The 56,380-nt window shown below is 68.2% G+C and carries 52 protein-coding genes, 1 tRNA gene and 1 pseudogene (2 of these 54 running past the window's edge); 40 read left to right on the top strand and 14 right to left on the bottom strand.

From position 1 onward, the window contains the following. Positions 1-13, bottom strand: partial view of an RrF2 family transcriptional regulator gene (locus tag AC1RRS_RS20165; protein WP_492856719.1) — the start only. The gene continues 452 nt to the left of window position 1, outside the view; 13 of the gene's 465 nt are visible here — the first part of the coding sequence; its start codon is at positions 11-13; its stop codon lies beyond the left edge, outside the window. 327 nt (positions 14-340) lie between these two features. Between AC1RRS_RS20165 and AC1RRS_RS20170 the strand changes: the two genes are divergently transcribed. The 9 genes from AC1RRS_RS20170 (at position 341) to AC1RRS_RS20210 (ending at position 11,108) form a co-directional block, all read left to right on the top strand. Continuing rightward, a complete protein-coding gene (locus tag AC1RRS_RS20170; protein WP_492856720.1) occupies positions 341-1,876 on the top strand; it encodes an MFS transporter in 1,536 nt (511 codons plus the stop codon). Between the two features lie 8 nt (positions 1,877-1,884). Continuing rightward, entirely contained in the window at positions 1,885-4,224 is a 2,340-nt protein-coding gene (locus AC1RRS_RS20175; RefSeq protein WP_492856721.1) for a glucan 1,4-alpha-glucosidase, read from the top strand. Between the two features lie 56 nt (positions 4,225-4,280). Next, positions 4,281-4,697, top strand: coding sequence for a DUF5990 family protein (locus AC1RRS_RS20180; RefSeq protein WP_492856722.1), 417 nt, complete (start codon positions 4,281-4,283; stop codon positions 4,695-4,697). Between the two features lie 82 nt (positions 4,698-4,779). After that, positions 4,780-5,784, top strand: coding sequence for a leucine-rich repeat domain-containing protein (locus AC1RRS_RS20185; protein ID WP_492856724.1), 1,005 nt, complete (start codon positions 4,780-4,782; stop codon positions 5,782-5,784). Between the two features lie 78 nt (positions 5,785-5,862). Beyond that, the gene (locus AC1RRS_RS20190; protein WP_492856725.1) at positions 5,863-7,245 is read left to right on the top strand and encodes a hypothetical protein; all 1,383 of its coding nucleotides are present in this window, start codon (positions 5,863-5,865) and stop codon (positions 7,243-7,245) included. A 48-nt stretch (positions 7,246-7,293) separates the two neighbouring features. Continuing rightward, positions 7,294-8,601: a DNA recombination protein RmuC gene (locus AC1RRS_RS20195; protein ID WP_492856727.1), complete on the top strand. Its 1,308-nt coding sequence runs from the start codon at positions 7,294-7,296 to the stop codon at positions 8,599-8,601. 8 nt (positions 8,602-8,609) lie between these two features. Next, complete coding sequence (def, locus tag AC1RRS_RS20200; RefSeq protein ID WP_487291955.1) at positions 8,610-9,131, top strand: peptide deformylase; 522 nt, start codon at positions 8,610-8,612, stop codon at positions 9,129-9,131. Between the two features lie 271 nt (positions 9,132-9,402). Beyond that, positions 9,403-10,521 carry a cell division protein ZapE gene (gene zapE, locus AC1RRS_RS20205; protein WP_492856729.1) on the top strand — a complete coding sequence of 373 codons (1,119 nt, stop codon included), beginning with the start codon at positions 9,403-9,405 and terminating at the stop codon, positions 10,519-10,521. A gap of 2 nt (positions 10,522-10,523) precedes the next feature. After that, entirely contained in the window at positions 10,524-11,108 is a 585-nt protein-coding gene (locus AC1RRS_RS20210) for a GDP-mannose pyrophosphatase (protein WP_492856730.1), read from the top strand. A gap of 35 nt (positions 11,109-11,143) precedes the next feature. On the opposite strand, the gene AC1RRS_RS20215 is transcribed toward AC1RRS_RS20210, so the two are convergent. Continuing rightward, complete coding sequence (locus tag AC1RRS_RS20215; RefSeq protein ID WP_492856731.1) at positions 11,144-12,577, bottom strand: sensor histidine kinase; 1,434 nt, start codon at positions 12,575-12,577, stop codon at positions 11,144-11,146. Between the two features lie 180 nt (positions 12,578-12,757). On the opposite strand from AC1RRS_RS20215, the gene sdhC reads away from it, so the two are divergent. From sdhC to AC1RRS_RS20250, 7 genes are all read left to right on the top strand, one after another. Further along, positions 12,758-13,165 carry a succinate dehydrogenase, cytochrome b556 subunit gene (gene sdhC, locus AC1RRS_RS20220; protein ID WP_487291952.1) on the top strand — a complete coding sequence of 136 codons (408 nt, stop codon included), beginning with the start codon at positions 12,758-12,760 and terminating at the stop codon, positions 13,163-13,165. A gap of 2 nt (positions 13,166-13,167) precedes the next feature. Next, the gene (gene sdhD / locus AC1RRS_RS20225) at positions 13,168-13,569 is read left to right on the top strand and encodes a succinate dehydrogenase, hydrophobic membrane anchor protein (RefSeq protein ID WP_110119586.1); all 402 of its coding nucleotides are present in this window, start codon (positions 13,168-13,170) and stop codon (positions 13,567-13,569) included. Beyond that, positions 13,569-15,356, top strand: a complete 1,788-nt coding sequence (gene sdhA, locus AC1RRS_RS20230) for a succinate dehydrogenase flavoprotein subunit (protein ID WP_492856732.1) — start codon at positions 13,569-13,571, stop codon at positions 15,354-15,356. The genes sdhD and sdhA overlap by 1 nt, the downstream gene beginning before the upstream one ends. Before the next feature lie 10 nt (positions 15,357-15,366). Further along, the gene (locus tag AC1RRS_RS20235) at positions 15,367-16,149 is read left to right on the top strand and encodes a succinate dehydrogenase iron-sulfur subunit (RefSeq protein WP_110119588.1); all 783 of its coding nucleotides are present in this window, start codon (positions 15,367-15,369) and stop codon (positions 16,147-16,149) included. 229 nt (positions 16,150-16,378) lie between these two features. Next, positions 16,379-17,608, top strand: coding sequence for an NAD(P)/FAD-dependent oxidoreductase (locus AC1RRS_RS20240; protein ID WP_492856733.1), 1,230 nt, complete (start codon positions 16,379-16,381; stop codon positions 17,606-17,608). Positions 17,609-17,637: 29 nt separating this feature from the next. Then, positions 17,638-17,958, top strand: coding sequence for a 2Fe-2S iron-sulfur cluster-binding protein (locus AC1RRS_RS20245; RefSeq protein WP_492856734.1), 321 nt, complete (start codon positions 17,638-17,640; stop codon positions 17,956-17,958). Positions 17,959-18,011: 53 nt separating this feature from the next. Then, positions 18,012-18,296: a hypothetical protein gene (locus AC1RRS_RS20250; RefSeq protein WP_492856735.1), complete on the top strand. Its 285-nt coding sequence runs from the start codon at positions 18,012-18,014 to the stop codon at positions 18,294-18,296. A 14-nt stretch (positions 18,297-18,310) separates the two neighbouring features. Here AC1RRS_RS20250 and AC1RRS_RS20255 read toward each other — a convergent pair whose 3' ends face one another. The 7 genes from AC1RRS_RS20255 to hemC all read right to left on the bottom strand — a co-directional run bounded on the left by AC1RRS_RS20255 (position 18,311) and on the right by hemC (position 27,172). Beyond that, on the bottom strand, positions 18,311-18,601 hold the full coding sequence (locus AC1RRS_RS20255; protein WP_110119591.1) for a DUF6916 family protein: 291 nt from the start codon (positions 18,599-18,601) through the stop codon (positions 18,311-18,313). A 465-nt stretch (positions 18,602-19,066) separates the two neighbouring features. Beyond that, positions 19,067-22,462 (bottom strand): P-loop NTPase fold protein, encoded by a 3,396-nt coding sequence (locus tag AC1RRS_RS20260; protein ID WP_492856736.1) that lies wholly within the window; start codon positions 22,460-22,462, stop codon positions 19,067-19,069. A 419-nt stretch (positions 22,463-22,881) separates the two neighbouring features. Next, positions 22,882-22,957 (bottom strand) — tRNA-Thr (locus AC1RRS_RS20265). A gap of 41 nt (positions 22,958-22,998) precedes the next feature. Further along, a complete protein-coding gene (locus AC1RRS_RS20270) occupies positions 22,999-24,567 on the bottom strand; it encodes a heme biosynthesis HemY N-terminal domain-containing protein (RefSeq protein ID WP_492856737.1) in 1,569 nt (522 codons plus the stop codon). Beyond that, positions 24,564-25,463: a COG4223 family protein gene (locus AC1RRS_RS20275; protein ID WP_492856738.1), complete on the bottom strand. Its 900-nt coding sequence runs from the start codon at positions 25,461-25,463 to the stop codon at positions 24,564-24,566. Before AC1RRS_RS20275 ends, AC1RRS_RS20270 begins: the two co-directional genes overlap by 4 nt. A 42-nt stretch (positions 25,464-25,505) precedes the next feature. Continuing rightward, positions 25,506-26,207, bottom strand: coding sequence for a uroporphyrinogen-III synthase (locus AC1RRS_RS20280; RefSeq protein ID WP_492856739.1), 702 nt, complete (start codon positions 26,205-26,207; stop codon positions 25,506-25,508). Then, a complete protein-coding gene (gene hemC / locus AC1RRS_RS20285) occupies positions 26,204-27,172 on the bottom strand; it encodes a hydroxymethylbilane synthase (RefSeq protein WP_492856740.1) in 969 nt (322 codons plus the stop codon). Before hemC ends, AC1RRS_RS20280 begins: the two co-directional genes overlap by 4 nt. Positions 27,173-27,244: 72 nt before the next feature. Between hemC and tsaD the strand changes: the two genes are divergently transcribed. The 5 genes from tsaD to AC1RRS_RS20310 all read left to right on the top strand — a co-directional run bounded on the left by tsaD (position 27,245) and on the right by AC1RRS_RS20310 (position 31,013). Next, a complete protein-coding gene (gene tsaD / locus AC1RRS_RS20290) occupies positions 27,245-28,360 on the top strand; it encodes a tRNA (adenosine(37)-N6)-threonylcarbamoyltransferase complex transferase subunit TsaD (protein ID WP_492856741.1) in 1,116 nt (371 codons plus the stop codon). Then, on the top strand, positions 28,357-29,352 hold the full coding sequence (locus tag AC1RRS_RS20295) for an NAD(P)H-dependent glycerol-3-phosphate dehydrogenase (RefSeq protein ID WP_492856742.1): 996 nt from the start codon (positions 28,357-28,359) through the stop codon (positions 29,350-29,352). The genes tsaD and AC1RRS_RS20295 overlap by 4 nt, the downstream gene beginning before the upstream one ends. A gap of 157 nt (positions 29,353-29,509) precedes the next feature. Next, complete coding sequence (locus AC1RRS_RS20300; RefSeq protein ID WP_110118036.1) at positions 29,510-29,791, top strand: YciI family protein; 282 nt, start codon at positions 29,510-29,512, stop codon at positions 29,789-29,791. 17 nt (positions 29,792-29,808) lie between these two features. Next, on the top strand, positions 29,809-30,165 hold the full coding sequence (locus AC1RRS_RS20305) for a Rieske (2Fe-2S) protein (RefSeq protein ID WP_487292492.1): 357 nt from the start codon (positions 29,809-29,811) through the stop codon (positions 30,163-30,165). Positions 30,166-30,221: 56 nt separating this feature from the next. Next, positions 30,222-31,013 carry a class I SAM-dependent methyltransferase gene (locus tag AC1RRS_RS20310; protein WP_492856743.1) on the top strand — a complete coding sequence of 264 codons (792 nt, stop codon included), beginning with the start codon at positions 30,222-30,224 and terminating at the stop codon, positions 31,011-31,013. Positions 31,014-31,088: 75 nt separating this feature from the next. Here the strand turns inward: AC1RRS_RS20310 and AC1RRS_RS20315 are convergent, their stop codons facing one another. Then, the gene (locus AC1RRS_RS20315) at positions 31,089-31,430 is read right to left on the bottom strand and encodes an endonuclease domain-containing protein (RefSeq protein ID WP_492856744.1); all 342 of its coding nucleotides are present in this window, start codon (positions 31,428-31,430) and stop codon (positions 31,089-31,091) included. A 244-nt stretch (positions 31,431-31,674) separates the two neighbouring features. Between AC1RRS_RS20315 and AC1RRS_RS20320 the strand changes: the two genes are divergently transcribed. The 3 genes from AC1RRS_RS20320 (at position 31,675) to AC1RRS_RS20330 (ending at position 34,963) form a co-directional block, all read left to right on the top strand. Beyond that, positions 31,675-33,507, top strand: a complete 1,833-nt coding sequence (locus tag AC1RRS_RS20320; RefSeq protein WP_492856745.1) for a methyl-accepting chemotaxis protein — start codon at positions 31,675-31,677, stop codon at positions 33,505-33,507. Between the two features lie 35 nt (positions 33,508-33,542). Further along, entirely contained in the window at positions 33,543-33,938 is a 396-nt protein-coding gene (locus AC1RRS_RS20325) for a hypothetical protein (protein WP_492856746.1), read from the top strand. A 62-nt stretch (positions 33,939-34,000) separates the two neighbouring features. Next, entirely contained in the window at positions 34,001-34,963 is a 963-nt protein-coding gene (locus tag AC1RRS_RS20330) for a KpsF/GutQ family sugar-phosphate isomerase (protein WP_492856747.1), read from the top strand. 213 nt (positions 34,964-35,176) lie between these two features. Here the strand turns inward: AC1RRS_RS20330 and AC1RRS_RS20335 are convergent, their stop codons facing one another. Further along, positions 35,177-35,926, bottom strand: coding sequence for a creatininase family protein (locus AC1RRS_RS20335; protein ID WP_492856748.1), 750 nt, complete (start codon positions 35,924-35,926; stop codon positions 35,177-35,179). Positions 35,927-36,049: 123 nt separating this feature from the next. Between AC1RRS_RS20335 and AC1RRS_RS20340 the strand changes: the two genes are divergently transcribed. The 6 genes from AC1RRS_RS20340 to acs all read left to right on the top strand — a co-directional run bounded on the left by AC1RRS_RS20340 (position 36,050) and on the right by acs (position 43,898). Beyond that, positions 36,050-36,682 carry a peroxiredoxin gene (locus tag AC1RRS_RS20340; RefSeq protein WP_492856749.1) on the top strand — a complete coding sequence of 211 codons (633 nt, stop codon included), beginning with the start codon at positions 36,050-36,052 and terminating at the stop codon, positions 36,680-36,682. A gap of 264 nt (positions 36,683-36,946) precedes the next feature. Then, complete coding sequence (locus tag AC1RRS_RS20345; protein WP_492856750.1) at positions 36,947-37,882, top strand: GAF domain-containing protein; 936 nt, start codon at positions 36,947-36,949, stop codon at positions 37,880-37,882. A 119-nt stretch (positions 37,883-38,001) separates the two neighbouring features. Beyond that, a complete protein-coding gene (locus AC1RRS_RS20350) occupies positions 38,002-39,438 on the top strand; it encodes a DUF1593 domain-containing protein (RefSeq protein WP_492856751.1) in 1,437 nt (478 codons plus the stop codon). A 94-nt stretch (positions 39,439-39,532) separates the two neighbouring features. Continuing rightward, positions 39,533-40,066, top strand: coding sequence for a hypothetical protein (locus tag AC1RRS_RS20355; RefSeq protein WP_492856752.1), 534 nt, complete (start codon positions 39,533-39,535; stop codon positions 40,064-40,066). A gap of 97 nt (positions 40,067-40,163) precedes the next feature. Next, entirely contained in the window at positions 40,164-41,684 is a 1,521-nt protein-coding gene (gene adh, locus AC1RRS_RS20360; protein WP_492856753.1) for an aldehyde dehydrogenase, read from the top strand. 261 nt (positions 41,685-41,945) lie between these two features. Continuing rightward, on the top strand, positions 41,946-43,898 hold the full coding sequence (acs, locus tag AC1RRS_RS20365; RefSeq protein WP_492856754.1) for an acetate--CoA ligase: 1,953 nt from the start codon (positions 41,946-41,948) through the stop codon (positions 43,896-43,898). A 3-nt stretch (positions 43,899-43,901) separates the two neighbouring features. Here acs and AC1RRS_RS20370 read toward each other — a convergent pair. After that, positions 43,902-44,017, bottom strand: a pseudogene (locus AC1RRS_RS20370) (hypothetical protein); the annotation flags it as partial. Between the two features lie 60 nt (positions 44,018-44,077). On the opposite strand from AC1RRS_RS20370, the gene AC1RRS_RS20375 reads away from it, so the two are divergent. Both AC1RRS_RS20375 and AC1RRS_RS20380 read left to right on the top strand, forming a co-directional pair. Further along, on the top strand, positions 44,078-45,736 hold the full coding sequence (locus AC1RRS_RS20375) for a lysine--tRNA ligase (protein WP_492856755.1): 1,659 nt from the start codon (positions 44,078-44,080) through the stop codon (positions 45,734-45,736). A 273-nt stretch (positions 45,737-46,009) separates the two neighbouring features. Beyond that, positions 46,010-46,219, top strand: coding sequence for a hypothetical protein (locus AC1RRS_RS20380; protein ID WP_110119483.1), 210 nt, complete (start codon positions 46,010-46,012; stop codon positions 46,217-46,219). A 71-nt stretch (positions 46,220-46,290) separates the two neighbouring features. Here the strand turns inward: AC1RRS_RS20380 and AC1RRS_RS20385 are convergent, their stop codons facing one another. Next, positions 46,291-46,920 (bottom strand): S24 family peptidase, encoded by a 630-nt coding sequence (locus AC1RRS_RS20385; protein WP_487292475.1) that lies wholly within the window; start codon positions 46,918-46,920, stop codon positions 46,291-46,293. Positions 46,921-47,125: 205 nt separating this feature from the next. On the opposite strand from AC1RRS_RS20385, the gene AC1RRS_RS20390 reads away from it, so the two are divergent. From AC1RRS_RS20390 to AC1RRS_RS20425, 8 genes are all read left to right on the top strand, one after another. Beyond that, positions 47,126-47,605 carry a MerR family transcriptional regulator gene (locus AC1RRS_RS20390; protein WP_110119494.1) on the top strand — a complete coding sequence of 160 codons (480 nt, stop codon included), beginning with the start codon at positions 47,126-47,128 and terminating at the stop codon, positions 47,603-47,605. Positions 47,606-47,709: 104 nt separating this feature from the next. Next, a complete protein-coding gene (locus tag AC1RRS_RS20395; protein WP_492856756.1) occupies positions 47,710-49,503 on the top strand; it encodes an acyl-CoA dehydrogenase C-terminal domain-containing protein in 1,794 nt (597 codons plus the stop codon). A 2-nt stretch (positions 49,504-49,505) separates the two neighbouring features. Continuing rightward, complete coding sequence (locus AC1RRS_RS20400) at positions 49,506-50,669, top strand: acyl-CoA dehydrogenase family protein (RefSeq protein WP_110119480.1); 1,164 nt, start codon at positions 49,506-49,508, stop codon at positions 50,667-50,669. Further along, positions 50,669-51,022, top strand: a complete 354-nt coding sequence (locus tag AC1RRS_RS20405) for a hypothetical protein (protein ID WP_492856757.1) — start codon at positions 50,669-50,671, stop codon at positions 51,020-51,022. Before AC1RRS_RS20400 ends, AC1RRS_RS20405 begins: the two co-directional genes overlap by 1 nt. Next, positions 51,022-51,513 (top strand): OsmC family protein, encoded by a 492-nt coding sequence (locus AC1RRS_RS20410; protein WP_492856758.1) that lies wholly within the window; start codon positions 51,022-51,024, stop codon positions 51,511-51,513. The genes AC1RRS_RS20405 and AC1RRS_RS20410 overlap by 1 nt, the downstream gene beginning before the upstream one ends. A gap of 24 nt (positions 51,514-51,537) precedes the next feature. Then, entirely contained in the window at positions 51,538-52,743 is a 1,206-nt protein-coding gene (locus AC1RRS_RS20415) for an acetyl-CoA C-acetyltransferase (RefSeq protein WP_492856759.1), read from the top strand. A gap of 107 nt (positions 52,744-52,850) precedes the next feature. Beyond that, entirely contained in the window at positions 52,851-55,034 is a 2,184-nt protein-coding gene (locus AC1RRS_RS20420; protein WP_487292470.1) for a 3-hydroxyacyl-CoA dehydrogenase NAD-binding domain-containing protein, read from the top strand. Between the two features lie 151 nt (positions 55,035-55,185). Continuing rightward, entirely contained in the window at positions 55,186-55,836 is a 651-nt protein-coding gene (locus AC1RRS_RS20425; RefSeq protein ID WP_492856760.1) for a hypothetical protein, read from the top strand. 226 nt (positions 55,837-56,062) lie between these two features. Here the strand turns inward: AC1RRS_RS20425 and AC1RRS_RS20430 are convergent, their stop codons facing one another. Continuing rightward, positions 56,063-56,380, bottom strand: partial view of a TonB-dependent receptor plug domain-containing protein gene (locus AC1RRS_RS20430; protein WP_492856761.1) — the end only. The gene runs 1,707 nt beyond the window's last position; the window shows 318 of its 2,025 coding nt (coding positions 1,708-2,025); the start codon falls outside the window, past its right edge; it ends in the stop codon at positions 56,063-56,065.

A 56,380-nucleotide genomic window follows, 5' to 3' on the forward strand; every position in this document is an offset into this window, starting at 1 on the left:
TGTTCCGTTTCATGTAATTATACATGTTACGTGATTGGGCGAGATGCAAGGGGACTTCTTTTCCGCCCGTCATTCCCGCCCTTGTGGCGGGAATGACGGGAGTTGGGAGTGCAAATTTATGAGAATTATTGCCTTTCGCGCGTGACTTCGGACACCTGAGCGCCAGGCCGTGTTACGCCAACAGCAATCGTTTCGGGGCGATATGTCCTAGAAAGGCAGCGATAATCCCACTTCCTCATTGCATCCCTGTGCACCCCATGCGCAAATGTCCGCCGCAAAGCGCATTGCAAAAACTTGCGCAAACGGCCGGGAAAACCGGCGGCGTCACGGCGGGGAAGCGATGACCAAGGCCAGGCTGAGCCTCTTCCAGATCTGGAACATGTGCTTCGGGTTCTTCGGGATCCAGATCGGCTTTGGCCTTCAGAACGCCAACACCAGCCGCATCTTCCAGACCCTCGGCGTCGAGATCGACCACCTGGCCATCCTGTGGATCGCCGCGCCGGCCACGGGCCTGCTGGTGCAGCCGATCATCGGCTACCTGTCCGACAAGACCTGGGGGAAGCTCGGCCGCCGCCGGCCCTATTTCTTCTGGGGCGCGATCCTGACCACGGCCGCCCTGATCCTGATGCCCAACTCGCCGTCCCTGTGGATCGCGGCCTCGGCGCTGTGGATCATGGACGCCTCGATCAACATCACCATGGAGCCGTTCCGGGCCTTCGTCGGCGACAACCTGCCCGACGAGCAGCGCTCGACCGGCTACGCCATGCAGAGCTTCTTCATCGGGATCGGGGCCGTGCTGGCCTCGTGCCTGCCGTGGATCCTGACCAACTGGCTCGACGTGGCCAACACCGCCCCGGCCGGCCAGATCCCGGACTCGGTACGCATCGCCTTCTATGTCGGCGGCGCGGTGCTGCTGGCCTCGGTGCTGTGGACGGTGTTTTCCACACGCGAATACAGCCCCGAGCAGATGGCCGCCTTCGAAGCCGCCGAAGCCGCCGCGAAGGGCGAGGCGGTCGCCGTCGAGGCGCAGGCTGAAGGCCGCGGCGTCGCCGCCTACCTGACCGGCGGCGTGGCCTGGACGATCGCCGGCCTGGCGGTCGCGGTGGGCGTCTACGCCGCCCGGCTGGAAAAGGAGCTCTACGTCCTGGCCGCCCTGATCGCCGGCTTCGGCGTGGCGCAGCTGGTCGCCGGTCAGCTGAAGGCGGGCGGGCGCACCCGCAACGGCTTCTCCGAAGTGGTCGAGGACCTCTTCGCCATGCCCTCCACCATGAAGCAGCTGGCCGTCGTGCAGTTCTTTTCGTGGTTCGGCCTGTTCGCCATGTGGATCTACACCACGCCCGGCGTCGCGGCCTTCCACTACGGCGCGACCGACGCCAGCTCGGCGGCCTACAACGCCGGCGCCGACTGGGTGGGGGTGCTGTTCGGGGTCTATAACGGCGTGGCGGCCCTGGCGGCCCTGCTGATCCCGGTGATCGCCCGCGCGACCAGCCGCCGCGTCGCCCACGCCTTTTGCCTCGTTCTGGGCGGTCTTGGCCTGCTGTCGTTCCTGGTCATCCGCGACCCCAAGCTGCTGATCGTCGGCATGGTCGGGGTCGGCTTCGCCTGGAGCTCGATCCTGTCGGCCCCCTATTCGATCCTGTCGGGCTCGGTGCCGGCGCGGAAGATGGGCGTCTATATGGGCATCTTCAATTTCTTCATCGTCATCCCGCAGCTGCTGGCCGCCACCGTGCTGGGCCTGCTGCTCAAGACCTTCTTCGGCGGCCAGGCGATCTATGCGCTCGTGCTGGGCGCGGCCTCGTTCCTGATCGCCGCCGTCGCCGTCTTCGCCGTCAACGACCCGGGCGAGCCCAAGCGGCTGGCCAAGTCTGCTTCGTGAGGCCCCCCATGCGTACCCTCAAGACCCTGATCCTCGCCGCCTCGGCCCTGACCGTCGGCGCCTCGGCCGCCTGCGCGGCTGAGCCTGCCACCACCTGGGCCTATTCGGCCAAGACCGCTGTCGGCGCCTCGTACGAGGCCTATGTCGACGGCGCCTACAAGGACGGCGGCCGCACCGGCGCGGTGTCGAAGGTGTGGTTCTCGGTCGCCGACGGCGTGATGACCGAAACCATGTACGGCCTGATCCACGAGGCCCAGATCAAGCAGATGCGGATCGCCGTGAAGACCTCTGACGGTCTTGTGGTGGAGGGCCGCGACACGACCGCCAAGACAGAATATCTGTATACGGATAAAAAGGGCCGGCCGCTGTCGCCGGCCTACAAGATCACCACCACCGACAAGGCCGGCCGCTTCGTCATCGAGAAGCGGATCTTCACCGATCCCGACCGCAACGCCCTGTTTTTGCGGGTGACGGTCAAGGCCCTCAAAGGGCCGGTGACGCCGTTCCTGGTGCTGGAGCCGCATATGGCCAACACCGGCGGCAACGACGTCGGCTCGGCGGGCGCGCAAGGCCTGACGGCCGGCGAGGGCAAGGTCTACCTCACCCTGCGCGGCGACCGCCCCTTCGCCAAGGCCGCCGCCGCCAAGCTGGAAGGCAATGACGCCCTGAAGATCCTCGACGGCGGCGTGCTTGAGGGCGCCTCCGAAGCCAAGGGCGCGATCGTCCTGGCCGCCCAGCTGCCGACCCTGGCGGCCGGCGAGGCGACCTACGACTTCGCCATCGGCTTCGGCGCCGATCCGGGCGCCTCCAGCCAGACGGCCATGGCCAGCCTGAAGACCGGCTATGCCGAGGTGCTGGCCCGCTACAACGGCGAGGGCGAGCGGGTGGGCTGGGCCGACTACATCGCCTCGCTCTCGGAACTGCCGCGCGTGGCCGCCCAGAGCGCCGACGGCGGCAAGCTGGCCTATGCCAGCGCCCTGATGCTGAAGGTGCAGGAAGACCGCACCCACGCCGGCGCCCTGATCGCCTCGCTGTCCAACCCGTGGGGCGACACGGTGGACGCCGCCCGCCCCTCGACCGGCTACAAGGCCGTCTGGCCGCGCGACTTCTACCAGTGCGCCATGGCGCTGGCGGCCCTGGGCGACAAGGAAACCCCGCTGGCGGCCTTCCACTACCTGCCCACCGTGCAGGTCGGCCCGAAGACCCCGGGTAACAAGGGCGCCGGCGGCTGGTTCCTGCAGAAGACCGAGGTCGACGGCACGCCCGAATGGGTCGGCGTCCAGCTCGACCAGACGGCCATGCCGATCATGCTGGGCTGGAAGCTGTGGAAGCTGGGCTGGCTGTCGGAAGCCGATCTCAAGGCCTACTACGCCCGCATGATCAAGCCGGCCGCCGACTTCCTCGTGGATGGCGGCAAGGTGAACATCGGCTGGAACCACGAGACCATCGTCCCGCCCTTCACCCAGCAGGAGCGCTGGGAGGAGCAGGACGGCCACTCGCCCTCGACCACGGCCGCGGTGATCGCCGGCCTCGTCACCGCCGGCGACATCGCCGATCTGGCCGGCGACACGGCCTCGGGCGACCGCTATCGGGCCACGGCCGACGCCTATTCGGCCAAGGTCGAGGCGCGGATGTTCACCACCAGCGGCAAGTTCGGCGACGGCAGCTACTTCATGCGCCTGAACAAGAACGAAGACCCCAACGACAAGGCCCCGATCGGCGCCGCCAACGGCCAGATCGCTCCGCCCGAGGACGAGGTCGTGGACGGCGGGTTCCTGGAGCTGGTCCGCTACGGCGTGCGCCGGGCCGATGACAGCCACATCGCCGGCAGTCTGCCGGAGCTGGACGACACGGCGCGGGATGACCTCTATCGCGTGCGCTACGACTTCAGCTTCCCGGGGGTGAAGGGCGAGTTCCCCGGCTGGCGGCGCTACGACGTCGACGGCTACGGCGAGGACGCCAAGACCGTCGGCAACTACGGCGAGGGCGGCGAAATGAGCCCCGGCCAGCGCGGCCGGGTGTGGCCGATCTTCACCGGTGAGCGCGGCCACTACGAACTCGCCCTGGCGGCCGAGAAGGGCAAGGTCGGCAAGGGCCAGATCGACGCCATCCGCGCCCGCTACGTGAAAGCCATCGAGCTCTTCGCCAATGACGGCCTGCTGATCCCCGAACAGGTCTGGGACGGCGTCGGCGCCGACGCCCGCCACCCCTATGTGAAGGGCGAAGGCACGGACTCGGCCACGCCGCTGGCCTGGTCGCACGCCGAGTATCTGAAGCTGCTGCGCTCGCTGGCCGACCGCCAGGTGTGGGACCGCTACGAGCCGGTGGCCGCGCGCTACGCGAAGTAGGGGGCGGTTTCGCCCGGGCGCGGGGTCGTCTACGACTTCGCCTCGGGAGGAACGCCATGACCGGTCAGCCGATCACGCTGAGGCTGCGCATCCAGGATCCGATCCCGGGCGTGGCCTACAGCCTGCAGGACAAGAAGAACCATCCCGTGGGGCCGGTGACCGCCGGCGATGCGCCGCTGGCCCTGGACGTCTCCGTGCGCGTCGCGCCCGGCCCGCGGTTCCTGGGCGAGTTCGTCCGCAGCGAAGGCCCCAGCCGGCGGTTCGTCTACATCGCCATCGGAACCTCGGCCGGCGATCACGCCTCGCCCTGGAGCCGGCGCGCCAAGATCGACATCCACACGATCCCGGCCGACCTGCTGGCGCGGGCTCTGGAAGGCGTGGTGCTCGAAGTCCTCCTGCCCGGCAAGGCCAGGGACGGCGGCCCGGCCTGCGCCACCGTGGTTCCGCTTGAACCGTGGCGAGTGGCCGACTGACGCTCGTCGGAGCGCGCCGCTTTCATGGAGCGCGGCCAAGCTTCGGCTTGTTCGCCGGACGCGCGTCTGCAAGGCTCCACCCATGACGGTGGAGCCCCGCATCAGCAATCCAGCGGCGATCGAGGCCGAGGATATCCGGCGCATCCTGGCGGTGGGACGCGAACCCATCGTCCAGTTCTCCACGCCCCCATCAGCCGACATGCTGGAACGGGTGAACGAACTTTGCCGGACTTTCGGCGAGGCGCTGGAGGTGCGGTTCTATACTCACTTCGACAGCGTGTTCGACGCCGACCTCCTGGCCCTGCTGCCGGACGTGCGATGGCTGACGCTGGACTGCCTGAGGCGGATCGAGAACGTCGAGCGCGTCGCCGACCTGCCGCGCCTGACCCGCTTCGGGTTCGGGGTGGAGGATTTCGACCGGCCTGATTTCCTGGACCTGCTGCCGCTGGAGCGGCTGACCCACCTGTCCGTGGGTGAAAATATTCGACGCGACTTCGACCTGTCGCCCCTGGCCAGGGCGCAGGCCCTGACGGACCTCCAGATCGTCGGCCATACGCGCGGCATCGAGGCGGTGGCGGGGCTGCGGCAGCTTCGCGCGCTCGACCTCAACAGCATTCCCAAGAAGCAGGACCTGGGCTTCGTGTCGGACGTGGCGAATCTGCGATCGCTGCGGCTGGTCCTCGGCGGTCGTGACGCCATCGACGAGATCCGGCACGAGGGGTTGGAGACGCTGGAGATCATCCGCATGCGCGGGCTGGCCGACCTGGGGAGCCTGACGCGCTTTCCCCGCCTGCGCCGTCTTCACGTCGAGGACCAGATCCGTCTTGCCGCGATCGACCTGGCCGGCCCGCCGCTGGAGGAGGTCTTCGTGCTGAACTGCAAGACGCTCGCGACCCTGACCGGGGTGTCCGAGATCCCGAGCCTGCGGCATCTGCGGGTCTACGGAACCGGGTTGGACCTGAACGAGCTCGCCCGCCGCGACTGGCCGCCCGCCATGGACCTGCTGGCGCTCTATTCGGGCCGGGTGAGGGAAGACGAAAGGATCCGGGCGATCCTGGATGCTCGTGGCTACAGGGAGTTCTCGTAGGCGACCTTGATGCGCCCGAGCCGTCTGTCGCGCCGTGTGGACTCGACCTTTGATGGCGCCGGCGATAATTCTCTCGCCATGATGTCGCTTCTCGCCGCCCTCGCGCTCGCCGCCGCCCAGCCCTCCGCCCCGGATCCGGCGGCGGCCCAGGCTCTGTGCGAGGAGACGGCCGCAGTACTGGCTGCGCCGCTGTCGGAGCCGGCCGGCGTTCGCTACGCCGCGCGATGGGGCCACTTCCTGCGCGATCCCGCGCCCTATCCTTTCAGGCCCGAGGCGGTGGTGGCGGCGGCGCGGGCCAACTGCGTCGGCTCGGGACCGCGCAGCAGCGACTGGATGTTCCTGCAAGGGGTGCTGCAGTCTTCGGGCCGGGCCGCCGAGGCCTTGCGGCTGGCCGAGGAGCGGGTGCGGGTCGAGCCTTCGAACGACGCCTGGGCCGGCCTGGCGGCCGCGCGCCTGCGCCAAGGCGACGAGGTCGGAGCCCTGGCCGCCTGGCGTTCGCGGCGGAGCGCCGGCGAGAGCGATCCGCGCGCCCTGGCCGAGATCACGTCCCAGCTGCTTCACCTGATGAGCGGCTCGCCGGATCGCAAGCCGAGCCTGGTCTACGCGCAGGCCAATGTGCGCCTGTGGCGGTCGATCCTCGACGCCGGCGGCGGTGAGGCGGACAGGGACCAGTTCGGGCTCGCCTCGGCCCTGCGCGCCGAAGGCGACCTGCTGGAGCTGTCCGGCGACGCACGGTCCGCCGCCGATCGGTTCGGCGAGGCGGTCGCCCTGGTCGAGGCGCGGCTCGCCCAGGCGCCCGACGACTTTTCCAGGCAGGAGCGCAAGGCCGGCCTGATGCGCCTCTACGTGGCCCGCTCGCACGCCCAGGCCGCCGCCGGCGACCAGGCCGGCGTGATCGCCACGGCCCGCAAGGCCGCGATCCTGGTGGACGGCGAGCGCTTCCTGCTGCCCAACGCCACCGTCCTCGACCAGATCGCCACCGGCCGCTGGGGCGGCGATCTGACCGCTGCACCGGTGGCCGAGGCCTTCGGCGGCTTCGGCCGCGACCTCTTGAAGGTGGACGCGCCGCGCGAGGCGGTCGGTTTCCTGCGGGCCTCGGACGCCGTCTGGAAAGCGCACGCCAAGGCGCAGGGGCGGGCGAGCGACGGGGCTTCGGAGGTCCTGCTGGCCCGCGCCCTGCGGCTGTCGGGCGACGCGCCCGCCGCCCTGGCGACGATCGACCGGGGCCTGGCCCTGGCCAGGAAGGCCGGGACCGACGACAGCAGCTGGTACTGGACCGGGGCCGGGCTGGAGCGGGGCGAGGCCCTGCTGGCCCTGGGCCGCGCCCCGCAGGCCTGCGCCGCCTTTCGACAGGCGCGGCCGGCCGTCGTCCACGCGACGCCCGAGCCGCACATCGCCGAGATGCTGGCGACGCTGGACGTCCGGCTGGCCGACAGGGCCTGCGCGCCGGCCGGAACCTGACGCGGCGCCCGCCTTTCTTCCACCCTCGACTCCGGCTAAGAACGGAGCATGAACGCCGTTGACCCCTACCTGATCCTCGCCCTCGTCTTCCTGGCCGCCGCGGCAGGGGCGGTCGTCTGGGCGCTGATGGCGCAGCGCAAGGCCGCCAGCGCCGAGCAGGAGGCCTGGCGGCTGGGCGCCCAGCTGGAGCAGGCGCTGGACCGCCACCGCATGCTGGAGGACCAGTCCAAGACCCAGATCGAGCTGATCCGCGCCCAGGCCGAGAAGAGCGCCCAGGCCGTGGCCGAGCAGCTGATCAAGCGGGCCGACGAGAACGCCAAGAGCCGCGACCAGCTCACCCACGCCCGCCTTGAGGCGCAGCTGAAGCCGGTGGCCGAGACCCTGGCCAAGTTCGAGGCCCAGGTCACCGCCGTCGAGAAGTCGCGGGCCGAGGAAAGTGGCGGCCTGAAAGCCCAGATCGCCGCCCTGATGGAGGCTTCGGCCGCCACCCAGACCGAGGCCCGCAAGCTGTCGGCCGCCCTGCGCCGGGGCGCGGGCGTGCAGGGCCGCTGGGGCGAGCAGATGCTGCGCAACGTGCTGGAGATGGCCGGCCTCAAGCACGGCGTCGACTTCACCGAGCAGGTGTCGCTGGACGGCGGGCGCGTGCGTCCCGACGTGGTGGTGCGGATGCCGCGCAACGCCGCCTTCGTCATCGACGCCAAGTGCTCGCTGAACGCCTATCTGGAAGCCCAGGACGCGGCCGACGACGTGGCCCGCGAGGCCGCCTATCTGCGCCACGCCGCATCCCTGCGCGAACACATCAAGTCGCTGTCGGCCAAGGCCTATTGGGACGCCCTGGAGGTCTCGCCCGACTTCGTGGCCATGTTCGTGCCCGGCGACGGCATCCTGGCCGCCGCCCTGGAGCGCGCGCCCGAGCTGATGACCGAGGCCATGGAGAAGCGGGTGATCATCGCCACGCCCTCGACCCTGTTCGCGCTGTGCAAGGCGGTGTCCTACGGCTGGCGGGTCGAGGAGCAGGCCAAGAACGCCGTCGAGGTCGCCGCCCTGGGCCGCGAGCTCTACAAGCGGGTCGCCGACATGGGCGGCCACGTGGCCGGGGTGGGCCGCTCGCTCTCCCAGGCGGTCGACAAGTACAACGCCTTCGTCGGCTCGCTGGAGAGCCGGGTGCTGCCCAAGGCCCGCGAGTTCGAGAAGCTGAAGGTCGAGCACGGCGGCAAGGGCATCGAAGAGCTGACGGCCGTCGATACGGCCGTGCGTCCGGTCACCAAGCTCGAAATCGCGGCCCCGGATAGCCAACCGACGGACGAGGTGGGACAATCGCCCGCCTTGACCCTCGGAAACGGGACGCCTACCTGAGTGACGTTATGGCCATCCGTCGCATCCTCACCATCGATAACGCCGCCGATCTGGCGACCCTGAAGAAGATCTCCACCCCCGTGGAGGCCGTCACCGACGACCTGCGCGTGCTGATGGATGACATGCTCGAGACCATGTACGACGCGCCCGGCATCGGCCTGGCCGCCGTGCAGGTCGGCGAGCCCGTGCGCGTGATCGTCATGGACCTGGCCCGCGAGGGCGAGGAGCCGGCCCCGCGCTTCTTCGTCAATCCCGAGCTGTTCGACCCGTCGGAAGAGCTGTTCGCCTACGAGGAAGGCTGCCTGTCGGTGCCGGAATATTACGACGCCGTCGAGCGTCCGGCGAAGATCAAGGTGCGCTACCTGAACTACCAGGGCGAGCCGGTGGAAGAAGAGGCCGAGGGCCTGTTCGCCGTCTGCATCCAGCACGAGATGGACCACCTGGAAGGCGTGCTGTTCATCGACCACCTGTCGCGCCTGCGCCGCGACCGCGCCATGGCCAAGGTCAAGAAGGCGCGCCGGGCGGCCTGATCCGCCGACGCTGAGTTTCAATGAAAAGCCCCGGTCCGCAAGGCCGGGGCTTTTTCTTTGATCCCTCTCCCCTTGCGGGAGAGGGTGGCCTCGCAGCGCGAGGTCGGGTGAGGGGTCTCTCAAACCTGTCCGCCGCGACGGCGGAACGACTGGGTACGGCGTTCGACTTCTGAGAGACCCCTCATCCGACGCCTTCGGCGCCACCTTCTCCCGCAAGGGGAGAAGGATCGGGGTTTCCCCGCAGCGCTTCCCGCGCTAACCCGCATCCGCAATGCCTCAGTCCGTCCGCACCGCCTATCGTGAGCGCCTCGCCGCCGGCGAGCTTCGTCCCGACGTCGCCCAGGCCGCCGCCATCGAGGCCCTGGCCCGGCTGGAGGCCGATCTCGACGGGGCCGGCGAGCCCAGCTTCTCGTTCTTCGGCCGCAAGCCCAAGAGCCAGCGCGGCCTCTACATCTGGGGGCCGGTCGGGCGCGGCAAGTCGATGGTCATGGACCTGTTCTTCGACAGCGCCCCGGTGCACCGCAAGCGGCGCGTCCACTTCCACGTCTTCATGGCCGAGGTGCACGCCCACATCGACGCCTGGCGCAAGGGCGACGCGGCTGAGCGGAAAGCCCGCTTCGGCCGCCACAAGGGCGACGACCCGATCGCGCCGACGGCCGAGCTGATCGCCGACCAGGCCCGGCTGCTGTGCTTCGACGAACTGCAGGTCACCGACATCGCCGACGCCATGATCCTGGGCCGGCTGTTCGAGGCCCTGTTCGCCGAGGGCGTGACCCTGGTCGCCACCTCCAACCGCCCGCCCGACGACCTCTACAAGGACGGTCTCAACCGCCAGCTCTTCACCCCCTTCATCGCCATGCTGAAGGAGAAGATGGAGGTCGTGGCCGTGCGCGGGCCGGTGGACTTCCGCCTCGACCGCCTGCGCGCCGGCCGCACCTGGCTCTCGCCCCTCGACAAGACCACCGAGGTCGAGTTCGACGCCCTTTGGGCCGACATGCTGGACGGCGCCGAGGAGACGGGCGCGACGCTGGAGGTCATGGGCCGCAAGCTGCGCCTGCCGCGCGCCGCCGGCGGCCTGGTGCGCAGCTCGTTCGCCAGCCTGTGCCAGCAGGCGCTGGGGCCGCAGGACTACCTGGCCCTGGCCGCGCGCTTCCACACCATCTTCCTGGAGGACATCCCCCTCCTGGTTCCGGAAAAGCGCGACGCGGCCAAGCGCTTCAACACCCTGATCGACGCCCTCTACGAGGCCGACGCCAAGCTGGTGGCCCTGGCCGCCGGCGAGCCCGAGGCGCTGTATCCGGCCGGCGACGGCTCGTTCGAGTTCGAGCGCACGGTCTCGCGCCTGCAGGAGATGCGGTCGGCGGACTACGTGGCGCGGGTGCGGGATTGAGCATGAGCGTCAAGGATCGGGTTCGCGTTCGCGAGACCAGGCTGCTGTCGGACAACTGGTACGTCCTGAAGACGACCAGTTTCGATTGGCGGCGGCGCGACGGATCGTGGCAGGCCCAGAGCCGCGAGACCTATGATCGCGGCAACGGCGCGGTGCTGCTGCCCTATAGCCTGGAAAATCGCACGGTGCTGCTGGTCAGGCAGTTCCGCTATCCGGCCTTCGTCAACGGCTATGACGACCTGCTGATCGAGGCGGCCGCGGGGCTGCTCGACGACGCCGACCCCGAGACGCGCATCCGCGCCGAGGTCGAGGAGGAGCTGGGCTATCGTCTCGGCGGCGTCCGCAAGATTTTCGAAGCCTTCATGAGCCCGGGCTCGGTGACCGAGATCCTGCATTTCTTCGTGGCCGAGTATGACGCGGCGATGCGGATCGGCGACGGCGGCGGCCATGCCGACGAGGGCGAGGACATCGAGGTTCTGGAGCCGACCATCGATGCGGCTCTGGCCATGATCGCCGATGGCCGAATCCGCGACGGCAAGACCATCATGCTGTTGCAGTGGGCCGCCCTCAACCTGTTCAAGGCTTGAGACCCGCTGGGCGTCTCCACGGCGGCGAAGAGGGCTCAGAACGCCCGGTCCAGCGACACCGTGAACCGGCACGTCAGCCCCGTCTCGGCGTAGTCGATGGCCACCTCGCCGCGCAGTTCGGCGCCGATGCTGCGTTCGATCAGGCGCGAGCCGAAGCCGCGACGGGCCGGCGCGGCCGCCGGCGGGCCGCCGGCTTCGCGCCATTCGAAGCGGAGCGTGCCCGGCGGCTCGACGCTCCAGGCCAGATGCAGTTGGCCGGCCTCGACGCTGAGCGCCCCGTACTTGGCGGCGTTGGTGGCCAGTTCGTGGAACACCATGCCCAGCGACAGGGCCACCCGGGCCGGCAGGTTGACGTCCGGCCCGTCCATGACGATGCGGCCGGCGTCGTAGGGCGCCAGTTCCTGGGCCAGGATCGGGCGCAGGCCCGCCCCCGCCCACTGGCTGTCGGTCAGGGCGTTGTGGGTTTGGGACAGGGCCAGCAGCCGCGCCTCGAAGGCCCGCACGAAGGCTTCGGGTTTCTCGACCCCGCGCAGGGTCTGGCGGGCGATGGCTTGGACGGTGGCCAGGGTGTTCTTGACCCGGTGGTTCAGTTCGTCGAGCAGCAGGCGCTGCTGTTCGCCGGCCAGCACCTTGTCCGTCACGTCCGAGCCCTCGACCAGCACGCCCGACACCGCGCCGTCGGCCTCGACGATCGGCTGGTAGATGAAATCCAGGAAGCGGTCCTCCAGCGGACCGTCCGGGGTGCGCTGGAGGGCGACCTTGATCTCGCGGCCGACGAACGCCTCTCCACTGGCGCTGACCCGGTCGAGCAGGGCGATGAAGCCCTGTTCCACCACCTCGGGCAGGGCCTCGCGCAGGGGCAGGCCGAGCACGTCGCGCCAGCCGATCAGCTGGCTGTAGGCGTTGTTGACCAGGTCGATGCGGTGGTCGGGGCCGCGCAGCACGCCCATGAAGCTGGGCGCCTGCATGAACAGGCGGCGCAGGTCCGCGCTCTGGGCCTCGGCGGCGCCGGCCCGCAGCAGCACGTCGTCCTGCAGCATGGTCATCTCGCCGCGCCCGAAGGCCACGTCCTTAAGCCGCTGGATGGCGGTGACGTCCTGGGTGTGCTGGACGATGTAGGCCGTGCGGCCGTCCGGACCGGGAATCGGCGTGTGGGTCGCGCTCCAGATCCGGTCCTCGAAGCCGCCGCCCAGATGGGCCGGCCGCTCGATGGCGTAGGGGATCAGCGGCAGGTGGTCGACCTTGCCGCTGTCGCGGGCCCGGACCAGCGAGTCTTCCACGCGAGCGCGCGACTCGCCCTGGCTGGGGAAGGCCTCGAAGACATGCAGGCCGGCGATGTCGTCCCAGCGGCGGCCCAGGGCGTCGAGATAGGCCTGGTTGGCCGCCACGTACCGCAGGTCGCGATCGAGCATCATGTATGGGGTCGGAAGCCGGTCGAACACGGCCTCGAAATCGATCGGCCCGGTCATCCCCTGGATGTTTCTCCCCATCGGCAGCCAGCCATAACGCAAGCTTGGCTTGAGCGGTTCCTGCATTCACTCGCCAGGCGAATTGAGAACGTATCTCAAGTAATGGCCGTTTCGTTGACACCCCGGCGCTCGCGCTTAAAAGCGTCCCGCAACGCACAAATCCACAGGTTGGACGTAAAAATGACCGAGACCAGCCGGGGGCTCCCAGAGCGTCCGCTGTCGCCGCACCTCCAGGTCTGGCGCTGGCACATCACCATGGCGTGCTCGATCCTGCACCGCGCCAGCCTGTTCGCGCTGTATGTCGGCGTCCTTCTGCTGGCGGGCTGGGCCCTGTCGCTGGCCTCGGGTCCGGACCACTACGCCTGCTACACCGGCCTGCTGGGCTCGCTGATCGGCAAGCTGCTGCTGTTCGGCATCACCGTCGCGGTCTTCTACAACGTCGGCTACATCGTCCGTCAGAGCTTCTGGGACCTGGGCAAGGGCTTCGCGCCCAAGACCGCCGACATGACCGGCCTGGCCGTGATCGCCTTCGCGATCGTCGCCGCCGCCGTCACCTGGATCATCGCCGCCGCGACCGGAGCGATCTGACCATGAGCACCTCCAACAGCCCCTTCCGCACCCCGCTGTCGCGCGCCCGCGGCCTGGGCGCCGCGCACCACGGCGTGAGCCACTTCATCTCCGAGCGCATCTCGGGCCTCGCCCTCGTGCCGCTGTTCATCTGGGGCGCCTTCGCGGGCATCCGCCTGGCCGGCGCCGACTTCGACACCGTCGCGGCCTGGGTGGCGATCCCGCTGAACGCCGTCCTGCTGTCGCTGCTCTTCGTGGCCCTGCTGGTCCACCTGAAGAACGCCATCCAACTGGTCATCGAAGACTATGTCGAAGCCTTCGCCCCCAAGGCGGCGCTGGTCATCGGCAACCTCTTCGTCTGCATTCTCGCCGGCGCCGTGGGGATCGTCTCGATCCTGAAGATCGCCTTCACCGGAGCCCTTTGATGTCGGCCTACACGTTCATCGACCACAAGTTCGACGTCGTCGTCGTGGGCGCCGGCGGCTCGGGCCTCCGCGCCGCGCTCGGCGCCGCGCAAGCCGGTCTCAAGACCGCTTGCATCACCAAGGTGTTCCCGACCCGCAGCCACACCGTGGCGGCCCAGGGCGGCATCTCGGCCTCGCTCGGCAACATGGGCCAGGACGACTGGCGCTGGCACATGTTCGACACCGTCAAGGGGTCGGACTGGCTGGGCGACCAGGACGCCATCGAGTACCTGACCCGCAACGCTCCGGCGGCGGTCTATGAGCTCGAGCACTGGGGCGTGCCGTTCTCGCGCACGGCCGAGGGCAAGATCTACCAGCGCGCCTTCGGCGGCATGACCAAGAACTTCGGCGAAGGCCCGATCCAGCGCACCTGCGCGGCGGCCGACCGCACCGGTCACGCGATGCTGCACACGATGTACGGCCAGTCGCTGGCCCACGACACCGAGTTCTTCATCGAGTACTTCGCCCTCGACCTGATCATGGAAGACGGCGCCTGCCGCGGCGTGACCGCGTGGAAGCTCGACGACGGCACCCTGCACCGCTTCCAGGCCCAGACCGTGATCCTGGCCACCGGCGGCTACGGCCGGGCCTACTTCTCGGCCACCTCGGCCCACACCTGCACGGGCGACGGCAACGCCATGGCGCTGCGCGCCGGCCTGCCGCTGCAGGACATGGAATTCGTGCAGTTCCACCCCACCGGCATCTACGGCGCCGGCTGCCTGATCACCGAAGGCGCCCGCGGCGAAGGCGGCTACCTGACCAACTCGGAAGGCGAGCGCTTCATGGAGCGCTACGCCCCGTCGGTTAAGGACCTGGCGCCCCGCGACATGGTCAGCCGCGCGATGACCATCGAGATCCGCGAAGGCCGCGGCGTGGGCCCCAACAAGGACCACATCTTCCTGCACCTCGACCACCTGGATCCGAAGATCCTGGCCGAGCGCCTGCCGGGCATCTCGGAGACCGCCAAGGTGTTCGCCGGCGTCGACGTGACCAAGGCCCCGATCCCGGTGCTGCCGACCGTCCACTACAACATGGGCGGCATCCCGACGAACTACCACGGCGAAGTGGTCACCAAGGCCGGCGACAACCCCGACCAGGTGATCCCGGGCCTGATGGCCGTGGGCGAAGCCGCCTGCGTGTCGGTGCACGGCGCCAACCGCCTGGGTTCGAACTCGCTGATCGATCTGGTGGTGTTCGGCCGCGCGGCCGGCCTGCGCTGCGCCGAGACCCTGACCCCCGGCGCCAAGCAGCCGGAACTGAAGGCCTCGCACACCGAAGCGCACGTCGCGCGCTTCGACCGCATCCGCAACGCCAACGGCTCGACCCCGACCGCCGAACTGCGCCTCGAAATGCAGAAGGCGATGCAGGAAGACGCCGCCGTGTTCCGCACCGGCGAGAGCCTGGACAGCGGCGTGGCCCGCCTGCAGGCCGTCTGGGACAAGAAGAACGACGTCAAGGTCTCCGACCGCGGCCTGGTGTGGAACACCGACCTGATGGAGACCCTGGAGTTCGACAACCTCATCGGCCAGGCGGTCGTGACGGTGAACGGCGCGGCCAACCGCACCGAGAGCCGCGGCGCCCACGCCCGCGAGGACTACTCCGACCGCAACGACGCCGAATGGATGAAGCACACCCTGGCCTGGCTCGACAACGAGACCGGCAAGGTGAAGATCGATTTCCGTCCGGTGCACAACTACACGATGTCGACCGACATCGACTACATCCCGCCGAAGCAACGGGTTTACTAGGGGAACGCAGATGGTCCAGCTCTCTCTTCCCAAGAACTCCCGCGTTCAGAGCGGCAAGCACTGGCCGGCCCCGGCCGGCGCCAAGACCGTGCGCTCGTTCAAGATCTACCGCTACGATCCCGAGACCGGGATGAACCCGCGGTGGGACACCTACGACGTCGACGTCGAGGCCTGCGGCCCGATGGTCCTGGACGCGCTGCTCTACATCAAGAACACCATCGACCCGACCCTGGCCTTCCGCCGGTCGTGCCGCGAGGGTGTCTGCGGCTCGTGCGCGATGAACATCGGCGGCCGCAACACCCTGGCCTGCACCCACGGCCACGGCGAGGTGCCCGGCAAGGCCGTGCAGATCAGCCCGCTGCCGCACGTGCCGGTGGTCAAGGACCTGATCCCCGACCTGACGCTGTTCTACGCCCAGTACGCGTCGGTCGAGCCGTGGCTGCACACCACGACCCCCGAGCCGCAGAAGGAATGGCGCCAGTCGCCGGAAGATCGCGAAAAGCTCGACGGTCTCTACGAGTGCATCCTCTGCGCCTGCTGCTCGACCTCGTGCCCGAGCTACTGGTGGAACGGCGAGAAGTACCTGGGCCCCGCGGCCCTGCTGCACGCCTACCGTTGGCTGATCGACAGCCGCGATGAAGCGACCGGCGACCGCCTCGACGACCTCGAGGACCCGTTCAAGCTCTATCGCTGCCACACGATCATGAACTGCGCCCAGGTCTGCCCGAAGGGTCTGAACCCGGCCAAGGCCATCGCCTCGATCAAGAAGATGCTGGTGGAGCGCGTGGTCTGACGACCGCCCGTTCGCCGATATCCTCGACGGTTTGGAAGCCTCGCCGCTCAGCGGCGGGGCTTTCGCATGCCGGCCGTCCTGTTCGCCTGCCGCAGTTTCCGGACGCCGCTCTTCACGTCGGGCTCGGTGCTGTCTATGGCTGGAGGCGGATGAACCCTCGGCTCGGCTTGCAAAAGATGACGGGGTCGTCAATTTTGTCGTGGAGGCAGACGCGTTGAGTGAAGCGGTCGTGAGCGATCCTAAAGCCAAGGTGGTGATCGTGGGCGCGGGTCATGCCGGCGGCTCGGCGGCCGCCTTCCTGCGCCAGTACGGCCATGAAGGCCCGATCGTGCTGATCGGCGAAGAGCCGCTGCTGCCCTATCAACGCCCGCCGCTGTCCAAGGCCTGGCTGAAGGGCGAGGCCGACGCCGACAGTTTGGCCCTCAAGCCCCAGGAATGGTACGCCGAGGCCAATGTCGCCCTGCGCCTGCAAGGCGTGGCGACCAGCCTCAACCGCGGCGACCGCACCGTGACCCTCGCCTCGGGCGAGGTGATCTCCTACGACTTTCTGATCCTCGCCACCGGCGCCCGCGCCCGCGCGCTGCCGATCCCCGGGGCCGATCTTTCCGGCGTCCTGGCCCTGCGCACGGCGGCCGACGCCGAGGCGCTGAAGGCGGCCCTCGGTCCGGGCAAGCGCCTGGCCGTGGTCGGCGGCGGCTATGTCGGGCTGGAGGCGGCGGCCTCGGCCCGCGCCCTGGGCGCCGAAGCCACCGTCATCGAGCGCGAGAGCCGGGTGCTGGCCCGCGTGGCCTGCGAGACCCTGTCGACCTTCTTCCAGGACTATCACGGCGCCCGTGGCGTCACGTTCGAGCTGAACGCCAATGTCGAGGCGTTTGAAGGCGAGGGCGGCCGGGTGACCGGCGTGCGCCTGAAGGGCGGCGAGGTCGTGGCCTGCGACGCGGCCCTGGTGGGCGTCGGCGCCCATCCGAACGTCGAGCTGGCCCAGGACGCCGGCCTGGAGTGCACGGGCGGCATCGTCGTCGACCTCGAAGCCCGCACCAGCGATCCGCGCGTCTTCGCCATCGGCGACGTCGCCCACCGGCCGCTGCCGATCTACGAGCGCCAGTTCCGGCTGGAGAGCGTGCCCAACGCCCTGGAGCAGGCCAAGCAGGCCGCCGCCGCCATCGTCGGCCGCGCGGGTCCGCCGCCCGAGCTGCCGTGGTTCTGGTCCGACCAGTACGACCTCAAGCTCCAGATCGCCGGCCTGCCGTTCGACGCCGACAGCACGATCGTGCGCGGCGACGTGGCCGCCGCCAAGTTCGCCGTCTTCCACCTCAAGGGCGACCTCGTCCAGGCCGTGGAAGCCGTCAACGCCCCGCCGGAGTTCATGGCGGGCAAACAATTGATCGCCAAGCGAACGCCCGTGTCTAAGACAAAGCTGGCGGATCCGGCGATATCCATGAAGGAAGTGGCGGCCTGAAAGCCGCCCTCTAGCTACGCAGGGGAACCATGGCGAAGATCACCTACATCGAATTCGACGGCACCGAGCACGTCCTCGACGTCAAGCCGGGCCTGACGGTCATGGAAGCGGCGGTGAAGAACAACCTGCCGGGCATCGACGCCGACTGCGGCGGCGCCTGCGCCTGCGCCACCTGCCACGTCTATGTGGACGACGCCTGGGCCGACAAGACCGGCGAAAAGTCGGCCATGGAGGAGTCGATGCTCGACTTCGCCGAGAACGTCGAGCCCAACAGCCGCCTGTCCTGCCAGATCAAGGTCAGCGACGCCCTTGACGGCCTGGTCGTGCGCCTGCCGGAAAGCCAGCACTGAGGGCGATCGCGCCCCGATTGCGGTCCTGCGCCCGATCCGTGTAGGGTCGGGCCATGGCTCAAGCTGACCGTCCGCCCCTGGATCACATATTCGCCGGACTGCTGAACGGCGTGGCGATGTCGTCGATCGGCGCCGCCGTGCCGGCGTTCTTCGCCTGGGGCGCGATCACCCACTACGACGGGGATGTCCCGCCGTTTCGGGTCGGCGACCTGCTGGCCGAACCTTTCGACACGATCATCGCGACGGTGCTGCTGCTGGCGAGCGTTCGCGCCCTGATCTTCGGCGTCGGCCTGATCGCGCGGAACGTCGCGCTGCTGCGCGCGCGCCGCGCGGCGTAGGGGCGCGAGCGCCCCTAGTTATAGACCGCCTGATAGGTCACGCCCTGGGCGTCGCGGCCCAGCGGCACCAGGAACATGTCCACCTCGCCCTGCACGGCGTTGCGCACCCGGTAGACGGCCTGGGGCAGCACGTGCTGCACGTTCGACTTGAACACCAGGCTGAACGGCGCGCGCTGCGAATTGGGATCGTGGGCCTTCAGCGGCTGGATGTCGATCAGGGTCAGGTGCATCGACCCGCCGGCGACCAGCAGTTCGTAGGTCGTGTTGGCCTGAGCGCCGAAGCTCTGCATCTGAAGCAACTGCATGGTGGTCCTTCCCCCTCTACCAGCGGCGCGGCGTCGACCGTCCAGCGCGCATCCGGAACAGGGCTGCACTTTGGCGCGCGGCCGCGAACCGCGCAACCGCCGAGCTTTGTGCAAATGCGCACGGCAGCCCAAAGCGTCCCGGGCAGGGCCGGTATTGGAACCTGGAAAGGGAGAAAGTGGTGCCGCCTAGGTGACTCGAACTGAAACCGTACCTTGAACCCTGAAATCCTTGAATTATAAGGCCGCGGGTAGTGTTACGGTCACACAGGAATGCCTCTTTATGGTCACACAGTCAGGCCGCTGGCAGCGCCTTGATGGTTCGACGTAATCGAGTTCTGCTAGGTCGCAGAGGCGCTAGGTCGCGATCCGTCAGAGGTGCTTAACGAGTTTGTCGGTCGTGGACGTTGCTGAGCCGCTTGCGATCTTCAGCATTGGTTGCCGGCTACAACCCTGCGCTAATCGGCATTATTCCTTTTCGATCGCATTTTTCTTTCGCCTCGATGGGCGCGCCTTTACTGGATTTATCGACCACATTTTGAGAATTGAGCGGATCGCTTCGGCTTGAAGGCTCAGTTCGATCTTCTCAGCCGCGGCGCGGGCCATTTCAGTTCGCGTCGACTGCTCAGCCCTGGCGACGAAAGGAGCGAAAAGTTCAGCGACATCCTTCAAATCGGTCAGAGAAGCCTCGTCAGCTGACGCAACTATCGGCAGCAAAATCATGCGAACATTCCTGTCGACATCCCGATCAAAAACCCCGGGCCGAACAATTTCATTCGCAAATGTATAAATTACGCAGGCCGCTATTTCGTGACTAACGTCCTTAATGCGATCGATTATATTTTGATCGAAAACCATCCTCTGATCATCATCAAGTCCATCGAGAATTAGCTCCCAATCAGTCGGCCCATCACTCGGATAGTGAGGGCCATTTTGTATCAACCATTTCACATATTCATTCGCCGCCGCGACAAATCCCTCTGGTGGAGCAAAATTCGCCAGATTCTTCGCCAGTTTTTCGAGGACCTTGATAGCCGGCGACGCCGCTTGAAACTGAGCGAGCCACCACTGCTCCCCCAACCCTTCGAAGCGCTCCGCGATTTTTCTGCTAAGCGCCTCACTCGTTTGATCCGAAAGGAAGGCGTTCGCTACCCGGAAGAAGAGATCGATATCAAGCGCCATAAAACGCTTTTCGAATGTCGAGTCTTTTGAGAGGCGTTCGATCAGTGCTCTGGACGCACCATCGCCGATAGTTTCCCGTATATTATCATATGCGGCCAACAAATCGGTTGCGTAGAACCAGTCGAAATATTCTGTCTTTAGCAGTTTATCAATCACGTCGATGGTCAACGGTCGCCACGATTGCTCAGAGTGGGCAAGTGAAAGCATGGCCAGGAGATTGCTTTGCGTACTAAATCCGAGCAACGACTCCACAATTGCGTCGGCCACTCGCGAGGTATCGTCGCGCTCCAAAAAGCTTAAACTTCGAGTGATTGAAACACCTGAAGCGCTTTCGCCGTAGTGCTGGTTTGGATCTATCGATGGATAATAGTTCGCTGTTGCCAGCAATAGGGTGCCAATTTCATCGAAATAATTCAGACTATCAGCGATAGCAATTCTATTGGCGAGAATTCCTTCGGCGCCAAGGCTGGGTAGCCTGCTCGAAGCAACTTTATGATCGTCCAATATTGCCCTTAGGGCGTAGTAGAGATCCATATCGTTTGCGGCGTTTCTGATCGCGGTATCCGCCGCGTCAAAAATTGGATCAAAATTCCAGGTGCCGCTCACCCAGCCCAGCGTCACGATGCGGTCATACCAGCCCCGGTCGATGCCGGGCGTCGCTGCCTGTCGAGCAACGAGATCCACGATCTCGTCTCGCCCAACAGAGGGCTGAAGATCTCTAACCAGTTGCTCCCATTTGTCTCGCGCGCCCAACTTGACGGCCGCATCGATCGCCTGAGTATAGAATAGAGCGTCGCCCGGTACGAGCAGCCCTTTGGTCAGATCCTTTCGCCCTTCCATCCCGGGATCGCATGCCCATACCTCAGTAAACCATGCGCCGCCGCCGGCTCGCGCCGCCTCCGGCCCATAGGTTTTAAGTGCGCTCAGCAGGTGGTGTGAAATCGATGCGCCGCCACGCTTGACTAGCGCTGCCACCCCATTCGCCGCGAGCCGAATTGCCTCAGTGCGGCCGGTGGTGGATCTAGCGAGCTTCAGAAGTGCTTCCCACGCTTCGGAATTTCGGAGGCTGCCGCCCTCGACCCGATCCAGCAGCGCCGCTGCAGAAAACACATCGAAATCTGTAGCTGGTAGGGCCACGCTTTCAATTACTCGCCCAAGCACGATCTCGAAGCCGGGTGATTGCGAGAGCTCGAGGAACCGTTCAACGTCTTCATTCAAGATTGCGCTGCCGATCTCTGGCCCCATGAGGATCTGTAGCGCCTTGCCCGTTTCCACCCCAAAATGAATGGCGGCGACGTTCTGACGCCAATCCGGATCAATTGAGTTCATCAGCGACGCGCCCGGAGCGCTGTCGCCGATAATTTCGGAAAATTGATCGAGGTGGTCAGAGAAGGCAGCGTGGTAGCAAGCTGCGCTCAGGGGTAGTTCAAGCTCCCACTGTAGAAGGACAGAAACAATTCTATTTACATAGGAATTTATCCTTCTAGGTGTCGTCGAGTTTTGCTCTCTGAAGAGGGCTACCGAAGCTTCAAATATCTTAATTGCAACGTGCGAGTCCTCGTCAGTGAGTGAATCACTTGTCGCGAATTGCAATTTTTCTTTCAGATAATTTTGCCAATCGGATGTGACGGGCGGCGTCACGCGCAGAGTGGCGTCGAACGTCTTTTCGACGAAGGCGGCCGCATGGAAGCGAGCCTCATCCCTCGTATCCGCCTTTGTGAAAATTCTTTCGATCGCGCCAGCATCGAGAGGTACGATCACCCATGGGCGATACTTTGTTTCGCCGCTGGAGCTGTCGTGGATCAGTAGGCTCCGGATGGTAGACCAAAAGGCGATCGCCTCCTCGGCCGGAATGCGGTCAAGGTTGTCAATAATGATAACCAATGAACCATCCGCACTCCCCACCGCACTCATTATCTTGGTGTATATGGCCCTAAATTCGAACGAAGTCGGCTCGGGTGTTTTTGTTATTTTGTTGGTCGTCCGCTCCACGGCCTTGTTGAAGAACATGGATGCCATGGTCCGGTCTTTGTGCGACTCATTGTGAGTAAGCCAATTCTTCTTTGAAAAGAATACTTTGTTGAATGGATTTATTGTGTGCCGCCAGGATATATAATTAATCACTACAATAATTGCTGGCAAAAATGTAATGCATAATCCAATCACATTTGCATAGAGAAATCCAGCTCGACCAAGGTCAACTATAGTCCGACTATCCGCGAGCCTCACCCCAAGTGGCACAAACAGGAGGGTTAGGCCTATGAAAAAGCCCCAAGCCGTTAGGGATGGGGTCGTCTTCACCTCTTGAACTTCAGCTCGTCGCTGTATGGATTCTAGGTCGTCTTCCCAGTCGATGTCCGGGCAAATTTCTTTTTGACGAACAAATGCTACAAGCGATTCAATCAACGCCCTGCGCGGAGAGTCGCTCTGATGAAGCCAAGCATCGAATATGAAGAAGTGGGGTGCTTTCGCACCTGAAGGGGTCGCTCTCGCGATAGCGCCTTCAGCAAGACCAACGACCGTCGACTTTCCGCTCCCCCAAGGCCCTAGCAAAGCGATCAGGCGGACTGCTGGGTCCCGCAAGAGGTAGGCTAGCGCGTTTGCCACCCTTTTGTGTCCGCCGAAGAAGTCCTCGTTCGCCGCACTATCCTTAATGAGCTGCAGCTTCCGGGTGGTCGGCATTTTTCAACACTCAAAGGCTTCGGCCGCGCTCGGCTCTTATGGTGCCGCTTAGAAAAGCGGACTACGCCAGCCTGTCAACTTTAAGGATGGGTCAGTGCAGATTGCACTCAACCTAATGGCTCCGCAGCTGTTGTAGGCGCGCCAAATGGCGTCTCACAGTGCTGAACCGCGCGTAAGATACCGGCGTCTCAGGAGGAGCGAATCCGACCCTGCCCATGAATGCTAAATCCCGGTGTGGTGCGAAGATCCGTTCGCTACCGAGATGGCGTCCGATCCAACCGATAATCGTACCGGGTAGAGTCACGAACGGGCTCTAGTGACGTCCGTCCAAGCTAAAGCCACACCCACTAGGACCCCAAACCGCGACCGGGTTTAAAGCCCTTCCGGTAGGGTCGAACTCTTTATCCTGCTGGAAGTGGTGGTGCCGCCTAGGTGACTCGAACACCTGACCTACGCATTACGAATGCGCCGCTCTACCGGCTGAGCTAAGGCGGCCCACGGCCCGTCTGGCGAGATTCGCCGGGCGGAGGGAGCGCCTATTTAGCGGGGCGCGGGCCGCTTGCCAAGCGTCGGCGTGCGTTCGTGTTGCGACGGGGCGCCGGAGCGGGTCCGGGAGCGTCCGGCGAGGGCGGATCGTCGAGCCCGCCGGCGTCGTCCAGGCCTGGGTGGTCAAGGAACGGGATCAGGGCGCCGCCGGTCTCGGCCGCGTGCACGAAGGCGGTGGATTCGGCGTAGGCCGACTGCCCGTAGGCCGAGGGCAGCTCGGGCAGGTCGCTCATCGTGCGCTCGCGGCGCTCGAATCGCGGATGCACCAGTTCGCCGGTCTCGGCGTAGCTGGCGGCCAGGCGGGCCCAGTCCTCGCGGCCGTAGGCGAAGGCCTGGCCCTCGGGGTCCAGATCGCTCCAGTCGGGCTCCTGCGGGGCGGCGACGCCCCGGGCGACCCAGGCGCGGGCCTCGTCGGGCTCGCCGCCCGCGAAGGCCACCCGCGCCATCAGCCCGGCCAGGCGCGCGGTCGGGACCGGCTCTTCCGGCAGCAGGCGGGCGGCGGCGCTGGCGGCGGCGGGGTCGCCGGCGATCAGGGCGCTCTCGACCTTGAGGATGCGGCTCTCTCGCGCCTCGGGCTTCAGCTGGGCCAGGGCCGACAGGCGCGCGGCGCGGGCCTTGGGCGTCTCGCTGGTCTTCAGGTCGCGATAGGCCAGCCAAAGAGCCGGGTGCGGCGCGCCCTTCCAGGCGGCCTCGATCAGGGTTCCGGCCTTGGCGGCCTTGCCGTCGGCGGCCAGCAAGCGGGCGGCCATGACCACGCCGGGGGCGAAGTCGGGCTTCAGCTTCACCGACTGCAGGGCGAAGTCGAGGGCCTGCGACAGACTCTTGGGCTCGTCGGACTCTTCGAGACTCGCCGCGGAAGCGGCAAGGAGCGCGGCGCGGGCGCGCTCGGCGACGGCCGGCGAGACGATCTTGCGCTCCTGGCCGCCCTGGACCAACTGCAAGGCGGCCGCCCAGTCGCCGGCTTCCAGCTTGGCTTCCAGCAAGGCGCGCCAGGCCCACAGGGCCGAACGGGCCAGGCCATAGGCGGTCTCGGCGTGGCGCAGGGCCAGTTGGCGGTCGCCTTCGGCCAAGGCCAGCTGCATCAGGCCGCGCAGGCCGGCCAGCCGCATCTCGGGAAAGCCCAGCATGGCGTTCCAGGCCTGGCGGGCGGCGACGTTGTCGCCCGCGGCTTCGGCCGCCTGGGCGGCCAGCACGCGGACCAGGGCCGGGGCGTCGTCATTGAGGTCGGCGGCCTTCTGGGCCAGGCGGCGGGCTTCGGAGCCGTCGCCGGCCGCTACGGCGAGAAAGCCGCGCGACAGGGCCTCGGTCGCCTGCTTGCGCCGGGCCTCGGCGCGGGCGCGCGCGGCGCGCGCGGGGGCCTCGATGATCCACAGCAGGCCGCGCCACAGGGCGGCGGCGACCAGGGCCAGCAGCAGGGTCAGCAGGGCGGCGGCGGCGGCCGTCATCTCCACCCGCCAGCCCAGCCACTCCAGGCTGGCCGCGCCCGGTTCGCCGGTCAGCGAGACCACGACGACGGCGACGACGGCGATGACGACCAGGGCGAAGAGGGCGCGGATCATTGAGAGCCCCCGGCGAGACGGGCGTCGGCCTGGCTGCGCTGCACCTGGACGAGGCCGGCCAGGGCCTGTTGGCGGACCGAGGCGACCAGGCGGTCGATCTCGGCCCGGCGCTCGGCCTCGGCCCGCCAGGCGGCGAGGGCGGGGCGGGCGCTGGCCGGCAGGGCGTCGAGCAGGCGCAGGGCGCCGCCCACGTCGCCGGCGTCGAGCCGGGCCTGGGCGCGGGCCAGCAGGGCGTCGGGACCGCTGCCGGTCGTTGAGCCGACCTGGCGGATGGTGACGACGCGGGAAAGGGCGTGGCCCAGGCGGGCCAGGGCGCCGGCGTCGGGGCCGGGATCGTGGGCGGCGACCGAGACGCTGCCGGCCAGGTCGTCGAAGCTGGCGGCCAGGCCCGCCACGGTCGGGGCGCCGGCCCTGGCCAGGCGTTCGAGGGCGCGGACCTCCGACGACATCGGCAGCACCCGCTCCAGGCTCGCCACGGCGTCGGCGAAGGGCTCGCTGCCCTGCGCGGCCTCGGCCAGGCTGGCGGCGGCCAGGGCGCCGGCGGCGGCGTCGAGGGTGCGCTGCTGGCCCGATTCGAGCAGGGCGATGCGGCCCTCCAGCCGGCCGATCTCGGGCGAGGGGGAGGGCGCCTCAGGCGTGGTCGCGACGACGGGCGCCGACGAAGATGATGTGGCGAAGCCGCCGGCGACGGGCGCGGGGGCGGCGGGCGCTTCCGGGGTCGCGCCGCGTTTGGCGAACCAGGTCGGGCCGTAATGGGCGATGGCCGCGCCGGCTCCAACGCAGATCACGCACAGCCCGATCATCACCCAGAACATGGGGCCGAGCAGGGGCTTCCTGGCGTAGAGGGCCGGGTCGCTGGGGGCGGCGATTTCGGTGGGATCGGGGGCGGCGCTCATGGTCCATTCGTGCCCCACGCGCGGTTTGCGTGCAACTTCGCCTTAAGGGACGAGCAGGTCGAACAACGCTGTTTCGCGGGGGCGCGGCGCGGCGGCCACAGCGCCCAGCCGTCCGTCGGCGACAAGGCCGGCCAGCGGCGCGGCCACGGCGGGCGACAGGCACAGCGCTCGCAAGGCCGGGGCGGGGCGGGCTTCCAGCACCGCCGCCAAGGCCCGCGCGGCCTTGGGCGAGTGCAGCAGCACGGCGGCCAGGTCGTCGAGGGCGTCCAGCGTCGCGGCGTCCGGGGCGCGCGTGACCGTCTCGTAGACGGCGACCGATCGCGCCTCGATCCCGGCGCTGACCAGGGGCGAGACGAGGTCGCCGGCCGGTTCGGCGGCGGCTGGATGCAGCACGGCGCCGGTGGAACGGCGCTCGGCGATCAGGGCGGCGAGGTCGGCGACATCGCCCTGCGCCGATTCGATGCGCGTGAAGCCGGCCTCGGCCGCGACATCGGCCGTGGCGTCGCCGACCGCGAACACCGGCAGGCCCCGCTCGCCGCTGGCCCGGGCGAAGGCGGCGACGCCGTTGCGGCTGGTGAAGGCCAGGGCGCCGACGCCGGTAAGATCGACCGTCCAGGCGAGGTCGCGGACCTCCAGCAGCGGGTCGATCAAGGGTTCGAAGCCGAGGGCCGAAAGGCGCGCGGCGGTGGCCTCGGCGCCGGGGCGGGCGCGGGTGATCCAGACGCGAGGCGCGCCCGGGGTCATTCGCTCGGCGCGATGATGGCGTCGCCGCCCTCGGCCTTGACGACCGCGCCCAGCTCCAGGCCCAGCGCCCGGGCCTGGCCCTCGTCGTCGGCGCCGGCGAGCGTGATTTCGCCCTCGTGGCGGATGCGGATCACGCCGTCGGGGCTGAGGGCCTCGACGATCAGGTGCAGCTTCGTACCGTCCAGGCGGGCGTGGGCGCCGACGGCCGTGCGGCACGAGCCTTCCAGGGCGTAGAGCGCGCCGCGCTCGGCGGCGACGGCCTGGGTGGTGGCGCGGCAGGCGATGGCCTGCAGCCAGGGCAGGCCGGCGTCTTCGGCCCGGCTCTCGATGGCCAGGGCGCCCTGGCCGGGGGCGGGAGGCGCGGCGACCGGGTCGAGCCAGCTTTGCGGAATGTGGCCCAGACCCAGGCGGTTCAGGCCCGACTGGGCCAGCAGGATGGCGTCGGCCTCGCCGCGCTCCAGCTTGGCCAGACGGGTGTCGACATTGCCGCGCAGCATGACGATGTCGAGATCGGGCCGCACGTGCAGGGCCTGGGCCTGGCGACGCAAGCTGGCGGTGCCCAGGCGCGCGCCCTGGGGAAGGTCTTCCAGCCGCTGGGCCTTGTGGCTGATGAAGGCGTCGCGGACGTCTTCGCGTTCGGGCGTCGCGGCCAGCACCAGGCCCGGCGGCAGCACGGCCGGCATGTCCTTCAGCGAATGCACCGCGCAGTCGATGCGGCCGTCGAGCAGGGCCTCCTCGATCTCCTTGGTGAACAGGCCCTTGCCGCCGATCTCCATCAGCCGGCGGTCCTGGATGCGGTCGCCGCTGGTGACGATCGGGATCAGCTGGGCGTAGGTGGCGATCTCTTCCGGACCGGCGTCGTCGGGGGCGCCGAGGGCTCGGGCGATCCGCGCCTGCATGTGGCCGGACTGGGCCAGCGACAGCTTGGAGCCGCGCGCGCCGATGCGGATGGGTTGCCGGGACACGGTCTGGACGTTACCTGCTGAGCGAAACAACTGCCTTCGCTGCTACAGGAGCGGCGGGAACCCCGCAACCGAATGACAACCCTTACGAACTCGGGCCTGGACAAGGGTCTCACCATCCTCGGGCTGGAGACCAGCTGCGACGAGACCGCCGCGTCCGTCGTGCGCCGGGACGCCGACGGCCGCGTGGAGGTGCTGTCCTCGATCGTCGGCACCCAGTTCGAGCAGCACGCCCCGTTCGGCGGGGTGGTGCCCGAGATCGCCGCCCGCGCCCATGTGGAAGTCATCGACAGCGTCGCGGCCGAGGCGATGCGCGCGGCCGGGATCGGCTATGACGCCCTGGACGGGGTGGCGGCCACGGCCGGTCCCGGCCTGGTCGGCGGGGTGATGGTCGGCCTGGCGTTCGGCAAGGCGGTGGCCCTGGCCCGCGACCTGCCGCTGGTGGCGGTCAACCACCTGGAGGGCCACGCGGTCTCGGCGCGGCTGGGGGCGGAGGTGGCCTATCCCTTCCTGCTGCTGCTGGTCTCGGGCGGGCACTGCCAGCTGCTGGAAGTCGGCGGCGTCGGCGCCTGCAAGCGCCTGGGCACCACCATCGACGACGCGGCCGGCGAGGCCTTCGACAAGATCGCCAAGAGCCTGGGCCTGCCCTATCCGGGCGGTCCGGCCCTGGAAAAGCTGGCCAAGGAAGGCGACGCCTCCAAGTACGAGCTGCCGCGCGCCCTGCTGGGCCGCAAGGACTGCGACTTCTCGTTCTCGGGCCTGAAGACCGCCGCCGCCCGCATCGCCGTGACCCTGACCACCGACCAGCAGCGGGCGGATCTGGCCGCCGCCGTGCAGTTCGCCATCGCCCGCCAGCTCTCCGAACGCACCGACCGGGCCATGAAGCTCTATGCCGAAGGTCACGCGGCCGGCGAGCGCCGCTTCGTCGTGGCCGGCGGGGTGGCCGCCAACGGCGCGGTGCGCGCGGCCCTGCTGAAGGTGTGCGAGGACAACGGCTTTTCGTTCGACGCCCCGCCGCTGGCCTATTGCACCGACAACGCCGCCATGATCGCCCTGGCCGGGGCCGAGCGTCTGGCGGCCGGCATTTCCGATGATCTGGACGCTGTGGCGCGTCCCCGCTGGCCCCTCGACGAGGCGGCGGCGTTATCCAATCCGAGCAACAGTTTCGGTCGAAAGGGAGCCAAGGCATGAGCTTCAAGCACGCGGGCGTCGTCGGCGCCGGGGCGTGGGGCACGGCCCTGGCCCAGGTCGCGGCGCGCGCCGGCCTTCAAGTCACGCTGCAGGCCCGCGAGCCCGAGGTCGTCGCCTCGATCGCCGACAAGCGCGAGAACACGATGTTCCTGGCGGGCGTCGCGCTGGAGCCGGCGATCACCGCCGTGTCCGACATGGCCGCCCTGGCCGATTGCGACCTCATCCTGGCCGTGCCGCCGGCCCAGCACCTGCGCTCGGCCATGGCCGCCCTGAAGCCGCACCTGAAGCCGGGCGTTCCGGTGGTGCTGTGCTCCAAGGGCGTCGAGCAGGGCTCGCTGAAGCTGATGACCGACGTGGCCGCCGAGACCCTGCCGGGCGTGGCCATCGCCGTGCTGTCGGGTCCCAGCTTCGCCGGCGAGGTCGCGCGCGGCCTGCCCGCCGCCGCCACCCTGGCCTGCGAGGACGAGGCCCTGGGCAAGGCGATCGTCGAGGCCATCGCCATCCCGACCTTCCGCCCCTACTGGGCCGCCGACGTGATCGGGGCCGAGGCCGGCGGGGCGGTGAAGAACGTCCTGGCCATCGCCTGCGGCATTTCCGAGGGCAAGGGCCTGGGCCGCAACGCCCACGCCGCCCTGATCACCCGGGGCTTCGCCGAGCTCACTCGCCTGGCCCTGGCCCTGGGCGGCAAGGCCGAGACCGTCGCCGGCCTCTGCGGCCTGGGCGACCTGGTGCTCACCTGCTCGTCCAGCCAGTCGCGCAACATGACGGTGGGCCTCGCTTTGGGCCAGGGCCAGACCCTGGAACAGGCCCTGGCCGGCAAGGTCTCGGTGGCCGAAGGCGTCGCCTCGGCCCCGGCCGTCCGCGCCCTGGCTCAAAAGCTCGGCGTCGAGACCCCGATCTGCGAAGCCGTCGCCGCCATCCTGGCCGGCGAGGTCGATGTCGACAGCGCCATCCTCGGCCTGCTCTCCCGCCCGCTGAAGGCGGAGGTCTAGTTTCAGATTCTCCCCCTCTGGGGGAGGTGTCGGCGAAGCCGACGGAGGGGGGGCCGTTTTCAGCTTCCCCCGCGTTGGCCGGCGTCGCAGCCACACCGCCTCCGGCCCTCTGGGCCACCTCCCCCAGAGGGGGAGGATCTCTAGGAAGGAACCGCCCATGCCGCTCTACGCCATCGTCTGCAAGGACAAGCCCGGCGCTCTCGAGACCCGCCTGGCCGTGCGCCCCAAGCACCTGGACTACCTGAACGCCTCGACGGGCCTGAAGGCCGCCGGCGCCCTGCTGGACGACGACGGCAATCCGATCGGCTCGATCATCGTGGTCGAGGTCGAGGACAAGGCGGCCGCCCAGGCCCAGGCCGACAACGACCCGTTCACCGCCGCCGGCGTGTTCGAGAGCGTCGAGGTCCGCCCCTGGCGCCTGGCCATCGGTTCGTTCTGATCCCCCGACACTGAACGATGAGCGACAACCCCGCCCGCCCCGCGCCCGGCCAGGCGATCTGCGCCCTGGCCGACATCCCCGAGCCGGGCGCGGCGGGTTTTCGCTATCGCGAGGGCGAGGCGATGTTCGCCGGCTTCGTCGTCCGCAAGGACGGCGGGGTCTTCGCCTATGTCGACAGCTGCCCGCACGCCGGCTGGCCGCTGGCCGGGATCAGCGGCCGTTTTCTCACCCGCGAGAACGACCTGATCCTGTGCGGCGGCCACGCGGCCCTGTTCCGCATCGCCGACGGCGCCTGCGTGGCTGGCCCCTGCGGCGGCAAGAGCCTCACCGTCTGGCCCGTGCGGGTCGAGGACGGGCAGGTCGTCGCGGCCTGACCCTTCCTTAACCGATGGTCGGTAAGGCTCTCTCCACTCAAGGAGGAGCCAGGGCCATGGCCGACGGATCTAATCCCGCTTTCGACGCCGAACTGACCGACGCCGTCGACGCGCGCGGGGCCGGCGCCAAGCTGCGCTCCCTGGGCAAGATCAATCCGCGCTTCGCCTCGCAACTGGCCCGCACCATGCTGGCCAAGACCCGCGACCACGACAGCGCCGGCCAGTTCGCCGCCTATTCCGAGGCCAAGGGCTTCGAGTTCACCTCGGCCTGGGCCGCCAACAACATCCCGTTCGTGGCCCCGCTGCTGCGCGACTTCATGGACAAGCGCCCGGCCGCCGGGCCGAGGGTCCGCTACATGGAGATCGGCGCCTACGAGGGCCGGAACCTCGCCTTCATGGACTGGATGTTCCCTGATCGCCTCGAGGTGACGGTGATCGATCCCTGGTTCGACGAGACCCTGAATCCGGAAGAGAAGTACCACGCCGTCGAGCCGCGCTTTCACCGCAACATGGCGCGCACCACCTTCGGCAAGGTCCACACGCACAAGGGCTTCTCGACCTACGAGCTGCCCAAGATGCTCGAGGCCGACCAGAAGTTCGACCTGATCTATGTCGATGGCAGCCACACGGCCCTGGCGGTGATGATCGACCTGTGCTGCTGCGCCAGCCTGCTGGAGGTGGGCGGCATGATGGTGCTCGACGACTACTGGCACGACATCAGCGAGATCGGCGGCCCCGGCGTGAAGCAGGCGGTCGACCAGTTCCACGCCGCCTTCGGCCGCTACTTCGACGTCGCCGCCGTCTACCGCCAGGTGGCCCTGGTGAAGACGGCCGAGATTCCGCGGTAGGGAAGGGTGCCCAAATAATCCCTCTCTCATAGAGAGAGGGAGGGGCCCGCCGCGAAGCGGTGGGAGGGTGAGAGGTTACACTCTGTCCGAACGGAGCACTGCCAAGATGTCTTCGGCGATCCCGCCAGGATCAGCCATGACCCGCTCGTTGGGAAACCTCAAAACCACGTATCCGAACAGCTCCAACACCTGAGTACGGCGTTCGTCGTGGTCCTCGCGCCCTTCATGTGCGGCGCCATCCAGTTCGACGATCAACTTGCCCGCCTCGCAGACGAAGTCGGCGAAGTAGCGGTCTATCGATACTTGCCGCAGGAATCGAAAGCCGCCCAGGCGGCGATTGCGGACCAGCGACCACAGGGTCCTTTCGGCTAAGGTCTGGCTTTGGCGAAGGCGGCGGGCGTTGGCGGTCGCGTCCATGACCACAGCCTGAGTTCGGCCTTCGAGAAACCGCAACGGAAGGAATCGAGATTTTCCTGCAAGCGGTGAAACCTCTCACCCTCCCACGCCTTCGGCGCGGGCCCCTCCCTCTCTCTATGAGAGAGGGGCGTCGAACGACCACCTCCGCAACCTCCGGTCCGCGACCATCGGTCGCTGGCGTGGTTAAGGCCCGCTAGAGGCTCCGCCCCGCATCCTTGCGCGTGAGATCGCGGGGGAGGGGCCTATGGCTTCGCTGAGTCAGAAGATCATGGGCGCCAGCGTCGGGGCGGCGCTGCTGTGTGCGGCCGCGGCGGGCGCCGGCCTGTGGGTGGCCGTCAGCCTGTCGCACGCGCTGGACCGCTCGGCGGCCTCGTCGCGGGTGCTGCGGCTGCACATGCACGCCGACATGATGCACGACGCCCTGCGCGGCGACGCCAGCGGCGCGATCATGGCCACCGACCCGTCGCTGGGCGTCGACCTCAAGCAGGTCCAGGCCGATCTGGCCGAGCACGTCGGCGCCTTCGAGACCGACATCAAGCAAGGCCGCTCCCTGGCCCAGGACCCCGCCGCCCAGGCCGCGCTGGACCAGGTGTCCGCACCCCTGGCGGCCTATATCGCCACCGCCCGCAAGCTGGTCGGCGCGGCGGGCAGCGATCCCGCCGCCGCCCGCGCCCTACTGCCCGAGTTCAACAAGCAGTTCTCGGCGCTGGAGACGGCGATGGAGGACGCGTCGCAGAAGATCGAGGTCGCCGCCCAGGCCGACGCCGACGCCGCCAAGCGCATGGGCGATCTTGGCCAGGTGCTGATGGCCGCCCTGCTGGGCGTGGCGGCCCTGTTCGCCGCCGCCATGGTCATCGCCGCCCGCCGGGTGCTGATCGCGCCGCTGGTGGCGATCACCGGCTGCCTGCGCCGCCTGGCCCAGGGCGACCTGACCGTGGTGCTGCCCAGCAGCGCCCGCAAGGACGAGATCGGCCAGATGACCGCCGCCCTGCACGCCTTCAAGGACGCCGTCGTCGCCCGCCAGCAGGAGCTGGAGGCCGCCGACGTCCGCGAGGCGCTGGAAGAAGAGCGCAAGGCCGCCGAGGCCCGCCGCGACGAGGCCGACGCCACCCAGCGCGCGGTGGTCGAGGCTCTCGGCTCGGCTCTGCAGAGCCTGGCGGTCGGCGATCTGTCGCAGCGCATCGACCAGGCCTTCCCGGCCGGCTACGAGGCCCTGCGCCAGGACTACAACCTCGCGCTGGACAAGCTGGCCGGCCTGGTCGCCGCCTCGCTGGACGGGGTGGCCATGATCCAGGGCGGGGCCCGCGAGATCACCGAGGCCGCCGACGACCTTTCCCGCCGCACCGAGCACCAGGCCGCCAGCCTGGAAGAGACCGCCGCGGCCCTCGACGAGATCACCAGCACCGTCCGCGCCGCCGCCGACGGGGCCGAGCGCGCCCGCCAGGTGGTGGCCCGCGCCCGCCAGGCCGCCCAGGCCAGCGGCGACGTCGTCGACCAGGCCGTCGGGGCCATGGCCGGCATCGAGCAGTCCTCCAGCCAGATCGGCCGGATCATCGGCGTGATCGACGAGATCGCCTTCCAGACCAACCTTTTGGCCCTCAACGCCGGGGTCGAGGCGGCGCGGGCGGGCGAGGCCGGCCGCGGTTTCGCCGTCGTGGCCTCCGAGGTGCGGGCCCTGGCCCAGCGCTCGGCCGAGGCCGCCAAGGAGATCAAGACCCTGATCGCCGCCAGCGCGGCCGAGGTCGGGCAGGGGGTTTCTTACGTGGGCCGTGCGGGCGAGGTGCTGCGCGGCATCGCCGGCCAGGTCGAGGAGATCGACACCCTGGTGCGCGAGATCACCGCCTCGGCCAAGACCCAGGCGCAAGGGTTGGCGGAGGTCAATGCGACCGTGAACCAGATGGACCAGGTCACCCAGCAGAACGCCGCCATGGTGGAAGAGACCACGGCCGCCAGCCACGCCCTTTCCAACGAGGCCACGCGCTTGGCCGACCGCATGGGCGAGCTGAAGATCGCCGGCGGGGCCGAGCGGACCGGTCAGCGTCCGGGTGAACGTCCGGGCGGGCGCCGCGCGGCCTGATTTCCTCCCGCCGCGCTTTGGGTTATCGGAGGGGCGTGACCGCCGCCGATCTCCACGCCCTCGAAACCTGCGCCGACGCCGTCGAGCGCAACGCCCTGGCCCTGAAGCTGGCCGACGCCGGGACGCCAGGCCTGGCCGAGGTGCTAGCGCGGCTGATCCGGCGGCCGGATCTCGCGCGGCAAAGGGGAACGCTGGTCCACGCCCTGGGCATGCTCGACTGCGCGCCCTATGTCGGGCTGCTGGTCGAGCTGGCGATCACCGGCGGGTTCGAGGTCGCCCACGAGGCGGTCTCGGCGCTCGAAGCGATCGACCCGATGCCGTCCGACGAAGGCCGCCGGGCTCAGGCCCGGCTGGACTCGGCACGGGCTGGCGCGGTCGCCGAGGACTGGCGGCAGGATCTGCTGGAAGAGGCCTGGGTCCTGTTCGGCTAGCGGCGCGCCCTCGCTCAACCGCGCGCGGGCTGGTATGGGCAGCGCACGGAGTTTCTGACCACATGACCGATACGATTTCCGACGCCGTGGCCGTGGGCCGCCGGGTGCTGAGCATCGAGGCCCAGGCCCTTTCGCAGATGGCCGACGGCCTGGGCGAGGCCTTCACGCAGGCCGTGCGGGTGATGCACGACGCCAAGGGCCGCATCGTCTGCACCGGCATGGGCAAGTCGGGCCACGTGGCGCGCAAGATCGCCGCCACCCTGGCCTCGACCGGCAGCCAGGCGATGTTCGTCCACCCGGCCGAGGCCAGCCACGGCGACCTCGGCATGATCGGTCCCGACGACGTGGTGCTGGCCCTGTCGAAGTCGGGCGAGGCCCGCGAACTGGCCGACACCCTGACCTACTGCAAGCGCTTCTCGATCCCGCTGATCGCCGTCACCGCCGTCGCCACCAGCCAGCTGGGCAAGGCCGGCGACGTGCTGCTGCTGCTGCCGGATGCGCCGGAAGCCACGGCGGAGGTCAACGCCCCGACCACCTCGACCACCCTGCAGATCGCTCTTGGCGACGCCCTGGCCGTGGCGCTGCTGGAAAGCCGCGGCTTCACGGCCAGCGACTTCCGCATCTTCCACCCGGGCGGCAAGCTGGGGGCGGTGCTGCGCACCGTGGCCGACCTGATGCACGGGGCCGAGGAACTGCCGCTGGTGGCCGAGAGCGCGCCGATGGGCGAGGCCCTGCTGGTCATGAGCCAGAAACGTTTCGGCGCGGTGGGCGTGACCGACGCGGCCGGCGATCTCGTCGGCCTGATCACCGACGGCGACCTTCGCCGCCACATGGACGGCCTGATGGGCCACGCCGCCGGCGAGGTGATGACCAGGAGCCCGCTGGTGATCGCCTCGGGCGCCCTGGCCGCCGAGGCCCTGAAGGTGATGAACGAGCGCCGGATCACCGTGCTGTTCGTCGTCGAGGCCGGCAAGCCCGTGGGCGTGCTGCACGTCCACGACCTGCTGCGGGCCGGGGTTATTTAAAGACCCCTCTCTCTGAGAGAGAGGGAGGGGCCCACGCCGGAGGCGTGGGAGGGTGAGAGGTTACAGCTCGTCCGAACGTGGCGCGGACAGACGCCGAGCAAAGATGGGGCTTAGGGTCGAGGTTTCCCGGCAAACGGTGAAACCTCTCACCCTCCCACCGCTGCGCGGCGGGCCCCTCCCTCTCTCAAAGAGAGAGGGATCTTATGACGGCGCCTACGGGCGCGCCTCGGACCCGAACGCCGCAAGGTCACGGATCAGCGACACGACCGCCTGCTCGACCAGTTCGCCGCCCTTTTCGGGGGTGGCCAGGGCGGGGTCGGAGCCCATGCGGCCGTCGGCGTAGCGGGCGCGGAAGTCCAGCGCCTCGCGGATCGGGCCGGTGGGGGCGATCTTGGGCTCATAGTCCGCCGTCTTGATGCTGTCGGGATAGCCCCACTGGGTCACCGCGATCTCCGACGGGGTGGCGTGGCTGCCGTGGCCGACGGGGAATTGGCGCATGGCCAGGCTGTTGACGCCGTCCAGATCCCACCAGTTCTTCAGCTTCATGGCGAAGGGGCAGCGCTCCCTGCGGAAGCTGTACTCGGCGTAGATCTCGGAGAACGCCGCCTCGATGGTGGCGACGTTGCCGCCGTGGCCGTTGAGGAAATAGATCCGCTCGAAGCCGTGGGCGCCCAGCGAGCGCGTCCAGTCGCCGATCGCCGCCATGAAGGTCGAGGGGCGCAGGAAGATGGTGCCCGGGAAGGCCAGGTGATGCTGGGCCATGCCGACATTGAAGGTCGGGGCCACCAGCACCTCGTCCGAGCGCTTGCTGGCCTCGTGGGCGATGATCTCGGGGCACAGCCAGTCGGTGCCCAAGAGGCCCGTGGGGCCGTGCTGCTCGTTGGAGCCGATCGGCACCACCACCGTCTTCGACCGCGTCAGGAAGGCTTCGATCTCGGGCCAGGTCGAAAGGGCGAGCAGCATGGCTGGAAACTCCGAAAGAAATCCTGGGTCGGCGCGGCGGGGGACCCGCGCCTAGTGTCCGGCCACGGCTTTACGCCCGATGGCGCGCGGAGCCGACCCGAAATTTCAGCATGGGAGCCCGCCATGGGCCTGCAACTCGGCGACATCGTTCCGGACTTCACCCAGGCCTCCACCGAAGGCCCGATCCAGTTCCACGACTGGGCGGCCGGTTCGTGGGTGGTGCTGTTCTCGCACCCCAAGGACTTCACCCCGGTCTGCACCACCGAGCTCGGCACGGTGGCCAAGCTGAAGCCGGAATTCGACAAGCGCGGCGTCAAGGTGATCGGCCTGTCGGTCGACGGCCTGGAGAATCACGGCGGCTGGGCGGCCGACATCGAGGAAACCCAAGGCGCGAAGCTGAACTTCCCGCTGATCGCCGACACCGACCGCTCGGTGTCGAACCTCTACGGCATGATCCATCCCAACGCCTCGGACACCCTGACCGTCCGCAGCGTCTACATCATCGACGCCAACAAGAAGCTGCGCCTGACCCTGACCTATCCGGCCTCCACCGGGCGGAACTTCGACGAGATCCTGCGGGTCATCGACAGCCTGCAGCTGACCGACGGCCACAAGGTCGCCACCCCGGCCAACTGGACCCAGGGCGGCGACGTGATCATCGTCCCCTCGGTCGATAACGAGACGGCCAAGACCCTCTTCCCGGGCGGCTGGGACGAGCAGAAGCCCTATCTGCGCGTGGTGCCGCAGCCCGCGTAAGGGCTTTCGTCCTCGTCGTTCGGCTATTTTTCTTCGAGCATCCCCGCGAAGGCGGGGACCCAAGCCGAGCTAGAGGAAGCTGGCGCTGAACGCGCCCAAACCCGAACGTCAGCTTGGATCCCCGCTTTCGCGGGGATCTAACGGTTTGGGGTGGCCGCGCTTACTGCCGCACCCGCTCCACCTTCGCGCGCTTGCACGGGAGCGCCGCGCGCGCGCAAAGTCCTCCTCCTGGCGTCAACGAAGACGCCGGGGGAGGAGACATCGATGGCCGCAGCCCACGCCCGGGACGTGCTCGCCGTGCTCGACGGCGCGGGTCCGGCCCTGTCGCCGGTGGCGGCCTCCTGGCGGCGCAGCCTCGTCCTGCACGGCCTCGATCCCGAAAACCGCAAGGCCCCCGACACCCTGACCCAGCGCGAGCTGGGCGAGGCCCAGGAGCGGATGGGAGCCCTGCGCGCGGCCGCCTCCGATACGCTGGACGCCCTGTTCCAGGCCGTCGGCGCCTCGGGCGCCTGCGTGCTGCTGACCGACAGCGTCGGGGTGCCGGTCGACCGGCGCGGCATGGCGGCCGACGATCCGGTGTTCCACCGCTGGGGCCTGTGGACCGGCGCGGTGTGGAGCGAGGCCCGCGAGGGCACCAACGGCATCGGCACGTGCCTGGCCGAACAGCGCACCCTGACCATCCACCGCGACCAGCACTTCCACACCCGCAACATCGGCCTTAGCTGCACGGTCGCGCCGTTGTTCGATCCGCAAGGACGGCTGGCCGGGGCGCTCGACGTCTCGTCCTGCCGGCCGGGTCTCGACGGCATGACCGGGCTGATGGAGACGGTGGTCAACGACGCCGCCCGCCGCATCGAGTCCAAGGCTTTCCGCGAGGCCTTCCCCGGCGCGCGCATCGTGCTGCTGGGCGAGGTGCGCGCCGACCGCGCCTCGACCCCGATGCTGGCCGTCGACGCCGACGACGTGGTCATCGGCGCCACCCGCGCCGCCCGCCAGGCCCTCGACCTCACCGACGACAAGCTCAAACGCGGGATGCCGTCGCCCGATCGCGGGGCCGACCTGGAAGACGCCGAGCGCGCGGTGGTGCGCCGGGCGCTGGGCGCGGCCGGCGGCAACGTCTCGGCCGCGGCGACCGCCCTGGGGGTGAGCCGGGCGACGCTGCACCGGAAGATCAACCGGCTGGGGCTGGGGCGCGGCTAGGGGCCGCGATCAGCCGCATCCATGCTTCGCATTCAGGGATTGAATTTTCCGCCCCCGGGAGCGCTGGCTAGCCTGCTTCCGAATGAAGCGTCCGCCGAGGCGCCGACAGGGACGGAACGATGACCAGGAAAATCCGAGGGCTCTCAAGGCTCGCCGGCGCGATCCTCGCGCTGGGCCTCGCCGCCGGTGCGCTGGGCGCGGCGGCCGCCGACCCGGCCCCCTCGGCGCCGCCGAAGACGCAGGTCATCATCCTGACGGACGTGCTCAACGAGCCGGACGACACCCAGTCGCTGATCCGCGCCCTGCTCTACAGCAACGAGATCGAGATCAAGGGCCTGGTCGCGACCACCTCGGCCTGGCAGCGGAGTGCGGTTCATCCCGAGGAAATCCGCCGGCTGATCGCCGCCTACGGCCAGGTCCTGCCCAATCTTCGCGTCCACGCCTCGGGCTACCCTGACGCGGAGAAGTTGCTGGCGACGGTTCGCGCCGGCAGCGCCAGCTACGGCCTGTCCGGGGTGGGCGAGGGCAAGGACACCGAGGCCTCGCGGCTGATCGTCGACACCGTCGACGCCGCCCAGGGGCCGGTGTGGATCTGCGTCTGGGGCGGGGCGGCCGACCTCGCGCAGGCGCTGCACCACGTCAGGCAGACCCGCTCGCCGCAGGCGCTCGCGGCCTTCGCGCGCAAGTTGCGGGTCTATTCCATCTCCGACCAGGACGACGCCGGTCCGTGGATCCGGGCGCGCTTTCCGGAGATCTTCTGGATCGCCAGCATCCACGCCTTCAGCGACTACCCGCAGGCCGCCTGGCAGGGCATGTCGGCCGACACCGTCTTTCCCGATCCCGGCCCCGACACCAAATTGATGAGCCCCGACTGGCTGGACCGCCACATCCGCCTGGGCGCCCTGGGCGGGCTCTATCCCAAGCCGCTGTTCGCGATCGAGGGCGACAGCCCTTCGTTCCTCTATCTGATCCCGAACGGGCTGGGCGATGTGGAGCACCCGGACTACGGCGGCTGGGGCGGCCGATACGGGGCGCTGGCGCCCGGCGTCGGACTGTTCGCCGACACCCAGGACAGCGCGATCGGCGCCGACGGCGCGCCGCACCTGGGCAACCGCGTGGGCGTCTGGCGCTGGCGGGACGCGGTGCAGTTCGACTTCGCCAACCGCATCCAGTGGACGCTTCGCGCGGACTACGGCTCCGCCAACCATCCGCCGCAGGTGGTGCTGCAGGGGCAGGGCGGGCTCGCGCCGCTGGAGATCTCGGTGAAGGCCGGGACGACCATCACGCTCGACGCGGCGGGATCGAGCGATCCCGACGGCGATCCGCTCGTCTACAAATGGTGGTGGTACAGGGACGCTTCGCCGCCGCTGTTCCCGATGACCCCGCCGGACATCCGCACCCCCGCCGGCGCCTCGACCCAGGTCGTGCTGCCCGTCAAGCAGATCGTGCCCGGCGAGAAGGTCTATCACCTGATCCTGGAAGTCCGCGACCAGCCCAAGGCCGGCGGCCCGCCCTTCGTTCGCTACCGCCGGGCGATCATCCACGTTTCGCCCTGATGCGGCGTCGGCCCTGGGCGTCAGCCGCGCGACCCTGCACCGGAAGATCAACCGGCTGGGTCTGAGGCGGAGTTGAACGCCGCTGACGAGCGTTGTGGAAAGCGGCGCCGTCACCGATAGTCCGGCGATGTTCGGAAACTGGTTCAAACCCAAGGCGGTCCTGTCGAAGAACGGTCGCTGCGGGATGTGCGGCCGAAGGCTGGACCAGGCGAACGATCCGCTTTCCGGCGATTGCGGAGGCGATTGTTGGGGCTGCATTGGAGAGGTCGAAGCCGGCATGGGCTGGGACGCCTCCGTTGAGGCCGTTCGCCGGGAAATCCGCGAAGGATGGCGTGACCATAACAGCAAGGCGCGATCGCCGACCGCCTTGGCCGCCCTCGAAGCGATCAAGCAGCTTCTACGCGACGACTGGGATCCCATCGACCTGATGCCGCACCTTCCCGCCGACGAGTACGACAGGTACGCCATCGAGGTGTTTTCGCGGCTGAGCGCCAACGCCTCCGTCTTCGAGATCGCGAACTATCTGGGCGACGTGGAGATGACCGGAATGCCGGATCGCGAGCGGGACCTTCGGGTGGCCCAGAGGGCGGTGACGATCATGAGCGCCCCGGATCTGTCGCAAGCCTGAGACACCTCTACCGCCCTGCCGCTTGCGCCCCGCTCAAGATCAAAAATCCGGGCGCAAGCTCCCCCCAGACGCCGAAGACGGCGCGACGGAGGAAACCATGACCAAGCCAGAGTTCATCGACTCGCTGTCCCGCCCGCCGTTCAAGGCGCGCTACGACAACTTCATCGGCGGCCAGTGGGTCGCGCCGGCCGACGGCCGCTATTTCGACAACGCCTCGCCGATCACCGGCCGCAAGGTCTGCGAGATCGCCCGCTCCCAGGCGCAGGACGTCGAGCGCGCCCTCGACGCCGCCCACGCCGCCAAGGAGGCCTGGGGCAGAACGAGCGCCGCTGACCGCTCGCGGGTCCTGCTCCGGATCGCCGACCGCATGGAGGAGAACCTCGCCACCCTGGCCACCGCCGAGACCTGGGACAACGGCAAGCCGATCCGCGAGACCATGGCCGCCGACCTGCCGCTGGCCATCGACCACTTCCGCTATTTCGCCGGCTGCCTGCGCAGCCAGGAAGGCTCGATCTCCGAGATCGACCACGACACCATCGCCTATCACTTCCACGAGCCGCTGGGCGTGGTCGGCCAGATCATCCCGTGGAACTTCCCGCTGCTGATGGCCTGCTGGAAGCTGGCCCCGGCCATCGCCGCCGGCAACTGCGTGGTGCTGAAACCCGCCGAGCAGACGCCCGCCTCGATCATGGTGCTGTTCGAGTTGATCGGCGACCTGCTGCCGCCCGGCGTGGTCAATGTGGTCAACGGCTTTGGCCTGGAGGCCGGCAAGCCGCTGGCGTCCAGCCCGCGCATCGCCAAGATCGCCTTCACCGGCGAGACTTCGACCGGCCGGCTGATCATGCAGTACGCCAGCCAGAACCTGATCCCGGTGACGCTGGAGCTGGGCGGCAAGTCGCCCAACATCTTCTTCGCCGACGTGACGGCCGAAGATGACGACTATCTCGACAAGGCGCTGGAGGGCTTCGCGATGTTCGCCCTCAACCAGGGCGAGGTCTGCACCTGCCCCAGCCGCGCCCTGGTGCAGAAGTCGATCTACGACAAGTTCATGGAGAAGGCGCTGAAGCGCGTGCAGGCGGTGGTGCAGGGCAATCCGCTCGATCCCGCGACCATGATCGGCGCCCAGGCCTCCGAGGAGCAGCTGAAGAAGATCCTCGGCTATATGGACATCGGTCGCGACGAGGGCGCCAGGCTCCTGACCGGCGGCTCGCGCACCGTGCTGCCGGGCCAGCTGGCCGACGGCTTCTATGTCGAGCCGACGGTGTTCGAGGGCCACAACAAGATGCGGATCTTCCAGGAGGAGATCTTCGGCCCCGTCCTGGCGGTGACCACCTTCGAGACCGAGGAAGAGGCGCTGGAGATCGCCAACGACACCGCCTTCGGCCTCGGGGCCGGGGTGTGGACCCGCGACGGCTCGCGCGCCTACCGCTTCGGGCGCGGCATCCAGGCCGGCCGGGTGTGGACCAACTGCTACCACGCCTATCCGGCCCACGCGGCCTTCGGCGGCTACAAGCAGTCGGGCGTGGGCCGCGAGACCCACAAGATGATGCTCGACCACTACCAGCAGACCAAGAACCTGCTGGTCAGCTACAGCGCCAAGGCGCTGGGCTTCTTCTAGGCGCTTTCCGTTCCTCCCCCTGGGCCTTCGCCGACGGCGGCGGAGGCCCCTTTCTTCCGCCTGGCCACGGCGGAAAGGGGAGCGTGGATGGCCTCAAAACCGACAAATCGAACAAGACCAAGTTTCTGTCGTCAGAAACAGAATTGGTCTGCTTGCGCAGGGGGCGGCGCTTCGCATACTCCCGCTCGCAAGACGACGACTGACGCAGCGGCAACATCGCTGGCGACGACAAGATCGACTGTAGAGACCTTAGGGAGACGCGTGGTGAGCGACGGACAGCTGTTTCCGGTTCCGGAAGACTGGGCGGGCAAGGCCCATATCGACGCCGCCGCCTACGAGGCCGCCGTGGCCCGGGTCGAAAGCGATCCCGAAGGCTACTGGCGCGATCTCGCCGCCCGCCTCGACTGGATAGAGGCCCCCACCAAGATCAAGGACGTCTCCTACGCCAAGGACGACTTCCGCATCCGCTGGTACGAGGACGGGGTGCTGAACGTCAGCGCCAACTGCATTGACCGCCACCTGCCGCACCGCAAGGACGACGTCGCCCTGATCTTCGAGGGCGACGAGCCGGGCGTCTCCGACAAGATCACCTATGGCCAGCTGCACGACGACGTCTGCCGCATGGCCAATGTGCTGAAAGACCTGGGCGCCAAGAAGGGCGACCGGATCACCATCTATCTGCCGATGGTCCCCGTCGCCGCCGTCGCCATGCTGGCCTGCGCCCGCATCGGCGCCATCCATTCGGTGGTGTTCGGCGGCTTCTCGCCCGACAGCATCGCCGGCCGCATCCAGGACTGCGACTCCCGCCTCGTCATCACCGCCGACCAGGGCCGTCGCGGCGGCAAGAAGGTGCCGCTGAAGGCCAATATCGACGAGGCGCTCGAGCAGTGCCCGCAGGTCGAGAAGGTGTTGCTGGTCCGCTGGACCGGCGCCGAGGTTCCGATCGTCGAGGGGCGCGACGTGGTCTGGAACGACGTCCGTGACGCCGCCTCGAACGTCTGCGAACCCGAGCCGATGAACGCCGAGGACCCGCTGTTCATCCTCTACACCTCCGGCTCGACGGGCAAACCCAAGGGCGTGCTGCACACCACCGGCGGCTATCTGGCCTGGGCCAGCTGGACCTTCGAGTCGGTGTTCGACTACCGGCCGGGAGAAGTGTTCTGGTGCACGGCCGACGTCGGCTGGGTCACCGGCCACAGCTACGTCGTCTACGGCCCGCTGGCCAATGGCGGGACCAGCCTGATCTTCGAGGGTGTGCCCAACTACCCGACCCCGTCGCGGTTCTGGGAAGTGGTCGACAAGCACAAGGTCGAGATCTTCTACACCGCCCCCACCGCTCTGCGCGCCCTGATGCGCGAGGGCGACGAGCACGTTCTCAAGAACGACCTCTCGTCCCTGCGCCTGCTGGGCAGTGTCGGCGAGCCGATCAATCCCGAGGCCTGGCTCTGGTACCATCGCGTGGTCGGCAAGGATAAGCTGCCGATCGTCGACACCTGGTGGCAGACCGAGACCGGCGGGATCCTAGTCTCGCCGCTGCCGGGCGCCACGGCCCTGAAGCCGGGCTCGGCCACCAAGCCGCTGCCGGGCGTCAAGCTGCAGCTGGTCGACGCCGAAGGCGCGGTGCTGGACGGCGCGACCGAGGGCAACCTCGTGATCACCGACAGCTGGCCGGGCCAGATGCGCACGGTCTATGGCGACCACCAGCGCTTCTTCGAGACCTATTTCTCGACCTATCCCGGCAAGTACTTTACCGGCGACGGCTGCAAGCGCGACGCCGACGGCTATTACTGGATCACCGGCCGGGTGGACGACGTCATCAACGTCTCGGGCCACCGCCTGGGCACGGCCGAGATCGAGAGCGCTCTTGTGGCCCACGAAGCCGTCGCCGAGGCGGCGGTGGTCGGCTATCCGCACGACATCAAGGGCCAGGGCGTCTACGCCTACGTCACCCTGAAGGCCGACGCGACGCCGACCGAGGAACTGCGCAAGCAACTCGTCCTCTGGGTCCGCCACGAGATCGGCCCCTTCGCCGCGCCGGACGTCCTGCAATGGGCGCCGGGCCTGCCCAAGACCCGGTCTGGCAAGATCATGCGCCGCATCCTGCGCAAGATCGCCGAGAACGCCGTCGACGCCCTGGGCGACACCTCGACCCTGGCCGATCCGTCGGTGGTCGACGACCTGGTGCGCAACCGGGCAGGCGCGAAGGCGGCGTAATCGTCCCTCTCCCCTTGCGGGAGAGGGTGGCCCCGCGGAGCGGGGTCGGGTGAGGGGTCTCTCAGAACCCTCCGCGCGACCCCTCATCCGTCGCCTTTCGGCGACACCTTCTCCCGCAAGGGGAGAAGGGAAGGGCGGTCGCCCTAGCCTCATCCCCCGCCAGGGTTTATAGCCCGGCCATGTTTGAAGGCCTCTCCCCCCTCGCCCGCGAAGCCCGCTCCTGGCCGTTCGAGCAGGCGCGCGCCACCATCGCCCGCGTCCTGCGCGTGCGTCTTCCCGACCGCGCCGACCAGGAGGCCGCCAAGGCCCTGATCGACGCCGGCAAGACCGACGAGGCGGTGAAAGCCTATCCGGCTCTCTCCAAAGCGGTGATCTTCGAGACCGGCTACGGTCCGTCCGGCCTGCCGCACCTGGGCACCTTCGGCGAAGTGGCGCGCACGACCATGGTGCGCCAGGCCTTCCGCGCGTTGACCGATGACGCCATCCCCACGCGCCTGATCGCCTTCAGCGACGACATGGACGGCCTGCGCAAGGTGCCGGACAACATCGAGAACAAGCAGCCGCTGATCGAGGACCTGGGCAAGCCGCTGACCGTCGTCCGCGACCCCTTCGGCACCCACGACAGCTTCGGCGCCCACAACAACGCCCGCCTGCGCGCCTTCCTCGACGGTTTCGGCTTCGAGTACGAGTTCGTGTCCTCGACCGAATGCTACAAGGGCGGCCTGTTCGACGAGACCCTTCTGACGGCCCTGGCCCGCTTCGACGCCATCCAGAAGGTCATGCTGCCGACCCTGGGCGAAGAGCGCCGCGCCACCTATTCGCCGTTCCTCCCCGTCAGCCCCAGCACCGGCAAGGTGCTGCAGGTCCCGACCCTGGAGCGCAACGTCGAGAAGGGCACGATCGTCTTCGAGGACGAGGACGGCTCCAAGGTCGAGGTCCCGGTCACCGGCGGCCACGTGAAGATGCAGTGGAAGCCCGACTGGGCCATGCGCTGGACCGCCCTGGGCGTCGACTACGAGATGAGCGGCAAGGACCTGATCGACTCGGTCAAGGCCTCGGGCGCGATCTGCAAGGCGCTGGGCGGCACGCCGCCGGAAGGCTTCAACTACGAGCTCTTCCTGGACGAGAACAACCAGAAGATCTCCAAGTCCAAGGGCAACGGCCTGTCGATGGAGGACTGGCTGCGCTACGGCGCGCCGGAAAGCCTGTCGTACTACATGTTCCAGAGCCCGAAGTCGGCCAAGAAGCTCTATTTCGACGTCATCCCCAAGGCGACGGACGAGTACCTGCAGCAGCTGGACGCCTTCAGCCGCCAGGAGCCGGCCAAGCAGCTCGACAACCCGGTCTGGCACATCCATTCGGGCAAGCCGCCGCAGCAGAGCTCGCCGGTGTCGTTCAGCCTGATGCTGAACCTGGTGTCGGCCGCCGACGCCTCGACCAAGGAGATCCTCTGGGGCTTCCTGTCGCGCTACATCCCGGGCGCGTCGGCGGAGACCCAGCCGCTGCTCGACCGCCTGGCCGGCTACGCGATCAACTATTACGAGGACTTCGTGAAGCCCACGAAGACCTTCCGCGCCCCGACCGACGTGGAGCGCGCGGCGATCCTCGACCTGCTGGCCAAGCTGAAGGCCATGCCGGAGGGCGCCCAGGACGCCGAGCTGATCCAGAACGAAGTGTTCGAGGTCGGCAAGACCCACGGCTTCGACCCGCTGCGCGCCTGGTTCCAGGCCCTGTACGAGGTTCTCCTCGGCCAGAGCCAGGGCCCGCGCTTCGGCTCGTTCGCGGCGATCTTCGGCGTGGATCGCACGATCGCGCTGATCGAAGAGAAGCTCTCCTGATCCTTCTCCCCTTGCGGGAGAAGGTGTCGCCGTAGGCGACGGATGAGGGGTCTCTCAGAAGTAAAACGCCGCGACGGCTGAACAGCCGTCGCGGCGTTTCTGTACGTGCGACCCCTCACCCGACCTCCTTCGGAGGCCACCCTCTCCCGCAAGGGGAGAGGGAACACAGTGCGACACCGTGCCTCGTTTGATGAACGCTTTCTGAATTTCGAATTAAGGGTTTGTGCGAACTTCGGAGTCTAGGCTGGAACCATCAGAACCAGGAATAGTCCGATGGCTTCCTTCACCCTTCGCCCGCACGACCGTTCGGAATTCGACTCCCTGATCGGCGGCATCGCTTCGCAGTTCCCCGGCGCTCGCATCGAGGCCGCGCACAACGACACCTGGCAGTCCTACCGGGTCGACGTGTCGTGCGAGGATCCCCGCGCCACGGCCCTTCGCGACTGGCTCAACGGCCACCACGCCGCCTGCCCGCGCACCTGATCCCGCGAGCGTTCCCCGATAAGTGCGAAGCGGTTATCGGATAAAGGAATGCTCGAAAGAAGGGTCGGCCGCTACTGGCTGACCCACTGGATGCAGGCCGCCCAGGCCACGCTCATGCGGTCGAGCACCCGGTCGTCGCCGTCGCGCAGCACCGAAGTCAGTTCGATCGTCCGGGCCGTCAGGCGGCCCATCTCGCGGATCAGCACCTCGCCCTGCGTGGTCATCACCACCACCCGGTCGCCGCGTCGCGGTTCGGCCGTCGGCGAGACCAGCAGCCGGTCGCCATCGCGATAGACCGGCGCCAGGGCGTCGCCCTCGATCTCCAGGGCGAACAGGCCCTCTTCCCGCGGCCCCGGCAACTCCACCTCTTCCCAGCCCGACCCGCGCGGCGCCCCCGCCTCGTCGAACATGCCCGGCGCGCCGGCCCGTGTGAGGCCGATCAGCGGCACGCCCGCCCGCCGGCCCGGCGCTGCGGTCTCCGTCAGGGCGGCGAATTCCGAAAAACCCACCCCCGTCGCTTCCAGCACCTTGGCCAGGCTCTCGGTCGAGGGCCAGCGCGGCCGCGTGTCGGCGTCGCCGCGTTTGGAGCGATTGAAGGCGGTGGGATCCAGGCCCGCCAGCTTGGCCATGGCCGAAGGGCTCATGTCGAAGCGTTTGGCCAGGGCGTCGATCGCCGTCCACAGTTCGGCGTGCGAGAGCATCGGATCGTCCCCGAGTCCTGATGACGCCGAGCCGCGGGCGTCCCGAGGAAATTATGCCCAGGGCTTAGGAATGTAAACCTAGCGACAATGGTCAAGGTTGACGTTTACGTAAGCGTTGACGTTCCGCAGGGTCCGGCGTAGCGTGAACGCCGATAACCAACGACCCGGCCGGGAAGGCCGGCCGCACCCTGGGAGGGTAACGATGGTGGCTGATCTTCGACGTCCCGAGCGCACGTTCTCGATCCGTCAGCTCTGCAACGAGTTCAAGGCCACGCCCCGGGCGCTGCGCTTCTACGAGGACAAGGGCCTGCTGACGCCGGCCCGCGAAGGCCTCAACCGCGTCTATTCCCACAAGGACCGCGTCCGCCTGCAGCTGATCCTGCGCGGCAAGCGCGTGGGCCTGTCGCTGTCGGAAATCCGCGAGCTGCTGGACCTCTACGACGAGAACGACGACGGCGCGGCCCAGATGGCCCGGTCGCTGAAGAAGTTCCGCGAGCGCGCCGCCGCCCTGGAGCAGCAGCGCGAGGACATCGACGGCGCCCTGATCGAACTGCGCGAGGCCTGCGATCGCCTCGAGAAGCGCCTGGCCGAGATCCGTCCGGACCTGCTGCCGCGCTCGGCCGACTACGAGCAGCTGCTGCGCGCCCGCCTCGACGGCCACGCCGACATGGCGCTGGGCAAGTAACCAGCCAAGACCATCCCTTCCGCGCCCGCTTTCGCCAAGACCGGCGGAACGGGCGGGTTTCCCTTCGCCTTTCTCCCCGATCCCGATCAGTCAGGACCGCTTAAATGACCTATCAGCCGCCCGTCCGCGACCACATGTTCCTCCTGCGTGACGTGCTCAACATCGAGCAGTACGGCAATCTGCCGGCCTTCGCCGACGCCTCGATCGACGTCGTCGAGCAGATCGTCGAGGGCGCGGCCCAGTTCACCGGCGAAGTCCTGGCCCCGCTCAACAGCATCGGCGACAAGACCGGCTGCAAGCTCGACCCGGTCACCAACACCGTCACCACCCCGCCGGGCTTCAAGGAAGCCTACAAGGCCCTGTGCGAAGGCGGCTGGACGGGCCTCGGTTCGGATCCGGTGTATGGCGGCCAAGGCTTGCCGCACGTCGTGAACCTGTCGTTCTCGGAAATGTCGAGCTCGGCCAACATGGCCTTCTCGATGTATCCGGGCCTGGCGCACGGCGCCTATTCGGCCATCCACACCGGCGGCACCGACGACCAGAAGCAGACCTACCTGCCCAAGATGATCACGGGCGAGTGGACCGGCACCATGAACCTGACCGAGCCGCACTGCGGCACGGACCTGGGCCTGCTGCGCACCAAGGCGGTCCCGCAAGCCGACGGCAGCTACAAGATCACCGGCCAGAAGATCTGGATCTCGGCCGGCGAGCACGACATGTCGGACAACATCGTCCACCTGGTGCTGGCCCGCATCGAGGGCGCCCCGGCCGGCGTGAAGGGCATCAGCCTGTTCATCGTGCCCAAGTTCTTCCCCAAGGAAGACGGCTCGGTCGGCGCGCGCAACGAGGGCGCCAAGTGCGTGGGCCTCGAAGAGAAGATGGGCATCCACGGCAACGCCACCTGCGTCATGCAGTACGACGACGCCGAGGGCTATCTGATCGGTGAAGAGAACAGCGGCCTGAAGCTGATGTTCGTGATGATGAACGAGGCCCGCCTGGGCGTCGGCCTGCAGGGCGTCGCCCAGGCCGAAGCGGCCAACCAGGCCGCCGTCGCCTTCGCCAAGGACCGCCTGCAAGGCCGCTCGCTGACCGGCCCGAAGAACGCCGAAGGCCCGGCCGACCCGATCATCGTCCACCCGGACGTGCGTCGCCTGCTGCTGGAGAACAAGGCCATCATCGAAGGCGGCCGCGCCTTCCTGTTCTGGACCGCCCTGCACGGCGACCTGGCCCACAGCCACCCCGATGAGGCCGTGCGCACCAAGGCCGACGACTACATGGGCCTGCTGACGCCGGTGCTCAAAGGCTACCTGACCGACCGCGGCTTCCAGGTCTGCTCGAACGCGGTGCAGGTGCACGGCGGCTCGGGCTTCACCGAGCACTTCCCGGTCAGCCAGTACCTGCGCGACTGCCGCATCGCCCTGATCTACGAAGGCACCAACGGCGTGCAGGCCCTCGACCTCGTGGGCCGCAAGCTGGCGGCCAAGGGCGGCCGCGGCGTGATGACCTTCTTCCAGGAGATCGATCAGTTCGTCGGCGAGAACGACGGCGACGCCGAGCTGAAGCCGTTCGTCGACGCCCTGGCGGCGACCAAGGCCCAGCTGCAGGACGGCACCATGTGGCTGATGCAGAACGGTCTGCAGAACCCGGACAACGCCGGCGCGGCCTCGACCGACTACATGCACCTCTTCGGCCTGACGGGCCTGGCCTACATGTGGGTCCTGATGGTCAAGGCGGCCAACGCCAAGATCGCCGAGGGCTCCACCGACCCGTTCTTCACGACCAAGGTCGCCACGGCGCGTTATTTCATCGAGCGGGTCTTGCCTGACGCTGCGGCGCATCTGGCCAAACTGAAGACCGGCTCGGCGACCCTGATGGCGCTGCCCGCGGAGGCCTTCTGATCATGAGCGTGCTCGACGTCGCCAAACCCGCCTTCATGGCCGAAGAAGACATCACGATCTTCGAGGACGCGGTGGGCAAGTTCTTCGACGAGCACGCCCCTGAATCCGTCGTCGCGACCTGGCGCAAGAACCACTGCGTCGATCGCGCGATGTGGAACAAGGCGGGGGAGGCCGGTCTGCTCGGCCTCTCTACCCCTGAAGAATACGGCGGCTCCGGCGGCGACTATCGCCACGAGGTCGTGCTGATGGAACAGCTGGGCAAGAAGGGCGTCGACGGCTTCGGCGCCAGCCTGCACAACGCCATCGTCATGCCGTACATCACCCACTACGGCACCGAGGAGCAGAAGCGCCGCTGGCTGCCGCGCCTGTCGACCGGCGAGCTGGTCGGCGCGATCGCCATGACCGAGCCGGGCGCGGGTTCCGACCTGCAAGGCATCAAGACCAGCGCCAAGAAGGACGGCAACCAGTACGTCCTCAACGGCTCCAAGACCTTCATCACCAACGGCCAGACGGCCAATCTGATCATCGTGGTCGCCAAGACCGACCCGGCCGGCGGCGCGCGCGGCACCAGCCTGCTGGTGGTCGAGACCGACGGCGCGGAAGGCTTCGAGCGCGGCCGCAACCTCGACAAGCTGGGCCACGAAGCCCAGGACACGTCCGAGCTGTTCTTCAACGACGTGAAGATCCCGACCGAGAACCTCTTGGGCACCGACGAGGGCCAGGGCTTCTTCCAGCTGATGGCCCAGCTGCCGCAGGAGCGGCTGAACATCGCCGTCCAGGGCATGGCCACCATCGAGCGGGCGCTCGAGCTGACCATCGCCTACGTCAAGGAGCGCCAGGCGTTCGGCAAGCCGATCCTGGCCTTCCAGAACACCCAGTTCGTGCTGGCCGAGTGCAAGACGGAAGGCACCGTCGCCAAGGTGTTCGTCAACCACTGCATCGAGCGCCACCTGAAGGGCGATCTCGACGCCTCGACGGCCTCGATGGCCAAGTACTGGGTGACGGACCTGGAGAACAAGATCGTCGACCGCTGCCTGCAGCTGTTCGGCGGCTACGGCTTCATGAACGAGTACCCGATCGCCCGGATGTACAAGGACAGCCGCGTCCAGCGCATCTACGGCGGCACCAACGAGATCATGAAACTGCTGATCGCGAGGACGCTCTGATGTTTTTCGCCGACGCTCCGCCTCCGCCCGCTCAGGATACGGCCCGCGCGGCCGTGGTCTGCGTGCGCGCCGAGGGCCGCCGCCCGCTGCAGTTCTCCGGCAAGCTGGAGGGCAAGCGCCCGCAGCCCGGCGCCTTCGACCTGCCGCTGAAGCCGGGCGTCGAGCAGTGCAACAACCTGCTGCGCTCCAAGATCGCCACCTGGACCCTGACCGTGAACACGCCGGGCTTCACGCCCTGCCGCCTGCCCGCGCCGGAGTTCGGCCAGCGGGTGGTCTATTCGGCCAAGGCCGGCGCGCGCGGCCTGTCCTGCGCCCCGATCCACAAGTCGCCGATCGGCGCCTGGAAGAAGTGATGTCGACCCACGTCGCCATCATCGACTGGAAGCTGGAGGCCGGGGCGGATTTCCCCAAGGGCCGCTACAGCCGCGCCCATACCCTGTCGTTCGACGGCGGCGTGACGGCGCTCGGCTCGGCTTCGCCGTCGGTGGTGCCGCTGCCCTGGTCGGACCCGGCGGGCGTCGATCCCGAGGAGATGTTCGTGGCGGCGCTGTCGTCCTGTCACATGCTGACCTTCCTCGACCTGGCCCGTCGCGCCGGCTTCTTCATCAGCGCCTATCGCGACGAGGCCGAGGGGACGATGACCAAGAACGAGCATGGCGCTCACTGGGTCAGCCATGTCGCCCTTCGTCCCGACATCGTCTTCGAGGGCGACGCGCCCGACGAAGCCAAGCTGGCGGCCCTGCACGAGGCCGCCCACCACGCCTGTTTCATCGCCAACTCGGTTCGGACTGAAGTCCGCGTCGAGCCGGTGTTCGAAAACGCCCCTCAGGGCCAACACACTTAAAAGATCGCAGGAAGGAGCCATTCAATGGCCGACGCTTACATCTTCGACGCCGTGCGCACCCCGCGCGGCAAGGGCAAGAAGGACGGCTCTCTGCATGAGATCACCGCCCTGTCCCTCGCCAGCCAGGTCCTGGAAGCCATCCGCGACCGCAACGGCCTGGACACCTCCAAGGTCGACGACGTCGTCCTGGGCTGCGTCGCCCCGGTCGGCGAGCAGGGTTCGGACATCGCCCGCACCGCCGTCCTGACCGCCGACTACGCCGAGAGCGTCGCCGGCGTGCAGATCAATCGCTTCTGCGCCTCGGGCCTGGAAGCCGTGAACATGGCCGCGGCCAAGGTCATCTCGGGTGAAGCCGACCTGACCATCGGCGGCGGCGTCGAGAGCATGAGCCGCGTGCCGATGGGCAGCGACGGCGGCGCCTGGCCGACCGATCCGTCGTCGGCCTTCAAGACCTACTTCATGCCGCAGGGCGTGTCGGCCGACCTGATCGCCACCCTCTACGGCTTCAGCCGCGACGACGTCGACGCCTACGCCGTCGAGAGCCAGCGCCGCGCCGCCCAGTCATGGGCCGAGGGCCGCTTCTCCAAGTCGGTCGTGCCGGTGAAGGACCAGCTGGGCCTCAACATCCTGAGCCACGACGAGACCGTCCGCGCCTCGACCACCATGCAGACCCTGGCCTCGCTGAACGCCTCGTTCACCGGCATGGGCGAGATGGCCTTCGACGCGGTGGCCACCCAGCGCTATCCGCAGGTCGAGCGCATGACCCACGTGCACCACGCGGGCAACAGCTCGGGCATCGTCGACGGCGCCGCCGGCGTGCTGATCGGCACCAAGGAAATGGGCGACGCGCTGGGCCTCAAGGCCCGCGCCCGCATCAAGGGCATGGCCTCGATCGGTTCGGAGCCGTCGATCATGCTGACCGGCCCGTCGCTGGTCACCGAGAAGCTGCTCAAGAAGCTCGGCATGGAAGTCGCCGACATCGACCTCTACGAGCTGAACGAAGCCTTCGCGGCCGTCGTCCTGCGCATGATGCAGGCGCTGGACATCCCGCACGAGAAGATGAACGTCAACGGCGGCGCCATCGCCATGGGCCACCCGCTGGGCGCCACCGGCGCGATGATCCTGGGCACCATGGTCGACGAGCTGGAACGCTCCGACAAGGAAACCGCCCTGATCACGCTGTGCGTCGGCGCCGGCATGGGCACCGCCACGGTCATCGAACGCGTCTGATCATAACAACCCGATGCTCCCCCTCTGGGGGAGCTGTCGCGGAGCGACTGAGGGGGTGAGCGCGGCGCGCTCCTCCCTCCAGTCCCCGCGGATCTGGAGAAGAGAACATGGAAAACTTCAAGATCGAGGTCGACGGCGACGGCATCGCCCTGGTCACCTTCGACGTCCCCGGCCGTTCGATGAACACCCTGACCGCTTCGGTGATCAAGGAAGTCGGCGAGCTGGTCGAGCGCATCAAGACCGACGCCGAGATCAAGGGCGTCGTCATCACCTCGGGCAAGACCACCGGCTTCTGCGCCGGCGCGGACCTGGGTGAACTGGGCGGCAATGGCGGCCTGGGCGGCGGTGATTTGCAAGCCGCGTTCGACGCCGGCTTCGCGCTGAACAAGGCCTTCCGCGGCCTGGAAACCAGCGGCAAGCCGGTGGCCGCGGCCATCAACGGCCTGGCGCTCGGCGGCGGCCTGGAATTCGTCCTGGCCACCCACTACCGCGTGGTCGCCGACCTGCCGAAGCTGCAGCTGGGCCTGCCGGAAGCCAAGGTCGGCCTGCTGCCGGGCGGCGGCGGCACCCAGCGCCTGACGCGCCTGATGGGCGTCATGGCTGCTGCCCCGTACCTCCTCGAAGGCAAGTCGATGAAGCCGGCCGAGGCGCTCGGCGCCAAGGTCGTGCACGAAGTCGTGCCGGCCGGTACGGAAGTCGAAGCCGCCAAGACCTGGATCAAGACCAAGGGCGACCCGGTCGCGCCCTGGGACAAGAAGGAATTCAAGATCCCCGGCGGCGGCCCCTACACCCCGACCGGCGCCCAGGTGTTCATCATGGGCAACGCCATGCTGCGCAAGAACACCTACGGCAACTACCCGGCCCAGCAGAACATCATGAAGGCCGTCTATGAGGGCCTGCAGGTTCCGTTCGACGCGGCCATCCGCATCGAGACCCGCTACTTCCTCAAGACCCTGATGACCCCGCAGGCCAAGGGCATGATCCGCACCCTGTTCCTGTCGCTTCAGGAGCTGGGCAAGGGTTCGGGCCGTCCGGCCGGCGTGCCGTACTACGACGTCAAGAAGGTCGCCGTGCTCGGCGCCGGCATGATGGGCGCGGGCATCGCCTACGTCCAAGCCATGGCCGGCATCGAGACCGTGCTGATCGACCAGACGCAGGAAGCCGCCGACAAGGGCAAGGGCTACGCCGAAGGCCTGGTCAAGAAGGCCGTCTCGCGCGGCAAGCTGACGGCCGAGAAGGGCGAGGCCATCCTGGCCCTCATCCATCCGACGTCGGACTACGCCAACGTCAAGGGCAGCGACCTGGTCGTTGAAGCCGTGTTCGAGAACCGCGACGTCAAGGCCGCCGTCACCAAGCTGGCCGAGGCTGAGCTGGCCGACACCGCCGTGTTCGGCTCCAACACCTCGACCCTGCCGATCACCGGCCTGGCCGAAGCCTCGATCCGTCCGGAAAGCTTCATCGGCATCCACTTCTTCTCGCCGGTCGACAAGATGGGCCTGGTCGAGATCATCCTCGGCGAGAAGACCGACCAGGCGACCATCGCCAAGTCGATCGACTACGTGCTGAAGATCAAGAAGACCCCGATCGTCGTCAACGACAGCCGCGGCTTCTACACGTCGCGCTGCTTCGGCACCTTCGTGCAGGAAGGCATGGAGCTGCTCAGCGACGGCATCGCGCCTGCGATCATCGACAATGTCGGTCGCGCCACCGGCATGCCGCGCGGCCCGCTGGAAATGCACGACGACGTCGCGCTGGACCTGTCGCACAAGATCGCCGTCCAGACGAAGAAGGACCTCGGCGACAAGTACGAGGAGCGCCCGTTCACCGCGATCATCGCCAAGATGGTCGAGGACCTGGGCCGCTACGGCCGCAAGAACGGCAAGGGCTTCTACGACTATCCGGAAAAGGGTCCCAAGACCCTGTGGCCGGGCCTTTCTGAGCTGGTTGAAGTCAAGACCACCGAGGCCGACAAGGCGCTGATCGAGCAGATCCGCACCCGCCTGCTGTACCGCCAGGCCGTCGAGGCCGCGCGCTGCTTCGAGGAAGGCGTGATCACCGATCCGCGTGAAGCCGACGTCGGCGCCATCCTGGGCTGGGGCTTCGCGCCCTGGACCGGCGGCCCGGTCAGCTTCATCGACGGCATCGGCGTGGCCAAGTTCGTCGAGACCCTCGACCAGCTGACCGCGTCCTACGGCGCGCGCTTCGCCCCGCCGGCCCTGCTGCGCGAGATGGCCGCCAAGGGCGAGACCTTCTACAGCCGCTTCGGCGTCAAGGAGAAGGCGGCCGCCTGAGGTCGCTTTCGCCCGCAAGGTGAAATGAGGAGGCCCGGCGGCGACGCCGGGCCTTTTCTTTTCGCCGCCGCATCATTGCCGACATCCTCGCGCCCCATGGGCTCTGTAACGGGAACGCCTCGCGCCTGTTGCGCGGAGGTAAGGATTCGGGATGGCCGGTAGGCGATCGACAGCTCGCCGCAGAAGGCCTTTCGCCCTCGCCCTGATCGCGGTGAGCGGCCTGCACGTGCTGCTGGGCGTCGCCCTGGTCAGCGGTATCAAGATCATGCCGCCGCCGGTCGAGCCGCAGAGCCTGATCGTCGACCTGGTCGACGTCGCCCCGCCGCCGCTGGCGCATCTGCGGCTCCCGGACGCCGCGCCCGCGCCGCAGACCTCCGCCGCCGCGCCTCCGGCCCACGCCGTGGTTCCGCCGCCGCCCCAAACGCCCGCACAAGTCGCCAGCGCTCCGACGCCGGCACCGGCCGCGCCCGACGCGCCCCGCGCCGCCGTCGCTCCGCCAGGCTTCAAGTCGCGCGGCACGCCCACGCCCGGCGGCGATGCGCTGCGCCAGGCCGCCCGCGAAGGCGGCGGCTGCAACCACGCCGACCTCTACCGCCTGACCAAGGCCGAACGCGCCGCCTGCGACGACAAGCTGGGGATCAAGGCCAAGGACGCGCCGATGTACGCGGTGATCGACCAGTCCAAGAAGGACTTCTTCGACGGCGCCTGCAAGAAGGACGACGAGTGGTGCCTCTACCGCACGGGGCAGGGGCCGTATCCGGGCCTGCTGGCCCTGATGAAGAAGAAAAAGGACGACTGGTGATCCCTCTCCCCTTGCGGGAGAGGGTGGCCTCCGAAGGAGGTCGGGTGAGGGGTCTCTCAGACCTCGACGCCGCGTAGGGCGGATCGGCTGGGTGGGGCGTCCCAAGTTTGAGAGACCCCTCATCCGACGGCTTCGCCGCCACCTTCTCCCGCAAGGGGAGAAGGCTGAATCAAAAAGGGCGGCCCTTTCAGGCCGCCCTTTCCGGTTTTCGGGAGACCCGAAACGCTTACCAGGTCTTGCTGACGCTCAGGAACACGCGGCGTTCGACTTCCAGGCCGGCGCTCTGGCGCTGGCGGTTGTCGCCGAGGTTCTGGCCGCTCAGGGCCACGGTCACGCCGTGGTCGAACGCGCGGGCCACTCGGCCGCCGAGGGCGGCGTAGGCGTCGATGTCCACCAGGTTCGGCGCAGCCGCGGCGCTGTAGAGCGCGTAGGCGCGGTGCTCGCCGACGAAGTGGGCGTAGCCGTCGACCGTCCAGGCGCCGCCGGTCCAGCCCAGCGAGACGTTGCCGCGGTTTTCCGGGGTGGTCTCGGCGTAGGCGGCCGT

It is taken from the genome of Caulobacter sp. GW821-FHT12A07 (genome assembly GCF_058807655.1).

Bases quoted from the DNA above. Each gene is read 5' to 3' on its own strand.
- AC1RRS_RS20170 (WP_492856720.1), top strand. From the start codon at position 341: ATGACCAAGGCCAGGCTGAGCCTCTTCCAGATCTGGAACATGTGCTTC.
- AC1RRS_RS20175 (WP_492856721.1), top strand. From the start codon at position 1,885: ATGCGTACCCTCAAGACCCTGATCCTCGCCGCCTCGGCCCTGACCGTC.
- AC1RRS_RS20180 (WP_492856722.1), top strand. From the start codon at position 4,281: ATGACCGGTCAGCCGATCACGCTGAGGCTGCGCATCCAGGATCCGATC.
- AC1RRS_RS20185 (WP_492856724.1), top strand. From the start codon at position 4,780: ATGACGGTGGAGCCCCGCATCAGCAATCCAGCGGCGATCGAGGCCGAG.
- AC1RRS_RS20190 (WP_492856725.1), top strand. From the start codon at position 5,863: ATGATGTCGCTTCTCGCCGCCCTCGCGCTCGCCGCCGCCCAGCCCTCC.
- AC1RRS_RS20195 (WP_492856727.1), top strand. From the start codon at position 7,294: ATGAACGCCGTTGACCCCTACCTGATCCTCGCCCTCGTCTTCCTGGCC.
- def (WP_487291955.1), top strand. From the start codon at position 8,610: ATGGCCATCCGTCGCATCCTCACCATCGATAACGCCGCCGATCTGGCG.
- zapE (WP_492856729.1), top strand. From the start codon at position 9,403: ATGCCTCAGTCCGTCCGCACCGCCTATCGTGAGCGCCTCGCCGCCGGC.
- AC1RRS_RS20210 (WP_492856730.1), top strand. From the start codon at position 10,524: ATGAGCGTCAAGGATCGGGTTCGCGTTCGCGAGACCAGGCTGCTGTCG.
- AC1RRS_RS20215 (WP_492856731.1), bottom strand. From the start codon at position 12,577: ATGACCGGGCCGATCGATTTCGAGGCCGTGTTCGACCGGCTTCCGACC.
- sdhC (WP_487291952.1), top strand. From the start codon at position 12,758: ATGACCGAGACCAGCCGGGGGCTCCCAGAGCGTCCGCTGTCGCCGCAC.
- sdhD (WP_110119586.1), top strand. From the start codon at position 13,168: ATGAGCACCTCCAACAGCCCCTTCCGCACCCCGCTGTCGCGCGCCCGC.
- sdhA (WP_492856732.1), top strand. From the start codon at position 13,569: ATGTCGGCCTACACGTTCATCGACCACAAGTTCGACGTCGTCGTCGTG.
- AC1RRS_RS20235 (WP_110119588.1), top strand. From the start codon at position 15,367: ATGGTCCAGCTCTCTCTTCCCAAGAACTCCCGCGTTCAGAGCGGCAAG.
- AC1RRS_RS20245 (WP_492856734.1), top strand. From the start codon at position 17,638: ATGGCGAAGATCACCTACATCGAATTCGACGGCACCGAGCACGTCCTC.
- AC1RRS_RS20250 (WP_492856735.1), top strand. From the start codon at position 18,012: ATGGCTCAAGCTGACCGTCCGCCCCTGGATCACATATTCGCCGGACTG.
- AC1RRS_RS20255 (WP_110119591.1), bottom strand. From the start codon at position 18,601: ATGCAGTTGCTTCAGATGCAGAGCTTCGGCGCTCAGGCCAACACGACC.
- AC1RRS_RS20260 (WP_492856736.1), bottom strand. From the start codon at position 22,462: ATGCCGACCACCCGGAAGCTGCAGCTCATTAAGGATAGTGCGGCGAAC.
- AC1RRS_RS20270 (WP_492856737.1), bottom strand. From the start codon at position 24,567: ATGATCCGCGCCCTCTTCGCCCTGGTCGTCATCGCCGTCGTCGCCGTC.
- AC1RRS_RS20275 (WP_492856738.1), bottom strand. From the start codon at position 25,463: ATGAGCGCCGCCCCCGATCCCACCGAAATCGCCGCCCCCAGCGACCCG.
- AC1RRS_RS20280 (WP_492856739.1), bottom strand. From the start codon at position 26,207: ATGACCCCGGGCGCGCCTCGCGTCTGGATCACCCGCGCCCGCCCCGGC.
- tsaD (WP_492856741.1), top strand. From the start codon at position 27,245: ATGACAACCCTTACGAACTCGGGCCTGGACAAGGGTCTCACCATCCTC.
- AC1RRS_RS20295 (WP_492856742.1), top strand. From the start codon at position 28,357: ATGAGCTTCAAGCACGCGGGCGTCGTCGGCGCCGGGGCGTGGGGCACG.
- AC1RRS_RS20300 (WP_110118036.1), top strand. From the start codon at position 29,510: ATGCCGCTCTACGCCATCGTCTGCAAGGACAAGCCCGGCGCTCTCGAG.
- AC1RRS_RS20305 (WP_487292492.1), top strand. From the start codon at position 29,809: ATGAGCGACAACCCCGCCCGCCCCGCGCCCGGCCAGGCGATCTGCGCC.
- AC1RRS_RS20310 (WP_492856743.1), top strand. From the start codon at position 30,222: ATGGCCGACGGATCTAATCCCGCTTTCGACGCCGAACTGACCGACGCC.
- AC1RRS_RS20315 (WP_492856744.1), bottom strand. From the start codon at position 31,430: ATGGACGCGACCGCCAACGCCCGCCGCCTTCGCCAAAGCCAGACCTTA.
- AC1RRS_RS20320 (WP_492856745.1), top strand. From the start codon at position 31,675: ATGGCTTCGCTGAGTCAGAAGATCATGGGCGCCAGCGTCGGGGCGGCG.
- AC1RRS_RS20330 (WP_492856747.1), top strand. From the start codon at position 34,001: ATGACCGATACGATTTCCGACGCCGTGGCCGTGGGCCGCCGGGTGCTG.
- AC1RRS_RS20335 (WP_492856748.1), bottom strand. From the start codon at position 35,926: ATGCTGCTCGCCCTTTCGACCTGGCCCGAGATCGAAGCCTTCCTGACG.
- AC1RRS_RS20340 (WP_492856749.1), top strand. From the start codon at position 36,050: ATGGGCCTGCAACTCGGCGACATCGTTCCGGACTTCACCCAGGCCTCC.
- AC1RRS_RS20345 (WP_492856750.1), top strand. From the start codon at position 36,947: ATGGCCGCAGCCCACGCCCGGGACGTGCTCGCCGTGCTCGACGGCGCG.
- AC1RRS_RS20350 (WP_492856751.1), top strand. From the start codon at position 38,002: ATGACCAGGAAAATCCGAGGGCTCTCAAGGCTCGCCGGCGCGATCCTC.
- adh (WP_492856753.1), top strand. From the start codon at position 40,164: ATGACCAAGCCAGAGTTCATCGACTCGCTGTCCCGCCCGCCGTTCAAG.
- AC1RRS_RS20375 (WP_492856755.1), top strand. From the start codon at position 44,078: ATGTTTGAAGGCCTCTCCCCCCTCGCCCGCGAAGCCCGCTCCTGGCCG.
- AC1RRS_RS20380 (WP_110119483.1), top strand. From the start codon at position 46,010: ATGGCTTCCTTCACCCTTCGCCCGCACGACCGTTCGGAATTCGACTCC.
- AC1RRS_RS20385 (WP_487292475.1), bottom strand. From the start codon at position 46,920: ATGCTCTCGCACGCCGAACTGTGGACGGCGATCGACGCCCTGGCCAAA.
- AC1RRS_RS20395 (WP_492856756.1), top strand. From the start codon at position 47,710: ATGACCTATCAGCCGCCCGTCCGCGACCACATGTTCCTCCTGCGTGAC.
- AC1RRS_RS20400 (WP_110119480.1), top strand. From the start codon at position 49,506: ATGAGCGTGCTCGACGTCGCCAAACCCGCCTTCATGGCCGAAGAAGAC.
- AC1RRS_RS20405 (WP_492856757.1), top strand. From the start codon at position 50,669: ATGTTTTTCGCCGACGCTCCGCCTCCGCCCGCTCAGGATACGGCCCGC.
- AC1RRS_RS20410 (WP_492856758.1), top strand. From the start codon at position 51,022: ATGTCGACCCACGTCGCCATCATCGACTGGAAGCTGGAGGCCGGGGCG.
- AC1RRS_RS20415 (WP_492856759.1), top strand. From the start codon at position 51,538: ATGGCCGACGCTTACATCTTCGACGCCGTGCGCACCCCGCGCGGCAAG.
- AC1RRS_RS20420 (WP_487292470.1), top strand. From the start codon at position 52,851: ATGGAAAACTTCAAGATCGAGGTCGACGGCGACGGCATCGCCCTGGTC.
- AC1RRS_RS20425 (WP_492856760.1), top strand. From the start codon at position 55,186: ATGGCCGGTAGGCGATCGACAGCTCGCCGCAGAAGGCCTTTCGCCCTC.